Genomic DNA, 57,671 nt, shown 5'->3' with positions numbered 1-57,671 from the left:
TGCAATAGTACGATAACCGAGCAAATTGAGTGCGTGGCTGATCTCCTCGGCTTCTTTTTTATTGGAAACGAACATCAGCCCACAAAGCGTTTCGCCCGAATATCCATAGTATTGGATCTTCTCATGGAGATGTCTGATCCGCTCAGTATCGGTGAGGTCCGACAACCTGCTTGTATCATCGATCTTGAGATCTTCCGTTTCGTAATCAGTCACCCGAAATAATGGAAGGGTGCGAGTATTTCTTCCTCTAAAGCTTTTTGAAGGCGTATTTCATAAGCGATATTGTAGTCGAATAGACCGAAGATCTCATTATCATCGGTCCTCTCAGGAGTTGCTGTCATGCCAAGCAGGAAAGAAGGTTTGAAATAATTGATGATCCTTCTGTATGTACGCGCGCTTGAACGATGTGCTTCATCTACTATTATATAGTCGAACTCATCTGGACTGAATTGACTCAGAGTATCTTCACTCGACATAGTCTGGACTGTTGCAAACAGATATTTGCTGTGGATTGATTTTTGATTGCCGCTGAATACACCGAATGAGGCAGGCGAATCTTCCAGGAGAGTCATGAAATCCTGTCTGGCTTTTTCAAGGATCTGCTCACGATGGGCCAAGAAAAGCATACGTTTTGGTTGGAATTGCTTTACATCAAAGGCGGATAGATACGTCTTGCCGGTTCCTGTAGCGGATACCACAAGGCCCTTATCATGGCCTTTTACCCTAAGCTGTTTGAGAGAGTGCAGTGCTTCCTGTTGCATGAAATTCGGCGCTATTCCTTCAGCCCCTGACGTCCTGTATTGATATTTGGAACGGTCTTCGATGATTTCGAGCACTTTCTGTTTGTCTGGCTGTTCTTTATAGATGCGTTCATATTCCATGATCCAAGTGGCATCAACAGGAGTGGCTTCATCCCATAAAGAATCGAATTGATCCCTGAAATGGTTCAGGACCGCCCCATTATCAAGACTTGTCAATTTAAGATTATATTCATAATTCTTTTTCAGTGCAGAATCCGTCAAATTTGAACTCCCTATGAAGAGGGAGGAATAGGCTGCATTGCTGAAGACATATCCTTTTGCGTGAAATCCCTGTTTATCAGCTATTCTGACATCTATATTCGGAATATTGAGCAGTGCTTTGAACACTTTCGGTTTGTTGAAATTCAAATAGGTAGAGGTGATGATTTTTCCTCTTACATTCCTTTTTGCGAGCTCGTGCAGCGTTGTTTTTAATGTAGCAAGGCCGCCTTCAGTGATGAAGGCGACGGAAATGAAGAATGCGTCACACCCTTCCATCTCATCGAGTATGGAAGACAGGACATTTTCTTCTTTTGAATTGATGATCATCTGTGGAGGATGATGGGCGACCTTTTCTGCATCTTGATCGATAAATCCTCGTTCATAGGCGTTCAATAGATTCATTTCATTCAGTTCCATGGACATCCACCTCTTTCATCCCATTATATTGAAAGGGACAGCGGATTCCAAGATCGACTGCTAAATTGATAAAATCACCGTCAGTATATGATAAGATGGTTTTAAATGAAGGTGGTGGCCCTATGGGTATATTAGAATTTATAGTAGCAACATTACCCGTCGTCTTGGTGTTTTCGATTCCACTTTATGCGATCAACGTCGGTCATAGACAGAAAAAAGAGAAGATGGCAATAAGGAAACTGCAGGAGGAGAAGGAAGTGGAGCGTTTGAAGCAAGAGAATTTCCTTCTTGAAAACAAACAGATGCAGATGGAGCTTGACCGTATAAAAGAGGAACGGGAACAGAAGCGGCTAGTGGAATCGAAAGAGTCAAGATGGCTGATTGAAGACGAGGAAAAAGATCCCCTGTAACGGCCGTTACAGGGATCTTCCATAAGTGTTACTATGCTTTGTTGCCTCCGAGCGCTTTCATGATGAATGATACAATCAAAATCAGGATGATTGCGCCGATCAGTCCACCAAGGATGCTGACGCCACCCAATTGTGGGCCGAAGCTTAGCCCCAGCGCATTTGCAATCGAAGCGCCGACAAGACCTGCAATGATGTTACCGATAATGCCGAATGGCACATCCTTACCTAATATAAGGCCAGCGAGCCAACCAATGATTCCACCGACAATTAATGTAATAATCCAACCCATGGATAGTTCCTCCTTATAATGCTCAAATTTAATTTAACAGATTAAATAATGCATCGTTCTAGTTAGAATATACCCTGGGTTGGCGAGACCAAACATTAATCTGCAGCCATCCTATCTTTTTTCCTGTAATGCCTCATGATGAACAGGAAAAGTATCAACGACAATGTGACGCTGAATGCACTGGTGAAATAGATGGTGCTGTAGCCGAACGCTTCAGCGATGAACCCATAACTGATTGCACCAAGTCCAACCCCCATGTCAAAGGCTGAAAAGAAGGTCGCATTGGCCATGCCACGACGATTGTTATCGGCACGGTTCACAGCCCACGCCTGCAGGGCGGGCTGCACACAGCCGAAGCCGAAACCGTATAATGCTGCGGCGATGAACAGATAATACGGATTGGCCATAATGCCGAGGAGTATCATAGCCGTAATGATTGCGAGCGCACCTGGTACGAAAACGATCGTGATTCCTTTTTTGTCATACAACTTCCCGGCGACTATGCGGGATAGCATAAGAAAGGCTGCATAGATGACAAAATAGAACTGGATGAATGTAGGATCGAAGCCCCGCTCGTAAGTGTAGACGGGGAGGAATGCAGCGATGCCACCAAATGTTACAGTGATGAAGAATAGGAGCGAAGCTGCGGGTAATGCCTGGCGCTCGACAATATCAAATCGTGGCACATAGGTGCTCTTTTCCTTTATGGAAGTGTCGGGAGCTTCAGGCTTTTGATATCGGATATTTGTTGCAAGGATAAGCGCAGTAAGCCCGAGAACCCCACATATTGAAAAGAGCAGAGTGAATGATATCTGGTCGACGAGAAAGAGTCCGAGAGCCGGACCGAAAGCGAGTGCGATGTTACCACTGAGGCCGTAGTAACCGAGCCCTTCCCCGCGTCTTTTCTTAGGGACAAGGTCTGTGGCGATGGTACCAGCAGACGTGCTTGACAGTCCCCAGCCTATACCTTGCATGATGCGGACCGCGAGCAGCAGAGCGATAGTAAAACTTGCGGCCAGTGAAAACATGGAGAGGACAAACAGCAGCAGTCCTGTCAGAAAGACCGGGGCGCGTCCCTTCGTATCAAGCATTTTGCCTGCGCTCGGACGGATGAGCAGAGCAGAAAATGTGAATATGCCCACCACAAGCCCGACCCATCTATCGCTTGCGCCAATCTCCTTGACGAAAAGCGGCAATGTTGGCAGGGTCATCTGGAAGGCAGTGAATATGAAGAAGTTTACGATGACGATAAGTACAAAATCTCTGGTCCATATTTTATTTTTGTCATGTGCCATAAAATTACAACCTTCTCGCTTTTAGATTTGTTGAAGTCCATATTACTTCTTATTTCGAAAGGAATACTATTATATATTCTACAACATTTGACACTTTTTTTCAGCTTGGAGGGGACCGCCTTTGGATTTCTGCGAGAAAAGATAGTGTGTTAAAATAGTGTAAAATAAATGCAAAGGAATTTTCTCCCGATGAAACTGCTGATGATTGATAACTACGACTCGTTTACATACAATATAATCCACTATTTGGAAAAGGTGAGGCAGGATATCGAAGTTGTAACCATCACACCAGATTTGCTGGACTCCATCGATATGAAAGACATTGCCGGCATGATCATCTCTCCTGGCCCTTCCCACCCGGCAGCCCGTCCCGAGGTCATTGAGTTTGTCGGACGGTATTGGGGCGCTCTGCCCATTCTCGGTGTATGCCTTGGACACCAGATGCTTTGGCATATGTGCGGCGGCAGTGTGGCGCACGGTTCGCGCCCCATCCATGGTCATACATTTGAAATTTCCCACGATGGTGGGGCGCTCTTTAAAGGGTTGCCTGAACAGTTTTCTGTAACCCGCTACCATTCGCTTACATGTCTGGGAGAAGTGCCGGAAGAGCTCATGGTCTCGGCGTGGACCGATGAAGGCGACATCATGGCAATCAGGCACAAGAGTTTGCCGATCTATGGAGTGCAGTACCATCCGGAATCGATACTTTCAGAATGGGGTCTTGAGCAGTTCAGGCTTTTCATCGAAGAAATGGAGAAAGGTGAAGAAAATGCAAGTCCATATAAAATTTAAAAGGAATACGGGCAGTCGGCCGCTTTATTTCGCCCATCCAAAAGCAGTGTTTACAGAAAAAGATATGTCGTTGCAGGAAGCACTCCAAAACATCGAGAAATACATCGATGAAGGGTGCTATATCGTCCCGTCACTCAGCTATGAAGCCAAAGAAGGCGGGCCGTTCATCATCGGGGTGTTCGAGTCGCCTGTGGAGCGGAGTGTCTTCCAGTCCGCCTATGGTGAGTATGGAGGCTACTCAATGGGGAGACCGGAATTCATCGATTCCCCTTCTAAAATCAAGGGAGACATCGAAGAAATACGGAAATACATCAAGGATGGGCATACATATCAAGTCAACTATACCACCCGGTTAAGAGGGGGCTTCAGAGGGAACGCGCATGCTTTGTTCGAACAATTGACTTCCCGCAACAATGGAGACTACGCTGCTTTTATCCACTATGGTGAAGACACGATTGTCAGCTGCTCACCGGAATTGTTCTTTGAGAAGGATGCATATGGCAAAATCAGCGCTCGGCCGATGAAAGGGACTTCAAGAAGATATAAGGATCCCCGGGAAGATCAGAAAAGCTATGATTTTCTCAGACATTCAAAGAAGGATCGTGCTGAGAACGTGATGATTGTCGACCTGCTTCGCAATGATCTGTCAAAGTTGGCAGAAAAAGGTAGTGTGAGGGTGCCTGAACTATTTGCAATCGAACAGTATGAAACGGTCTATCAGATGACTTCCAAGATCGAAGCTCAGCTCATGGAGGGACGTCGCACTGCTGATATCATTGATGCCCTCTTCCCATGCGGTTCGATCACAGGTGCCCCCAAACGTTCGACGATCGATATCATCAGCCGTCTCGAGAGTACGCCTCGAGGCTACTATTGTGGCGCAATAGGAATCATCCACCCGGATCGAAGCGAAGTATTCAATGTCCCGATACGTACAATGCATATCAGAGAAGGACAATTTGAATACGGGGCAGGTGGAGGCATTACATATGATTCACTCCCTGCTGCTGAATATGATGAGATTGTTGCAAAAACCGCCTTCTTGGAAGCGGGCAGATACAAATTGATTGAAACGATGCGTTTTGAGTCAGGTGAAATAGCACGGCTAGATCTTCACGAGGCGCGTGTAGATCATTCCAGCAGGAGCCTTGGCTTCCGGCAGCCTGATTTCAAAGAAGCCCTGGTCTCCTATTTGCGGCATCATGCACTACAGAAGGCACTGTCTTTAAAGTACGGGCGCTGATAGATGACAGCGGGGAAGCATCGTTCACCCATGAAGAGATGGGACCCACGGGGCGCATGCAGGCAAAAATCCACAATGATGCAATCGACAGCCCGGCTGAATTCCTATCAAACAAGACAAGCATACGCCATCACTATGAGGGGGTGAGCAATGAATTTCCTCTCGTTTTGTATTATAATAAAAGGCACCAAATCACAGAGTTCAATCTTGGAAACCTGGTTGTGATGGAAAAAGATGGCTATTTCACTCCTTCAGTCGATACAGGACTGCTTGAAGGGGTCATGCGCACATCTCTCATCAGCGATGGTGTCATATCGGAAAGGGATTATGATTTAGATGAGTTCATTCGGCGATATGAGCAAGGTGAAATTGAAGTATATATGATCAATAGCCTAAGGGAATGGGTCGAGGTCAATCTTGATGTTCAGAGGTGAAGGCATGATGGTCCTTTTATGGATGGTATTGATAATTGCGATTGTAATTGGCACACATTTTATTGTGACGTATCTGATTGAAAATAATGTTAAAATAATCGGCGTACTTTTTGCATTTATCGGAGTAACTATAGCAATTCTGCTGGTTCAACTTATCATCAGCAGCATGACGGATTTCGTCGCAGATGAATTGGGAATGTTCTACAAGGATAAATAAAACTTTAGGAGGTGCAACCATGATTTTTTGCAATGGAGATTGCCACATCACCTATCAGAGCGAAGAAGCGCTGGATGAGGCGGTGCGGACACAAGCAGTCCGGTCATTCGAAGATCGGGGGCATGCATATTTGACGAAAGTATCGACGACTGAAAATACGATTACCTTTCAATATTCACCCGTAGTCATCATGGAAGCGGAAAATACGATAGAACCTGGCCACAAAGCCATGATTGAAGCAGAGAAATTTCTCGAAAGGATGGAGATCTCCATATGAGTCTGATTATAAAGGATAGTGGAATGTTGACGTTGCTCCAGACTTTGGATCCAGGTCCTTCAGACCAAAACAATCACTATAACGGTGCATGCGACCGTCTGGCGCATAGACTTGCGAACCAGCTTGTGGGGAATCGTGTCGATCAGCCGACGATAGAGATGACGTTACGTCCAGGCACGATAAAGTTCACCGAACCGACTATAATCGCATTCTCCGGAGCAGAATTCATGGCGAAATCAGGCGACCGTAACATTTATGTCAACCGGATATACCTATTCGATAAAGGAGACGAACTTGTATTCCAAGAAGCAACGCGTGGGAACAGGGTGTATCTCGCAGTAGCCGGGGGAATTAAAGTCGAGGGTTCAAACATCTTGAAATCTGGGGACGAGGTTCTCATGTGCCGTGAATATACACAGCAACATGACGAACTGTTCAATAAGTTGAAACGGCATAACGAAGTGAATTGGGGGTCGATACCTACGCCTTGGTCGAAGTGTATATATCGGATACATACCATCTTGTAAAGCGTCCGGATATTCCTGATTCAGTCTATGAAGCACTGGAGGCGGGTGAATATACGGTACAATATGAAGAATATCGCATCACGCTGCATCTTGAAGGGCGACGAATCAATCTGTCTCCTCAAAATATGGAACATGCCGGTGTTCGGGGCGGTGTCTATATTTCAGAGGAACAGCCACTTCTTGCATTGAACGATTTCGATGCGTCCACTAAAGCATCGCACGTAGGGACGATTCCTTCTTATCATCTCCATAAACTTGTACAGAAACGTCCGGGATCTAAAATTCAATTCAAATGCATATCCGCAGAAGATGCCCACGCCAATCTATATGCGCATCATCTTTGGGTGAAAAGCCTGTTCAAGGCGATTGACTATAAATTGTCAAAAGAACTGATAAAAGAGAAAATGTAGAATTCTGCCCAGGCTGCAGCCTGGGATTTTTTTCTGTCCTCAAGTAAGATAGCAGACTTGTTCTACAACAAATGGCATGCAAAATAAGGTATAATGATATATCAGAAATAAGGGTTGCCGACCAAGGCAAAAAGTGGGAATGGTATTATTATGGAAATGGAAAAGACTCTAAAGCAATATTTTGGATTTGAAAACTTCAGGCCTAAGCAAAGGGAAATCATAGAATCTGTCATGCATGGAAACAATACCCTTGGAGTGCTTCCGACTGGCTCAGGAAAATCGATTACTTTCCAGGTGCCGGGATTGAAGCTCGAAGGTTTGACGTTGGTCATCTCCCCGTTGATATCTCTTATGCAGGATCAGGTGGAAGCGTTGAGTAGGCAAGGCATTCCAGCCGCCTATCTGAATTCCACCTTGAAAAGACAGGAAGTGGAGCATATAAATGCGGGCCTTGAAGCAGGCGCCTATCAATTTCTATATGTGGCTCCTGAGCGTTTTAATAATGAAGCGTTCAAGCAGATGATTACACGCATGAATGTGTCCCTTGTCGCTTTCGATGAAGCGCACTGCATATCCAAATGGGGCCATGACTTCAGACCGAGCTACCAAAACATCATACCCGTATTGAAATCATTGATACCGGATGCTGTAACAATGGGGTTGACCGCCACTGCAATAGAGGAAGTACAGACTAATATAAGGGAATTGTTGGACATTGCTCCGCAGAATGTCTATACGACAAGTGTGGCCCGCAATAATCTGCAACTCAGTGTCAATCCGACCTACCAGCGGGAGCAATTCATCCGTACCTATGTCGAGACGCATAGTGGTGAGTCGGGCATCATCTATGCAGCAACACGTGCAGAGGTGGAGAAGTTGTCCGGCCATCTCAAAGAATATGACATTGATAACATCATCTATCACGGTGGACTTGCCAAAGATGAAAGAAACCGCAATCAGCAGCGGTTCATAGATGGGGAAGTGGATTTGGCGGTGGCGACGAACGCCTTCGGCATGGGAATCGATAAACCCGACATACGATTCATCATCCATCATAATCTGCCCGGCGATCTGGAGAGCTATTACCAGGAGATTGGACGTGCGGGAAGGGACGGGGCAGCGAGTGAGTGTATACTGCTGTCAAGCCCGCGGGATATCGGTCTGCACCAATTCTTCATAGACCGTTCCAACTCGACGGATCAGTATAAAGATCACATGAGGGCTAAGCTTGACCGCATGATCCAATATAATCGCACAAGCAAATGTCTGAGCAGCTTCATCATCAAATATTTTAATGAAGATGAATATGTGGTCGAGTGTGGCCAATGTTCAAACTGCAGGGAGAAGGGGCGCACATATGACATGACAGCTGAAGCCAAGCTTGTCATGCAGGCTGTGTCACAAAATGCTGTGAGGATGACTAAAGAACAGACCATACAAGTATTGAGAGGGGAAATGGCAGAAAACGTGATTGCCTTCCAGCTAGATGAATCAGCTGCTTTCGGTACCATGGCGCACTATTTGACGAGTGAGCTCAATCATATATTAGAAGAGCTCATCTACAGGGGCTATCTCCACATGGAAGCGGGTGGACTCGAACTTACTGAGAGGAGCAAGATAGTCCTGGAAGGTGAACGCACCCTCTACACCGTGCCTTTCAGGAAACACTTCAATGAAAAAGTCGATATCAGTACCACATCTTCGCCGAATGAACTTCTTTTTGCCAAGCTTGCAGAAACGAGATGTCATCTTGCTGAGAAGCACGGCGTCCGGGAAGAAGACATATTTACCGATAATACATTGCGGGAGTTTGCCAAAAAAACACCACAATCCAAGCAGGATATGGTAAATATACACCGAGTGGGCAATTACAAGCTCAAACACTACTGCCCGGATTTTCTTGAAACAATCAACAGCTATAAACGCCAGATGCAGGAAACAAAATAAATAAGCCGGCCAATGGGCCGGCTGTTTCTTGTCAAATCTTAGAATGTTTCGGCGGTCTGTTCTTCATGAACATGTAGTAGCTTGCCCCGAAGATTATGATGTAGCCGACTATGGAGAGCATATCCGGCACCTCATTGAAGAAGATGATGCTGAAGATTGCAGTATACAAGATAGTGGAATAGAAGAAAATCGATATTTCACGTGCCGGTGCATAACTGTAGGCGATGGTAAGCCCAAATTGGCCAAGTGCAGCGAATATACCTGCCGATACGAGCAGCCAAAACTGCCCAGTGGTCATTGGTTCAAAATTCCATATGAAGAACGGGAGCAGGGCGACCGAGGAAAAGAAAGAAAAATAAAACACTACAGTGTAGAATTTTTCCCGGCTGCCAAGGACACGAAGAACAGTATAGGCTCCTGCAGCAGATAGAGCACCGAGCACAGCAATCAGAGCATATATTGTCTCGCTTGAGAGGGAAGGCTTGATTATAAAAACAGCTCCAGCAAAAGCGATGATGATGGAGATCATCTGATATCTGCGTATATATTCCTTCAGGAAGATCGCACAGAGAATGATGGTGAAGAACGGGCTCAGTTTATTGAGTATATCCGCATCACTAAGCACCATCTTATCGATGGCAAAGAAGTTCAGCAGAACTCCAAGCAGTCCAAACGACGATCTAAGGAGCAGAAGCCCCTGATTCCTTCCATGACCAAAAAGTCTTTCTTTGTAGTACAATGCAAAGGGCAAGGCGACGAGCATCGCCACAAAGTTTCTGAAAAATGCTTTTTGGACGGTAGGCAAGTCACCGCTATATTTTACAAAAAGGGCCATCAGACTGAATCCAAGTGAAGAAATAAGCAAGGCAATGATGCCTTTTACGGTATTGTTCATTATTATGCCAACCCCATCTTTATATTTTATTTCAAGGTTTTACATTCTGGAATTTTACACAAAAAAATTTAGAAGAATTTCCGATATAGTATAACATACTTATGGTGCACCTTTGGAGTCGTTAAGGTGATATTATGCGCAATGAAATTCCTTTTAATGCCATTGTAAATTAAATGCCAATATGGCATCATAGGGTATGTCATACGTATATATTGTGTACCGAATGATACTTAGGCACAATATATAGTGTTTAACTTAAACACTAAACATGTAAAATTATAATGATGCAAGATGGATGAAGACGAACTCCAGTTCGTCCGCTCCGTTTTTACGATGGCATGGAAAAGGAGGGGTGGCATGATCATTGCATTCTATTCGATGACCGGAAACGTCAGACGCTTTATCAACGGTTCTGGAATTGCTGAAGACTATGATACTTATGAGATACGTGCTTCAAACAAAGATGAACGTATACATGAGCCATTTATATTGGTAACCAGCACCTATGGTTTCGGTGGAGTGCCGAACGAGGTGAAAGTCTTCCTTGAAGTCAACAACGACCTTATGATGGCAGTCGCATCCAGCGGCAACCGCAACTGGGGCGAAAATTTTGCGCGTGCAGGTGAAGATATAAGTGAAAATTACAATGTTCCCTTGCTGATGAAGTTTGAACTGCACGGAACCCAAAAAGATAGGGAAGAATTCTTTGGAAAGGCAGGAGCTATATATGAAAGTTATGGACGATCAGAAATTCAATCATATTGAGTTGAACAACGAAGTGACAAAGCGCGATGAAACGGGCTTTTACCAATTGCATAAGGACCAGGAAGCACTTGAAGTGTTCATGGAGGAAGTGAAGGCTAACACCATTCATTTCGATTCTGAATTGGAACGGATGCATTATTTGGTGGACAATGACTTCTACTACGATCTATTCCAGGAGTACACAGACGAAGACGTACTTGAAATCGTAGCATATGCAGACAGTATTCCATTCAAGTTTAAAAGCTATATGGCTGCCAGCAAGTTTTTCAAAGACTATACAATGAAGACAAATGATAAGAAATATTATCTTGAAGATTATAAACAGCATGTGGTAATCGTCAGCCTCTACTTGGCTAAAGGAGATAAGGAGCGTGCGAAGCGTTTCATCCTCTCGATGATCGAACAGCGCTATCAACCGGCAACGCCGACCTTCCTGAACGCAGGCCGGGCCAAGACGTGGAGAGATGGTTTCTTGTTTCCTGCTTGAAGTCGACGATAGCCTGAACTCAATCAACTATATCGATTCAACGGCAAAACAGTTATCTAAAATAGGGGGCGGGGTTGCGATCAACCTTTCCAAACTCCGGGCACGCGGCGAAGCGATCAAAGGCATCAAAGGCGTCGCTAAAGGGGTGCTCCCTGTAGCTAAATCACTGGAGAATGGATTTGGCTATGCAGATCAGCTGGGACAAAGACCTGGGGCCGGTGCCGTCTATCTCAATATCTTCCATTATGATCTTCCAGAATTCCTGGACACGAAAAAAGTGAACGCTGATGAAGATCTGCGTTTGGCTACGATTTCAACAGGCCTTGTCATCCCCTCCAAGTTCTTTGATCTTGCCAAGGATAACCAGCCGTTCTATCTGTTCGCGCCTCATACGGTAGAGCGTGAATACGGTCAATCACTGGACGACATGAACCTTGATGAGATGTATGAGGATCTGGTGGCTAATGACAATGTCAAAAAACGCAAACTGGATGCCCGCGACATGCTCAATACAATCGCACAGACACAACTCCAGTCGGGTTATCCATATATCATGTTCAAAGATAACGCCAACAAAGTGCACCCGCTTAAGGATATCGGACAGATAAAAATCAGTAACCTATGCACTGAGATTTTCCAGCTGCAGGAAACGTCTACAATCAATGATTATGGCACAGATGATGAGATCCGCAGAGATATTTCATGTAACTTAGGTTCCTTGAACATCGCAAATGTGATGGAGTCCGGAAAAGTACGGGATTCAGTCCATGATGGCATTGAAGCACTGACTGTAGTGAGTGACTCTACAGCCATCGCCAATGCGCCAGGTGTCAAAAAGGCGAATGACGAATTGCATTCCGTTGGTCTTGGAGCAATGAACCTACATGGCTATCTCGCTAAAAACAAGATCAATTATGAATCTGCGGAAGCAAGGGATTTTGCGAATGTCTTCTTCATGCTGCTTAACTTCTATTCCCTCGAAAAATCGATGATGATTGCGAAGGAACGCAAAAAGACATTCAAAGGTTTCGAAAAATCCGAGTATGCGAACGGTGCCTATTTCGAACGCTACATCAACGATGTTGTGGAACCTGAATTCGATAAAGTGGCAGAACTTTTCACTGATATCCATATCCCGACGCAACAGGATTGGGCGGCGCTCCGCGATGAGGTTGTAGAACATGGTCTGTTCCATGCCTATCGTCTTGCAATTGCCCCGACCCAGAGCATTTCATATGTCCAGAATGCAACGAGCTCGGTCATGCCGATTGTCGATTCAATCGAGCGCCGTACCTACGGTAATTCTGAAACATTCTATCCGATGCCATTCCTGTCTCCGGAAACCATGTGGTACTACAAGAGTGCATTCAATACCGACCAGATGAAGCTGATCGACATGATTGCTACAATCCAGCAGCATATCGACCAGGGCATCAGTACGATCCTATATGTAAACTCAGACATCTCGACTAGAGAATTGGCCAGGCTTTATATATATGCACACCACAAAGGATTGAAATCCCTGTACTACACAAGGAATAAACTGCTCAGTGTCGAAGAGTGCACCAGCTGTTCAATATAAGAGAGCAAGGATAAAGGATCATTAAAATGATTGCAGTTAACTGGAACAAAGAAGATGACATGACCAATGTGTTTTGGCGACAGAATATATCCCAGATGTGGGTGGAGTCGGAGTTTAAAGTCTCAAAAGATTTGGCTTCATGGGCAGGAATGTCGGAAGATGAAAAGGACACCTTCAAAAAAGTATTGGCGGGATTGACCGGCCTCGATACCCATCAGGCCGATGATGGCATGCCGCTCATCATGCTCCATACTGATGACCTCCGCAAAAAAGCGGTGTACTCTTTCATGGGCATGATGGAGCAGATTCATGCGAAATCCTACTCCCATATATTTTCGACGCTGCTCCCTTCCAAAGAGACCAATGTGCTCCTCGATGAATGGGTGCTTGAGAATGAACATCTTAAATTCAAGGCAGCTAAAATAGTGGGATACTACCATAAATTATTCAACAGCGAAGCATCTGTATACGATCAGTATATGGCGCGCGTCGCGAGCGTATTCCTGGAATCGTTCCTATTCTATTCCGGCTTCTATTATCCATTGTATCTCGCCGGACAGGGACGTATGACGACAAGTGGGGAAATCATCAGGAAGATCCTGCTGGATGAATCCATCCACGGCGTCTTCACTGGCCTGGATGCCCAATCCATGAAAGGGGATATGTCTGCAGAAGAGCAGGAGCGTGCCGATAAAGAGATGTACGAAATGCTCAAAGAACTCTATGCAAACGAAGAGGCCTATACAAAAGCCCTGTACGATAAGATCGGCCTGACTGAAGATGTGCTGAATTATATCCAATATAATGCCAATAAGGCACTCGCCAATCTAGGGTTCGAACCCTACTTCGAAGAGAAGGCTTTCAACCCGATTATAGAGAACGCACTGGATACCACGACCAAAAACCATGACTTCTTCAGTGTCAAAGGTGATGGTTATGTGATTGCGCTTAATGTTGAGCCAATCCAGGATGAAGACTTCATATTTGATGATGTGAAATAGAAGTATCCTAAATAAGGTTGAAATGATCCATAAGAAAGCAGCCGGAGATTCCAATAGATCTCCGGACCGCTTTTTTTCAATCGAGGAAGTCGTGATGCCGGAATATCTAGTCTTCCGGCTTCTCCTTGACCTCCTCACCGTTTTTCCCTTCATATCTCAAGCCCCATCCTGTTATTGCCGCGAAAAGCATAATGAGGAAAAGGAACCATCCTTGGAATACAAATGGGAACACTGCTGTCGGCTCAACAATAGGCAACCAATCATATGACTGGTTCTTTATCGTCTGTACCGTTGACCACCCCAATAGGACGGGTGCGCCCCACGGGAAGATATACCCTAAAGCTGAAGTCACAGCATCCAGCATATTGGCTCTGCGGTAACGGTGGATCTATACTTCTCACCAATCTCCCTTACGAATGGGGCAGCAGCAATTTCAGCGGCGGTATTGATCGTTATTGAGCTGTTCAGTATGGAAACTATCGCCCAGATTGAAAGCTCAGCTCTACGTACAGAGTTTTTGATCCATTTGACAAGGCCGTTGGTGATGGCTTCCATCGTTCCGCCGAGTCTCATCAAATGCGCTGCACCAACTATAAGCAGGATAAGTATGGCCATGTTAAAATATCCGGTCAACCCTGAAACCAGTGCCCCTTCAACGACTGTGTCCGTCTCTGGATTGAACCTTAAAATATCTCCTGGTGTCCCAGGTGCTATTGCGAATATCAGTAAGATGGCCGATAAGATGCCCCATGTGAGGGACGTCAGAAGATGTTGGCCGGATAGGGCGAGTACCAGTACGAGAGCGAAAGGTACCAGCATGATCAGGCCGTCCGGTGTGACGGACTCCAATATGGAGGCAGTTGAGACTTGTTCAGATGTGGAAGAGCCTCCGCCTCCAAATATGGCAAACAATATGACGGCAGGAATCGCTGCAGCAATCGAATACTTGAAGCGGCTGCGCACAACCCCTGGTACATCCGCATGCTGTGTGGTTGCAGAAACAATCGTCGTATCGGATACCGGTGCGAGGTTGTCACCGAACACCGCTCCGGCCAGAATGGCCGCGAACATGAAGGTCGGGTCGGCCCCGACAGCGACCCAGCCGGATACATCAGCGTACAGAAAGCAACAGTTGTACCGTATCCGGTACCGACGGCAGTCGAGAAAGTCGCTGCCAATAAAAAGGTGAGGGCGACAAAAAGGCCCCCTTCAACACCTGTCACGGAACCAATCCACACCAAACCTTCAACAAGGCCCCCGACCTGCAGCACCTGTGCAAACATGCCGGCATAGAACCAGGCCACCATCGCAATCAGGCCTACTGGTTGTGCCAGACCGTCAAACAATCCTTGGGCATAGTCTTCCCATTTGCTTTTGCACAGGAGCAACCCCAATGTCACTCCAATCACGGCTCCCAACACAAGCGCCACTTCTGATGATAATTGCATTACACTGATCGTTATTGCCCATATCACAAAAAACAGTAAAGGGACCGCTGCACCGAATGGTCCCAAACGGAAATCCAGTTTTTTTACAGTCCTTTCTCCAGTTGCACGATCCAATTCTTCGTTATCGGTCAAATTTCTCCCCTCCCCACAATTGAATCGACACCATTACTTAATGTCGATTATCACTATTATTCTAACATATAATCAGAAAACATATAATATTCAAATAATAATTGGGGTAAAAACAATACTGTTCTGTAACGTAGCCCCGTAAGATCCTTGCCTTTAATTAAAACAGATAATTCGACTTGACAAAAATTATGTGTACCTTATGATGGTATTAGAGTTTTTCAACTTAATACAAGCATTCTTTCGGGGCAGGGTGAAATTCCCAACCGGCGGTGAGAGCCCGCGACCTGCATCTATAATTGATGTGGCTGATTCAGTGGAAACCTGAAGCCGACAGTGAAAGTCTGGATGGGAGAAAGAATTGTGGAACATACTGATTAAAGTATGCTTATTTGGCATACCTTAAAATGAGGCATCGATTACGCGTGTCAGCAAACGTGCGCATATCCGGATGTCTGTTTCTGCATACAATCCTTTAAGCGCCGATGAATCCATTCATCGGCGCTTTTATATTGAGGAGGTAGAAATTGAATCATTATATGAAAATGGCACTACAACTTGCCCAAATGACCTCAGGCCAGACTGGAACCAATCCGGCTGTCGGTGCAGTTATAGTGAAGGATGGAAAAATAATCGGCATGGGAGCCCATTTGGGATATGGCGAACCTCATGCTGAACGTCAGGCGCTGGCAACATGCAATACAGACCCTGCAGGTTCAGACATGTATGTAACGCTTGAACCGTGTTCACATCATGGCAAAACTCCGCCTTGTACAGAGGCGATAATTGCGGCAGGGATAAAAAAAGTGTACTATGCCGCGAAGGATGAGAATGTGAAGGTAAGAGGGCATGAAGTATTGAGCGCGGCCGGTGTCCAAGTCGCACATCAACAGGAAGCTGAGATAGACCGCTTCTACCATCCTTTCTTTACGCATTTGAAAAGGAAGCATCCTATAACCACATTGAAATGTGCTATGAGTCTGGACGGTAAGCTTGCCCTCTGTGATGGCACAAGCAAATGGATAACGGGAGAGGCTGCGAGGTATAATGTCCATGAAGAAAGGCATGTCCACGACGGCATACTGGTCGGCGGCACGACCCTGCTCCAGGATAACCCACGCCTCACTGCCCGGGTATACGGGGGCGGGAACAGTCCTGTACCGATCATTCTGCTTGGGGATGGGGTGCTGCATGACCATCTGCATATATTCGACCATGATAGCCGGCCGATTATTTTTACGACGAACGAAATGAATATGAAATACAGCGACCGATGTGACCTCAGAGTGGGCGAGAGACCACTCGAAGAAGTGTTGGAAGCATTGTATGAAGAAGGCATATCAACCCTTTTTGTAGAAGGTGGTGGGAGCATCCTCACTTCTTTTATAGAACAGGAATTATACGACAGGATCATCTTATATATCGCCCCGAAATTGTTTGGTGAATCCGGTCATGGGTTGTATCAATCCCAGATTTCAAAATGGAATCTGCTGTGCAGCTAGACCTGGAGAAAGTTGAAAGCCTCGAATCTGATCTTAAATTGACTTATAGAAAGGCTTGAGGATATGTTTACAGGAATAATTGAACAAGTGTGCGAAGTGGAAGAAGTCGAAGATACAGGACAGCATACCCGATTGCTGGTGAAGAAAGGCATGTTTGATGATCTGAAAATCGGCGACTCCATCAGCATTGACGGTGTCTGTCTGACTGTAACCCATCTGGATGATGAATGTTTCACAGTCGAAATGATCAACAAGACCAAAAATATTACAAATCTCGGCCCGATACACCCAGGGAGCATGGTGAATCTGGAGCGGGCATTGACCATGAACACGAGACTTGGCGGACACTTCGTTTCAGGCCATGTTGATGGTGTCGGCAAGGTGATGCATAAAGAAGCCGATGGCAGCGCGGTTAATATGTATATCCAATGTCCTGGGGAGTTGATGAAATATATGACGGACCGGGTTCTATCGCAATAGACGGCATCAGCCTGACATTATTTGGAGTGCAGCCCGAGCGTTCCGAAATCATTATCAGCCTGATACCTGAAACACAATCCAGTACGACACTTGGAGGCAAGTCGCCTGGCGATGCCGTTAATATAGAGGCAGATATGCTGATGAAGCATGTAGAGCATCTATTATCCTGGGAAACTTTAGAGGCTGGAGAGACGAGGAAAGAGGAGGCACCCATGTTTGATTCGATTGAAGCGGCTCTACAGGATCTTAAGGCCGGAAAACTGATTATCGCAGTAGACGACGAAAACCGGGAGAACGAAGGAGATCTCATCGGTATTGCAGAATTCATCAGCGAAGCTGAAGTGAATTTCATGGCCACTCACGGCCGCGGACTGATATGTGCGCCGATTTCAGCTGACATTGCTGAGGAGGCGGGACTCTCCCTGATGATTGAGGATAGCAGCGATCCTTATAAAACTGCATTTACGGCATCCATCGACCACAAATCATCTACAACTGGAATCAGTGCACATGAACGTTTCAGGACAATTCAGGCCCTGACCGGCAAAACTGTCAATCCAACTGAGTTCAATCAGCCGGGCCATGTCTTTCCGCTCATAGCAAAGGGAGGAGGTGTCCGGGAACGCATGGGTCATACGGAGGCCTCCGTGGAACTTGCACGCCTTACAGGCGCCTCCCAAGTCGGTGTCATATGTGAAATCATGAATGAGGATGGTACTATGGCGCGCGTTGACGACCTGGTTCAATATAAAAGGAAACATGGCCTCAAGATGATTACAATCGAGGCATTGAGAAAATATGTTGAAAAGAAAAGTGCGGTCACTCTGGAGACGACCATAAATATGCCTACCGAATACGGTACGTTTAAAGTTTACGGGTTTATCGATAAAGGGACCGGACAGGAACATCTTGCGCTGGTACATGGAGAGGTGGGCAATAAGACCAATGTCAGAATCCATTCGGAATGTCTGACTGGTGATGTTTTCCGCAGCCTTCGCTGTGATTGCGGTGCGCAGCTCGAAAAAGCCATGAATATCATGAGCCGTGAAGATGGCGTCATATTATATATGAGGCAAGAAGGCCGGGGCATTGGTCTGATCAATAAGATGAGGGCCTATGAATTGATAGAAGATGGTTATGATACGGTCAGTGCGAATGAGCATCTTGGCTTCGATGCAGATCTGCGCACATATGATGCAGCTGCAGAAATGCTCCGGCAATTGGGCATCGACCAGGTTACCCTGTTCAGCAACAATCCAAGCAAGATAAAGGGGCTTGAGGCTGAGGGGATAAAAGTACAGCATAAAAGCCATATCGTTGAATCGAATCTAATCAACCAGGATTACTTGAAGACCAAAAAAACAAAGCTTGGACATATGCTTTAGGAGGAAATGATAATGAATAAAATAGAAGCCAATATGATAGGGACGGATCTGAAAATCGCGATTGTCGCAGGACGGTTCAATGATTTCATCACTTCCAAGCTCATTACCGGTGCCGAAGGTGCTTTACTCAGCCATGGCATCAAATCTGAAGATATCGACCTGTTTCATGTGCCGGGAGCTTTCGAAATCCCGCTCATCACCAAGACGTTGGCCGACTCGGGAAATATGATGCGATTGTAGCATTGGGATGTGTAATCCGAGGGAGCACCACCCATTATGACTATGTGTGCAATGAAGCGGCCAAAGGTATTTCGAACGCTTCTATATCCTCAGGCGTCCCAGTCATGTTCGGGCTGCTTACTACCGAAACGATTGAGCAGGCAGTGGAGAGGGCCGGCACAAAAGCAGGCAATAAAGGGGCCGACGCAGCACTCGGCGCAATCGAGATGGCTAACTTGATGAAGAAAGTAATATGATTATTACACAGGCTTCCTGAGTGGACCGAAAGATATATATTTCAGATAACGTTCATATTTATGGACGCTAAAGCACTTCTTTCCATGGTACGCTGTAAAATACGTACTAAATAAGGAGATGAAGCGAATGAATTTGAAAGTAGGTTTTTTCACGGCCTTAACCTCAGGAGTCCTGTTGCTTTCCGCCTGTGGCGGCGGTGCAGATGACGATCATGAAATGAGCCATGAAAACTCAAGTGGTGATGAAATTAAATCACTGGAAGCCAGTTTGGAAGTGCCTGAAACGGTGGAAGCTGGTGAAACGGCTGAATTTATCGCGCATGTCACGTCCAATGATGAAGATGTGACAGATGCCGACAAGGTTGTGTTTGAAGTCAAAAAAGATGAGGAAAGCATAGAGAAGATTGAAGCTGAACATTCAGAAGCAGGTGCTTATATGATTGACTATACCTTCGATGAACCGGGTGACTATGTAGTCATATCACACGTCGACGCCTTCAGTCTCCATACGATGCCGCAAGAGGAAGTGACGGTGGAATAGACTGTCTGAGGTGCCATCCTTCAGTTTGTAAAGCAGCTGTTTAAGGTTTACAATAGAGGTAGCAATTATCTAGATATGGCGCTTTAATCAGGAGGATAAGATGAATTTGAAAGAGAAGACTTATGTAGTGTCGGATGCTGCTACTCCCCTAGGCAGGGAACTGTCGATGTATCTTGCGCAGGAGGGGGCCAACGTCATTTTGGCGGGGGTGGATTACACTGAGTTGGAAAATCTTTTTGAAGGTCTAAATCAAAGTTCTGAGGGCACGCACAAAGTGGTGTTTTTGGAACAGGCGAAAGAGATAGATTGGGTAGCGACGGTTGAGGAGATCCAACAGGATTACAATACATTGAATGGCATCGTATTGGTTCATAGGATCTTTACGGAGAACCGTTCCGTCTATGATGTATCATTCGACGAATTCAACCAGGTAATGTATGAACATGTATGGGGACTTATCTCGGCATCCGTACATTACGGCCGATGCTGAAGGATGAGAGTGATGCGAAGATCATCAATGTGATTGAGCCGTCATTTGAAGATGTCTTCGAAAGGAACCTCTACTACACAGTTACAGGCGCAATCGAGGCATTGACACATTCTACCGCTGCCGAACTGCGGAGGGAAGATGTGGATGTGTACGCCTTAAGCTACAGGCCTTCCATCCGCTATGAAGAATCGGGGGGCGCTCTTATCACGAAGCGCTCAGCACAATAATGGCCATCCTATACGGGGAAGAGAACATGCCGAATGGAGAAACCATTATAATCAATTAAACAACTGGATACCATCTGATGCCAATCGGGTGGTTTTTTTATTATATTGGATTTTGAATGCTTGAAATTGAAGCATTGACGTGTATAATTGAACATGTGGTTATCGCTGATAATCATTATCAATTAAGGTGGATTAAAATGATATATAAACTGTTCAGGCTAGACATCATGATCATATTATTGATAGTACTTTCGATTGTCTCGATGTTTGTCGGGGTGGTTGAACTTTCTCCGGGAGATTTGTTTAATTTGACGGAGAACCAGAAGAATATCATTATGGAAAGCCGCTTGCCGAGAACAGTTGCGATTATCATTTCCGGTGCATCACTCAGTGTTTCCGGCCTGATTATGCAGCAATTGACACGCAATAAGTTCGTCTCTCCAACGACGGCTGGTACTATGGACTGGGCACGTCTCGGTATATTATTGGCCCTGATGTTCTTTCCGACTGCCAGTCTGCTCGTCAAACTGATTTTCGCGTCGGCACTCAGTCTTTTGGGGACGATGCTTTTTATGCAGATTATTCAACGGGTCCAATTTAAAGATGTAGTATTCGTTCCATTAATTGGTCTGATGTTGGGTAACGTTGTTGCCAGTGTAGCGACATTCCTGAGCCTGAGGACGAATTCGATTCAGTCATTATCTAGTTGGCTGCAAGGTGATTTTTCCATAATCATTTCTGGACGATACGAAGTATTATACATAAGCATTCCTTTTCTCATCATTGCATTGTATTATGCGAATCAATTTACAATTGCGGGGATGGGTCGCGACTTTTCAAAAAACCTGGGGCTCAATTATCAACGCGTGATGAATATTGGGTTGCTTATTACCGCTGTAATCACAGCATTAGTGGTGGTCACAGTGGGCATGTTACCATTTCTTGGCCTGATTATCCCGAACATCATTTCACTATTTCGGGGTGATCACCTGAAGAACACAATTTTTCTGACTGCTGTGCTTGGTGCCGTTTTTGTCATGATCTGTGACATTCTTGGACGCATCATCATCTTCCCGTATGAAATTTCCATCGGCTTGATGATTGGTGTCATAGGAAGCTTCATCTTCCTGATTATGGTCTTCAGGAGGGTGAGATCCAATGCATGATAAGAAGAACAACAGGCGACTCATCATTTTTGCAGCTGCAGCACTCATCATTGCAGGGCTCTACACCTTCTATCAGTTGAACTTCGATATACTCTATTATCAGTTGCCGTCACGTCTAAATCGTGTGGCTACTATGATCATTGTGGGTATAGCGATTGCCCTGTCAACAGTGATCTTTCAGACCATAACCAAAAACCGTATCCTGACTCCATCAATAATGGGGCTCGATTCCGTCTATCTATTTATACAGACGGTAATAGTATTTGTTGCAGGTGCACGCTCTCCTCTGATTACGAACGACAACGTGAATTATCTGGTCAGCATGATCGGGTTGGTAATCTTTACTGTATTCGTCTTCAAGTACCTGTTCAAGATGACAGGGAACCATGTATTCCTGCTGCTGCTGATCGGCATCATTCTGGGTACATTCTTCAGCAGCCTGTCGACATTCATGCAGATGCTCATCAATCCGGATGACTTCCTCGTACTGCAGAGCTCAATGTTTGCCTCATTCAATGCAATCAATGAACAGCTGCTTCTGGATTACCGCTGCCATCGTGCTGGTTATGCTTCTTATAGTACTGAAGGACTTCCATTCACTTGATGTCATCACACTAGGCCGGGATCATGCAATAAACCTGGGTGTGAACTATGATAGGAAGGTGTCCCAGCTGCTTCTCATCATTGCGGTGTTGGTCTCGGTGTCTACCGCACTGGTTGGTCCTATAATGTTCCTCGGTTTGCTTGTCGTAAACTTGGCCCACGAGGTGTTCAAGACATATAAACACCGTTACCTGCTTATCGGTAGTTCACTCATTGCAGTGATTACACTGCTGGTCGGACAGATTTTGACACAGTATGTATTCAACCAGGCAGTCGAGATCAGCGTAATCATAAATCTTGTAGGTGGCGTATACTTCATCATATTAATGCTTAAGGAGAGTCGAAGATGATCGATCTTAAAGGTATTTCCAAATTCTATGGCCAGAAAAGTAGTCAACGACGTATCCGTTTCAATTGCCAAGGGTAAGGTGACTTCTTTCATTGGCCCAAACGGTGCAGGTAAGAGTACAGTCTTGTCCATGGTCACACGTCTTTTGAACCATGACAGTGGAGAAGTTCTCCTGGAAGGTAAAAACATACTCAATGCTCCGAGCGATGCCCTAGCCAAGAAGATTGCGATCCTAAAGCAGTCCAATAATATGGACTTGAAGATTACTGTCAGAGAATTGATCTCTTTCGGTCGTTTCCCTTATTCCAAAGGCCGTCTCACACAAAAAGATAATGAAATCATAGATGAAGCCATCAGCTACATGGAATTGGAAGATTTTGAAGAACGCTATATCGATGAGCTGTCCGGCGGACAGAGGCAACGCGTCTATATCGCCATGACGATTGCCCAAGATACGGAATATATTTTCCTGGATGAACCGCTTAATAATCTTGATATGAAGCATTCAGTGCAGATAATGCAGATTTTAAGGCGATTGGTGCGTGAGCGCAACAAGACGATAATCATAGTGATACATGATATAAACTTTGCCTCATGCTATTCAGATAACATTGTTGCGATGAAAGATGGCAAAATCGCAGTCAGTGGCAAAAAAGATGATGTCATCAAAAAGGAAATACTGGAAGACATCTATGAGATGGATATCAATATAGAATGCATATACGGACAGCAGATATGCGTCTATTTCGATGAGCATGAGAATGCAACTGTAGATGATTTCATCGAGGACCAGGCACGCGCCTAATGAAAGCATAGACATTAAGGGAGGTGATGGGTACTTATCGGATATATGGATGTTTTTAGTGGGGGCTAAAGACACATAGGAAAGAGGAATAGAAATGAAGAAATTTTATTTATTGTTGGCAATCATGATGATCATGGTCCTTGCCGCTTGCGGCAATACTGAAGGTACATCGGAAAAAGAAGCAGCCGAAGGTTCAAGTTCTGATAAGGAGACAGTTGAGGTCAGGAATAATTATATGATTTCTGACGAGTCTTCCGATGACGAAGAAGCGAGTGAGGAAGTTTCCGAAACGGTTGAAGTGACGAAAAACCCGGAAAGTGTAGCTGTATTTGATTATGGTGCACTCTCTACAATAGATGAACTTGGAGAAGCGGAAAGTGTAGCAGGTTTGCCTAAAGGTGAAGGAACAAGTACCATACCCGACCAACTTGATAAGTTTTCTGATGATAAATATGAAAATCTGGGTACTTTGAAAGATCCAAACTTTGAAAAGATCGCAGAACTTCAACCTGAAGTAATTCTTATTTCAGGCCGTCAGGCGACCTCTCAGATGGTAAGCGAATTTGAAAAAGCGGCACCAGATGCTAAAATCCTCTATGTTTCTCCATCCAGCGAGAACTACTTCGATGACATCCGCCACTACACAGAAATGCTCGGCAAGATCTATGATAAATCTTCTGAGGCAGAAGCACTCATAGAAGACTTTGATGCAAAAATTGAAGAAGTCAAAGAAAAAGCTGAAAATGCGGATGAATCAATGATGTTCGTCATGGCTAATGAAGGAGAACTTTCAGTATTCGGTCCCGGAGGACGCTATGGTTTCCTATATGACAATCTTGGCATCAAAACATCCGATGATGAGATTGCCGATAAAGGACACGGCCAAGCAATAAGCTATGAATATATCAATGATAAGAACCCGGACATCATTTTGGCGTTGGATAGAGGAAGTGCCATAGGTGGAGAATCTTCATCTGGCGACGTATTGGATAATTCAGTCATGCAGAACGTGGATGCGATTGAAAATGACAAGGTCGTAGAGCTTGATGCGAAACTTTGGTATCTTGCTTCAGGTGGCGTAATGACGACCATTGGTCAGCTAGAAGAAGTAGAACAAGCTTTGGAACAATAAAAAAAGACCCTAAGGGTCTTTTGAGCCGACCCCGAAAGTTAGACCTAAAATCTAACTTTCGGGGGTTACTTTTATGGCCAAATACAATTTCGAGTTGAAAATGAAAGTGGTGAATGATTACCTGACGGGCAGATACAGCCTGGCGGATATGAGCAGAAAATACAATATCCCGGATCCTAAAACAGTCCTGAAATGGGTCAATGCCTACACCCACCAGGGGAGGCTGGACTATACAGATCCCGCAAGCGCACGCATTACCCTGTTCAATTTAAAATGAATGCGGTAGAGTTGTACCTGAATACGGAGATGTCCTACGCCGATGTTGCCGCCCGACTGGAGATGAACAATCCGGCATTGATTGCTGGATGGGTCGGGCGGTACCGGGAGGCGGGTGTATCGGGACTCTCCATACGGAGGGGGCGGCGATCGCAAATGTCTGATGAACAAAAGCAGCCACGGGAGGGACAGCCGGAGGATGACCGGATCCGAGCACTCGAGGACAAGGTGAAACGACTGGAGATAGAGAACGATTTTTTAAAGGAACTGCGGAGGTTGCGGGAACAGAAAAGCCGGCGACAAACGAAGAGATCTCACGACTCATCCACGACCTCCGGGAAACATACAGACTGAAGGATATTCTTTCAGCCACCGGCTTTCCCAAGGCGACCTACATGTACTGGCAGAAGCGTTTCGACCGTCCGGATCCGGATGCCGAACTCAAGACAGCACTCACCACACTGCGGGAGACGCACAAGGATTATGGCTACCGCCGGATGACAGCGGCACTCAGGAAAGCAGGCCATGGCATCAATAAGAAGAAGGTGCAGCGGCTGATGGCCGACATGCACCTGCAGGTCGAGAGCTACACCCGGCGGACACGCAAGTACAATTCATACAGGGGCACTGTCGGAAAGACCGCTCCGAATCGGATCAACCGCCGATTTGACACACCAATTGCACATCAGAAAATCACCACCGACACCTCTGAATTCAAATACTATGAACGGGATGCTTCCGACAGGCTGGTGGAGCAGAAATTGTATCTGGATCCCTTCATGGATCTGTATAATCGTGAAATCATCAGTTTCAACATCTCAAGGCGGCCGAGTGCTGCAGGTATCCTGTCTGCATTGGCGACTGCCATCGAAGCATCCACAGACTGTCCCTACCGGCGGACCTTCCACTCCGACCAGGGATGGGCCTACCAGATGCAGGCGTATCGGGGGACACTTGAAGCCCAGGGCATATTTCAGAGCATGTCCCGGAAGGGAAACTGCCTGGATAATGCACCGATGGAAAACTTCTTCAGTATCATCAAGCAGGAAATCTACCATGGCAACACCTACCATAGTTTTGAGTCATTGAAACGGGCAATCATCCACTTCATCACATACTACAATACAGAACGGATCAAAGAGAAGCTGGGCTGGCTGAGCCCGATACAGTACCGGGAGCAGCAGGAGCACCAGTTGAAAAGTGCATAAAAAAATAGAGCAGATTTCTCTGCTCTAAAATTTTAACTTTCTGGGTCACTACATTTTTTTATTGTTCATAGCGTTTGAATCGTTTGTAGACAGGTTCGCCGATAATCCGGACTTCCCGGTTCAACCAGGACACCGAATTCATTGAACACTTTGTCTTGAACATGTTTTATCAGTTCTTCATAGTCACTGGCAGAGCCGCTGTCGACGTTGACCATGAAACCAGCATGTTTTTTTGAAACCTCCACGCCACCGACGCGATAGCCCTGAAGACCGGCATCTTGGATAAGTTTACCAGCAAAATTCCCCGGCGGTCTTTGAAAGACACTGCCGCAGGAGGGATACTCCAAGGGTTGCCTCCGTTCCCGCCGTTCCGTAAGATCATCCATGACAGCTTGTATATCATCTTTGTTCCCCGAGCTCAAGGCAAACTTGGCCTCCACCACTACATAACCATTGTCCTGCACCACACTTTTCCTATAACCGAGTCCAAGTTCGCCATTTTTAAGGACGATCTTTTACCAGACTCATCAAGGACAGTAACTTCCAACAGGCAATCTTTCACTTCTCCGCCATACGCTCCGGCATTCATATAGACAGCGCCACCGACACTACCTGGAATACCGCATGCAAACTCGAGGCCTGACAGCGAATAGTCCCTGGCAAAGTTTGAAGCATCGATGATGGCGCGACCGCTGCCGACCGTCAAAACATCGGCATCGACTTCTATATGGTCCAGCTTAAGCATATTGAGAACAATGCCTCTGATGCCTCCATCACGGATGATGATGTTTGAACCATTGCCTAAATAGGTGATTGGGATATGGTTATTGTAGCTGTATTCAAGAACGCGGGAAGCTTCCTCAAAATCATATACTGTGACATAGAAATCTGCTACTCCGCCAGTCTCGGTATATGTATATTTTTTTAGGGGCACATCAGTTTTAAACGTACCATTGACAAGTAAAGCACTTAAATTTTCTGCAATTTTTTTGTAATCCACCTTAATATGTCCTTTCAAGAGAAAATACCTACATAATATTATAATGTAATGGCCCACACATTGCCAATGGAATTGGCGGCACTTCCATTATGTGCTATATTTTATTTGTGGTGCGAGCGTAAGAATCCATAATTATAGGAAAGTGTGGCCTCCATGCATATGAAAAAAGGTATCATAGGCATAATCTTCATGGCTTTATTCCTGTTGGCGAGCGGTTGCGACAGAGGATTTCAAGCAAATTATGACGAGTATATGAGTGATATGAGTACCATCCATGAACTAGACGATGAATTTAACGAAAAAATAAATCAGATTGACCTTGAAGCCTTGGTTGAAGAAACATCAGCAAGGGACCCGGAAATTGATTTGGATAAACTCTCTTCCCTCAATGACATGCTCGGTGAAGAAGTGGAACCGCTCATTGAAGAGATGAACACGGAAATGGAGCAAGTGGAAGTGGTAGAAGAGGATTTACGGGAGATTCATGAAACCTACAAAGAAAGTTTGGAATTGAAAGGGAAATTTGTTGATGAGTTGAATGGATATGTCGAAACATACTATAAATCTGCGCGGTCAAATGAGACATTGATAGAGTTAAGCCAGACGTTCATGGAGAATCAGGAAGAGCGGGATCAGGTGATTGAAGAAATCCGAAAGGGTGAGGAAGAGAGCGAAACTGATGAATTAATCAAACAGATCAATTCAAACAGTGAAGAACTGGATGGAAAATCAGAGCAGCTTAAACAAAATGAACCGCGTGATGATAGGACCACCTACATCAACGAAGTGATATTGCCGCTTGTAGATAGGCACATCCGATCCCTCAACCAAGTGAACCTCGAAACTGAAATTGCTATGCAGGTGAGGAGTTTGACTTCTGGAGATGTATTACGGTTTCGAAAAATATTATCAGGAACGCACGAAGGCCATGGAGTATAACGAGCAACTCCAACAACTCCAGCTCCAGAATATCCTGCCTTATAAGAGTACCTACAGTCAGTTGGACGACCAGTACTGGAAAGACCTGAAGGAAATAGAAGACGGGCTCTAAAAGCCCGTCTTCTATTTCTTATTCTCTTCAGACTGGTTATTATGCATAGGATGGTTCGGATCCTTTTCAATCTTTGAAATGAAGATGTTCCGTAGGATTACCGTAACAATCCAGAAAGCGAATACAGCAAGAAGAATGATTGTAACAGTCGCATTATTTTCAAAATCAAGCATGAACAAAAGGACGATGATCAAGAGAGATGCATTTATAGTATCCAGAAATGTCCATCTTTTCAGTGGTTTATTATTCATATGAATCCTCCAATCGAAGTCATTATAACATAATCCATAATCGGATTTGCCAAATAGTAGCATAAATGATAAGTTATTAAGAGCTTAATGAGAAGTTAATGAGAAGGTGATGAAATGATAACTAAGACAACATCGATTGAGTCATTTCAAAAGTTGTTGCAAGAAAAAAAGAATTTTTTCTTCATGAAGCATAGCAGTACTTGTCCAATTTCAGCAGCTGCCTTCGAAGAGTTCCAAAAATTCCATTATGAAAGGGATATGGACGGCTATTATCTTATCGTACAAAATAACCGTGATCTCTCCGATTATATTGCAGAGAACTTCAACGTAAAACATGAATCGCCGCAGGCGTTCTATTTTGAGAATGAAGAAGTGAGATGGCAAGATTCACATAATAACATTACACTTAAAAACCTTTCTGCCGTTGAAGATTAAAACCAGGACACTGTCCTGGTTTTTTATAATGGATTGAACATCACTCTATTCTCTCCCTGTTTCTTCGCGGCGTGAAGCATATCATCTGCCTCCTTGAACAACCTGCCTTTCGTTTCCGGGGTTACGGGTTGATAAGCGATGCCTATGGACACCGTCAGCCGGACATTCTCGGTTTCGCTGACATGGAAACGCGCCCGCTCGACGCTATTGCGAATCGCTTCAGCCAGGCGCACCGTACGGTCGAATGAGAGATCTTTCATCACCATCGAAAACTCTTCTCCGCTACTCCTGTATAAAGTGCCGCCACTCGGTACATGATTATCCAGTAGATGGGCCATCTGTTTAATCAGGGCATCGCCAGCAGTATGGGTATATTTATCGTTGATCAGACTGAAATTGTCTATATCAATAAGCAGCAGGCTGAGTGTATCGGATTCGTCCATGAGTTCGGTGACCGCATTATCGAGGGATTTAACATTGCCGAGTTGGGTCAGGAAATCTTTGTACTCTTCTTCTTCATACCGTTTCAAAAGGGCAAGGATTGCATTTACATCTTCATACATCATCACGGCAGTAAACATCACCACCGTACTTGCCCCGATGAATAGAAGCATCTGCCATAAGGTAAGGGGCTGAACGAACATATGAATGCTGATTACGTAAAACAGCGTAAAGATGACGGTGGTTGCTGTCAGTGACTGTAGTTTCCGGATACGGACGAAGGGCAAGATCATCATGATGAAAAAATAAAGGATGAAGAATATCAGATAAATCTCCCACTCGAAATCAAAGATCATATGATGAAAGAGGTAGACGACCCCGACAGCGCCGATGATGAGGTGTGTGGCGCTGTACTTGATCAGAATCAACAACGGTATGAAATATAAGCTGAACGTCATCCCCGCCAAGTGCAGTGGCACCATCAACAGCAGAACAGCTATGGTGGTCATCAGCAGTGCCTGGAAAACATCGGAATCCATGAATTTGCGATCTTCGATATACTGCAGGCGATGGAACAGGTAGATACCACTGATCGTGATGGATATATTGAGTACGAAATCGATGAGCATGCCTGTCCCTCCTAAATCTTAACTATTCCAGATCTAGATTTTCACGTAATTCATTTCTTGTCGAATTAAATGAAGAATCATCAGGAATAAAATACCATAGACCATCGTCCAGCCTCTGATCCGTCCCTTCAAGAGTCAGACGCTCTATATTTTGCGCAGCCTTCTGATAGTTGGAACGAAGAGCATTCATCTCCTTGAACGGGATATTGGTACGGACATTCTCACCCATGACATTCAGGATTGAGCCGAAGTTTGCTACTGTTTTGAGGCTGAGCATTTCCTGGCCGATGCTTTCAACTACCTGCTGTTGTCTCTTCTGTCTTCCCGAGTCGCCACCTGCACCTTCGGATTTACGGCTTCTGGAAAAGGCGAGAGCCATATCCCCGTCCATCTCATAGGTTTCGCCGGCTGTAAACTGGTAGCCGGATTGTTCGAAGGTGTCTTCGCTTGTAACCGTGATGCCACCAAGTTCATCGACTATGGTGGTGAACCCATCCATATTTATCGAGAGGAAATGGTCTATCGGCATATCGAGGAAGTTTTCTACTGTACGGGATGCCATCTCAGGACCACCGTAGGCATAGGCGTGGTTGATTTTCTCCACTGTGTCGCGGCCTACAATCTCTGTTCGTGTGTCCCTCGGTATGCTGAGCATGCGGCCTTCATCAGTGTTCGGGTTGAGCGTCACCACCATGATGGTGTCGGAACGCTGGCCCATACCACTTGCATTCCGCGACTCATCATCATCGGTCCCGAAGAGGACGACGGAGATGGGGTCGCCGTCTTTGAAGCTTACATCCGTCTCCCTGAGGTCTGAGGTTTCTGATGTGAACTCATCATCATACATGTCATTTGCAGCACCTTTCAACTGCAGATATACATAAGCGAAAATACCGATCAATACGATGACTGAGATGATGAGCAGAGTAAGTAATATTTTGAGGACGGGATGCATCCCGCCTGTTCTTCTATTCATATTAGATCTCCTTTTTCTTGATTAAGATAATTATACAACGAATTTGAGTGTAATAAAAATTATATATGTAGTAAGATGGATGACCGATACATAATTGAAGGTTAATATGATATAGTGGGTTGGAAATAACTAGTGATGGTGATGGAATGTATACTCTATTTTTATTGACGGTTTCGTTTCTTATTTCATTGATTCTGACACCGCTCTTCATATGGGGTAGTCGTAAATTTGGTTTTGTCGACTATCCAAACAACAGAAAAGTCCACCGGACACCCATTCCATACCTTGGTGGTGTGGTGATTTTGATATCGTTCATTATTGGGGTCATCATCTCACGTCCGATAGAAGCTGAATACAAGGCAATCATATTCGGCGGAATCGTCATCGTGATCGTAGGCATCATCGATGATAAATATGATCTCAAACCTGGCCTTAAGCTAGTAGGGCAGATTGCAGCAAGTCTGGTCCCGGTATTTTATGATGTGGTGATCGACAGTGTGACTCCATTTGGCATCGAAATCGAATTCGGTGTATTCTCCATTCCGATAACCATCATCTGGATAGTCGGCATCCTGAATGCGATCAATCTGATAGATGGATTGGATGGGCTTGCTACAGGAGTCTCCGTAATCGCCCTTTCAAGTATTGCGTTCATCACGATTCTCCAGGGCAATATTTTTGTCATGATGATCTGCGCAATCCTTATCGGAGCGTGTATCGGGTTCCTGGTGTACAATTTCCATCCAGCAAAGATATTTCTTGGTGATAACGGGGCGATGCTGCTCGGTTTCATAATCAGCGTGGTATCGTTGATGGGCTTTAAGAACATCACCCTCATTTCACTGTTCTTCCCAATCATCATCCTCGCAGTCCCTTTCATCGACATGTTCTTCGCTGCGTTAAGAAGGTATCGCAGTAATGTCTCCCTGGTCAAAGCGGACCGTAGCCACATCCATCATCGGCTGCAGAATCTTGGGTATTCGCATGCTGAAAGTGTAGTGTTGATCTATTTCATCGCGCTCCTCTATTCCGGTGCGAGCATCATCCTCTATTTTTCTACGATACCTGGCGCCATCATCATGTCGCTGCTTTTGATCCTCACAACCGAGATAATCGTTGAGGCGATCAATCTGGTGGACAGCGACTGGAAGCCGGTCCTTAACTTTGCCAGAAGATTTTCCACCGCATACTGCCATAATCAGCTGACGGCACTTTCAGCCTGGATGATATCCATCTCTTCCAGGTTGGAAGTGTCTTTTGTGATTTCTTTGAGACGGGTGCGGAAAAACTCCATATCATCAATTTTCACATGGAGTAGGTATGCAACCTTATCGGTATATGAAATGTCTTTGATTTCAATATCCGTATCAGCAATTGTGTGCTCGAACCTACTGGTATAGGTATAATCCATGGTCACTCTGCATGGCACTACATCGATTTCGATCACTTTGCCTGCTGCCTCAACTGCTTTGGCTGCAGCTCCGGAGTATGCACGTATCAGTCCGCCGGCCCCTAATTTTATCCCGCCGAAGTAGCGCGTGACTACAACCGTGACATTATAAAGAGCTTCTCTTTTCAACACTTCCAGTATGGGGACGCCTGCTGTGCCTGAAGGTTCACCATCATCATCCGCCTTTTGGATCATTGCACTCTTTGTAATGATGTATGCGCTGCAGTTATGGGTCGCATCCCTATGCTCTGCCTTGATTGAAGCGATGAATGCCTTTGCTGCTTCTTCTGTATCAGTGCGTGCAATGTATGTGATGAAGCGTGATTTATTGATGACGGTTTCAACAGATTCATCGGTTCTGTTCATATATTCTTGTTCCATCCATTTTCACCTCTTAAAAACATATTAACACATGGACGAAAGCGATTGGAATGTAGTAAACTGTTATCAAGTGTGAATCGGGAATTGGAGGGGCGAGTATGAAAATAGCGGTGGTTGTGGACTCTACGTCCTATCTGCCCGAAGGGCTTAAAAAGAAGTATGATATCCGTACCATCCCTCTTAATGTAGTCATTGGAGATACAGCCTATAGGGAAGATGAAGATATAGATGCAGACGCATTCTTTGAAAAGATGAACGAGATGGCCGACCTGCCTGGCACCAGTCAGCCGTCGATAGGCGACTACATCCTACTCCTTGAAGCTTTGAGGAGTGAGGGATATACGGACGTCATCAGTGTGCATCTGTCGAGTGAGATAAGCGGAACCTATCAGAACGCCATGGCAGCCGGAGAGAGTGTCGATGGGATCAAGGTCCATGCCGTCGACACAGAGATCGCCTGCTATGTGCAGGGCTTCATGGCTCTTTATGCGGCTCAGCATAAGGACGACATGCCCTTGGATGGTCTGATGGATCGGCTGGAGGACATGAAGCGGAAAAGCATACGAATGCTTATTTCGTAGTAGACACATTGACGAACCTTCAGAAGGGAGGGCGCCTATCGAACGCCCAAGCAATGATAGGCAGCCTGCTGCAGGTCAAGCCGATACTGGAATTCCAAGATGCGAAGATCGTACCCTTCGAAAAGATACGGACTAAAAAGAAGGCTTTAAAACGCGTAGAAGAAATCTTTGCGAAGGAAATGGAAAAGCATAAAGGTAAACCGGTGACTGCTGTGGTCATCCACAGCAACGCTGAAGAAGAGGGCAGGCGTTGGATGGAGAAGCTCCAGTCGGAGTATCCGGATATTACGTTTAGATTGAGTTATTTTGGCCCTGTCATTGCGACGCACCTTGGTGAGGGTGCGTTGGGCTTGGGTTATACCACTTTTGAGGTGGATACAGAATATTAGTGGGAAGGCGCAGTTTGTTTACTGCGTCTTTTTTTAATGGGAAAGGGAGCGGATAAATGATATTGGAGCGGACAGGTACAATACTCTTTAAAAATGAAGGTGTCGACATCACCATTCCAAAGTGTCATCGCTGTGGCAATGGGCGACGTGAGTATTTTTACACATATCGATCGCCTCTGCACGAAAGAAAGGTATCCTACTGCTTGAAATGCGTGAATCTAGGGCGTGCAGACACAATGACACCATTATACTGCAGCACATCCGTAGACCGTTGCGACAGTGCCGGGTACATTTTCGATTTTGAACTGACGGAGCAGCAGGCGTATGCTTCAGACAGGATCATCGGGGCCTTGGAGGGGCGTCAGCATCTGCTTTTATATGCAGTGACTGGTGCGGGCAAGACTGAGATGACGTTTGCGGCTGTTTCACGGGCAAGGCAGAATGGAATGAATGTTGCCTTTGTCTCCCCGAGGATCGATGTGGTAAAAGAAGTATACATCCGGTTGGGGCGGGCCTTTTCGGGCAGTGCCATCAGCCTCATGTATGATGGCGTCAAACAGGTGCGCGGTCATCATTTCGTCGTATGTACCATCCATCAGCTCTATAACTATATCGATCATTTTGATTTTGTCATCGTCGACGAGACTGACGCTTTCCCCTTGCCGGAAGATCCGCTGCTCATGCAATCGATCAGCCGGGCGTGCAGGGAGGGGCATCGATCATTTATATGTCTGCAACCCCGTCACGAAAACTGATCAGGCGGGTCGGTAAAGAAAACGTGGTGATTCTACCGGAACGCTATCATGGTTATAAGCTCGCCATACCGAATATACGGTATATCGACGTTAGAAAGGGTGTCTACAGGAACAGGGTGCCCGCCGTCTGCATAAAAGAACTGGAAGGTGTCTTGAATGCCGGGAGGAAGGTGATGGTGTTCTTCCCGGACATTGCATTGATGAAGAAGATGCATCAGCTGATGCTGCGCGAATTCCCAACAATCGAGACAGTGTATAGTGCTGATCCTGACCGCGACGGTAAAGTGTCCCGTATGCGGGCGGGGAAACTGATATTCTCTTTACGACCACCATATTGGAACGTGGTGTGACGTTCGATCGGTTGGATGTAATCATCATCCATGCAGAAAGATTCAGCAAAGAGAGCCTTGTGCAGATGTGCGGTAGGGTCGGGAGGAAATGGACAGACCCGATCGGTAATATTTGCTTCATGGCTGCCTATAGGACCTCTTCCATCACGGCTGCACAGAAGATGCTCAAATCCTTCAATGCAGGAAGCATCAGGATATGATCTGCCTATACTGTCATTCAAACATCCAAGAGGAGCCTGATATAATCACCCTTTTCAAGAAACCCAGCCCTCTATGCCTCGTTTGCCGGGAACTGCTGACAGAATGGCGTACCGGTCTGCGCTGTGATTTCTGCCACCGCCTGATGGAGGAAGATTGGCATAAATGCATGGATTGTGATTTTCTGAAGCGGCGTTTCACGCCACCCGCCAAGATTACTTGCCTCTTGGAATACAATCAAACGGTTAAGATGCTGTTCCATAGATATAAATTCATGGGCGATTACGCACTGTCAGAAGTTCTCGCGGAGCTGCTGGATATAGATCTGCAGGGATACGATGCCGTCATCCCCATCCCGTTGTCTGAAAATCGGTTTAGAGAACGCGGATACAATCAGACGGCAACGGTGCTTGAGCAGAAACGGATAGTCTATAAAGAAGCGCTTGTCACGACCGATAGGGCCAGACAGTTGGAGTTGAGTAAGGTGCAGAGGGTCAATGGGGAAAACCCTTTCAGTCTCTTAAACGGGAGTGGACTACGTGGCCAACGCCTACTGTTGGTCGATGATATATATACGACCGGCATGACGGTGCACCATGCCCTGGAGAAACTCTACACCATTTCCCCAGCCTCAGTTGATGTGCTAACGTTTTCCAAAGCGTGAACATTCTGATATAATGAAGGTAGCAAGAATAACGTACTCAAGGAGGGGTTTCATCATGATAAGATGTGAAATTCGAGGAGAGAACATTGAAGTAACCGACGCCATCAGAAGCCACATAGAAGAAAAAGTGGGCAAACTGGAACGTTACTTCACCAATGCTCCCAATACACACGCTCATGTCAACATCAAGACCTATAATAACAAGAAGGCTAAAGTTGAAATCACAATTCCTATGAAAGACCTGACTCTGCGGGCTGAAGAGAGCCATGATGACCTGTATGCAGCCGTCGACCTGATCATCGACAAGCTGGAGAGGCAAATCAGGAAGCATAAGACCAAAATCAACCGTAAGTTCAGGGAGAAGAATCCGGAGCAGGATTTCCTGGCAACACTTGAAGCGGCAGATAACGGTGATGAAGAAGCGGAAGAGACATCTGAAATAGTACGTTCAAAGCAATTCCAGCTTAAACCGATGGATTCTGAAGAAGCAGTGTTGCAGATGAATATGCTCGGCCATGATTTCTTCATCTTCAACGATAGGGAAACTGATGGTACAAGCATTGTCTATAAACGCAGAGACGGTAAATATGGTCTTATCGAAACCAATTAAAGAGTGGTTGCATGCTTTTTGAGACCTGTTAAAAGGATCCCCCGGCTATAGTCGGCCAGGGATCCTTTTTGATTGCTTCATTTTATTTTTAGCCCATTTAGTGCTATTATTATTGAATGAATATAGAGTGAAATTAGTGAGGAGAGAAATCCATGGGTATTTTGGACAAAGTCTTTGACGGCAATAAACGGGAGTTGCGTTCTCTCCAGAAGATCGCAGAGAAAGTCGAGGCGTATAAAGAAGAATTCGCTAGATTGTCGGACAGCCAACTGCAGGCGAAGACGGATGAATTCAAAGCAAGGCTTGCCGAAGTTGAAGATGATAAAGAAGACAAGATGCTTGATGAAATTCTTCCTGAAGCATTTGCAACAGTCAGGGAAGCTTCAAAGCGGACGCTTGGCCTTGAGCCGTATCCAGTACAGATTATGGGGGGCGTGACGCTTCATAAAGGCGATATCGCTGAAATGAAGACCGGTGAAGGTAAAACACTCACAGCAACGATGCCCGTATATCTGAATGCACTGACCGGCAAAGGGGTTCATGTAATCACTGTCAACGAATATCTTTCCGCCACCCAGATGGAAGAAATGTCCGTCCTCTACAATTTCCTCGGGTTGAGTGTAGGATTGAACATGAATGCCAAAAACAGTGAAGAAAAAAGGGAAGCTTTTAATGCCGATATAACATACACGACAAACAATGAACTTGGATTCGACTATTTAAGGGATAATATGGTGACATATAAGAAAGACCGTGTCCTACGCACACTGAATTATGCGATCATCGATGAAGTCGACTCCATTTTAATCGATGAGGCGCGTACACCACTGATCATCTCCGGTAAAGCTGACCAGTCGAATACACAATATATCAGGGCCAATGCTTTCGTTAAGATGTTAAAGGAGGATGAAGATTTCACATATGATGTGAAAACGAAAAACATCCAATTGAACGATGAAGGTATGGAAAAGGCCGAGAAATGGTTTAAAGTCGACAACCTGTACGATGTCAAACATGTTAACCTTCTGCACCATATCAATCAGGCGTTGAAGGCTCACTTCTCCATGCAGAACGATATCGATTATGTGGTGGAAGACGAAAAGATCGTCATAGTCGATCAGTTTACAGGAAGAAAGATGAAAGGGCGCAGATTTTCCGATGGGCTGCACCAAGCTATCGAAGCTAAAGAAGGCGTCGATATCCAAAACGAATCAAAAACGATGGCATCGATCACTTTCAGAACTTCTTCAGACAGTTCAATAAGCTCTCGGGCATGACCGGTACAGCCAAGACGGAAGAAGAAGAATTCCTCAATATATACAACATGAAAGTAACGGTCATTCCGACTAACAAACCACTTGCGAGAATCGACCGCACCGATAAGATATATTCGACCAAGGAATTCAAATTCAAGCATGTGATAGAAGAAGTGGTTGAACGCTATCGATTAGGTCAGCCGGTCCTGATCGGTACGGTCGCTGTCGAGACAAGTGAGTACCTATCTGAGATGCTCCGTAAAAAGGGGTCAGGCACAATGTCCTTAATGCGAAGAACCATGGACGAGAAGCTGAAATAATCGCCAATGCAGGTAAAAAAGGTGCTGTAACCATCGCCACGAATATGGCCGGACGTGGGACGGATATCAAGCTCGGTGAAGGTGTGACTGAACTAGGTGGGCTGGCCGTTATAGGAACAGAGCGACATGAATCCCGCCGCATCGACGATCAGTTGCGCGGCCGGGCAGGCCGTCAGGGGGACGTTGGAGTCAGCACATTCTACTTATCCCTAGAAGATGATCTGATGAAGCGGTTCGGGTCGGAACGCATGCAGAACACCATGCAGCGACTGGGTATGGCGGAAGAGGAATTGACTTCCAAAATGATTTCCAGGGCAGTCGAATCGGCGCAGAAACGTGTAGAAGGCAACAACTTCGATGCACGTAAGAAGTTGCTTGAGTATGACGATGTGCTGCGTCGTCAGAGAGAAATCATCTATGAAGAACGTAATGAAGTAATAGATGAAGAAGATGTGCGCGCCCAGTTGATGGGGATGATTGAATCCTCCGTCGAACGTACCGTAGACTATTATATTCTGGAAGATGAAGAGCTTATAGATTATCAGCAGTTTGTCCAGACTGTCGCCGATATGTATCTATGGGAAGAAGAAATCACTGTTGATGAAATACGTGGACGTGAAAATGAAGAAATCACAGCCCTTATCCTGGAAAAAGTGCAGACGGATCTCGCGGCGAAGGAAGAGAAGCTCGGCTCGGAAAAGATGCGTCTATTCGAACGTATGATGATGCTGCGTACAATCGACCAGAAATGGGTTGAGCATATAGATAGTATGGATCAGCTGAGGACGGGCATCCATCTGCGCTCATATGGCCAGATCAATCCTCTTAGGGAGTACCAGAATGAGGGCTTGCAGATGTTTGAAGACATGCTTGTCGCGATAGAGGACGATACAGCACGATATGTCATGAAGACGGAAGTCAAATCTGATGAGGAAATCAAGCGTGAACAAGTCATTGCAAAAAATGAAATGCATGCAGGGACAGTAAAGAAAAAGCCAAAAAAGGCCCAGTGAAGAAAGAGATGAGGGTAGGTCGCAATGACCCATGCCCTTGTGGGTCAGGAAAAAAATATAAGAATTGTCATGGTAAATAAGAGAAAGAAGGGTATTTATGGAAATTCATGAAATCAGGAACTTCATTACGGAGATGCACGGTAAATTAGATGACTTTAGGGGGTCTCTTTGACTTAGAGGAAAAAGAAACACAGATAAAAGAGTATGAAGAGCAGATGACCGACCCGGGTTTTTGGGATAATCAGGAAAAGGCGCAGGAAGTCATAGATAAGAACAACAATTTGAAGAAAGTTGTAGATGAGTTCCATGCCATCGAGGAAGCCGTTGAGGATATGGAAGTATCCCACGAGCTGCTCAAAGAAGAAGAGGATGAGGAAATGTATCAGGTACTTGAAGAAAATGTTGATCAAGTACGCGCCAAAATCGACAAATTTGAGTTGAACATGCTTCTGAACAATGAACATGATGAACTGGATGCGATTCTCGAACTGCATCCCGGCGCAGGGGGCACCGAGTCCCAAGACTGGGCCGAGATGTTGCTTAGGATGTATCAACGGTATGCCGACCAACAGGGCTTCAAAGTCGAGACGCTCGATTATCAGTCAGGGGACGAAGCCGGGGTGAAAAGTGTGGCACTACTCATCAGAGGGTTGAACAGCTATGGGCTGCTAAAAGCTGAAAAAGGGGTTCACAGGCTGGTGCGGATATCCCCATTTGATTCATCTGGGCGGAGACACACATCTTTTGTTTCTTGCGAAGTCACACCACAATTCGACAATAAGGATATTGAGATTGAAGTTAAATCAGACGACATCAATGTGGATACGTACCGCTCCAGTGGAGCCGGGGACAGCATGTCAATACATCCGATTCAGCTGTCAGAATCACGCACCATCCAACCGGAATCGTCGTGACCTGTCAAAATGAACGGTCCCAGATCAAAAACCGGGAACAGGCGATGAATATGCTCAAGTCCAAACTTTACCAAAAAGAACTTGAGGAGCGCCGCGCGGAGATGGATGCCATCAAAGGAGAACAGAAGGAAATAGGCTGGGTAGTCAGATTCGCTCCTATGTATTCCACCCATACTCCATGGTAAAGGATCACCGCACAAACATGGAGGTGGGCAATACCGAAAAGGTGATGGATGGAGATATTGGTCCCTTCATCAATGCCTACCTGCGCATGACGATGGATCAAAATTAAGTTCCGGCGTCCATACCCTACAGTATGGGCGTTTTTAAATATTCAATTAATGTTTATCTCACTCTTGTAGATGGGTAATAGACCTATATAGTCTATATCATAATGTAAAGGAGACAGTGTAATGAAAAAATTCTGGTTACTTATGAGTTTTGCATTGGTTCTTGTCCTCGGCGCTTGTGGAGGGTCTGGAGATGAGGAATCCACAGAAGAATCGACTGGTGAAGCAAGTACCGAGGAAGAAAGTAGTACGGAGGAAAGCAGTGCAGCTTCTGGAGACACAGAACTTGCCAAGCAAGCATATGAACAAAATAACTGCATGAGCTGTCACGGTGAAAATCTTGAAGGCGCATCCGGTCCAGCACTTACGGACGTAGGCAGTAAGATGTCTGAAGATGAAATACGTACACAAATTGACGAAGGTGGAGACGGCATGCCTGGTGGTCTCGTTTCAGATGAAGAGGAAATGGATGCCTTGGTAAAATGGTTGTCCAGCCAAACAGGTGAGTAAGCTGTTCGATTATGACATAAAAGGTGACGTCCAGTGATGTTGCCTTAAAAACCGAAAACATAGAATTATGAGTAAAAGGCCACTGACTGGAATATGAGCCGACCCCCGAAAGTTAGACCTAAAATCTAACTTTCGGGGTTACTTTTATGGCCAAATACAATTTCGAGTTGAAAATGAAAGTGGTGAATGATTACCTGACGGGCAGATACAGCCTGGCGGATATGAGCAGAAAATACAATATCCCGGATCCTAAAACAGTCCTGAAATGGGTCAATGCCTACACCCACCAGGGGAGGCTGGACTATACAGATCCCGCAAGCGCACGCATTACCCTGTTCAATTTAAAATGAATGCGGTAGAGTTGTACCTGAATACGGAGATGTCCTACGCCGATGTTGCCGCCCGACTGGAGATGAACAATCCGGCATTGATTGCTGGATGGGTCGGGCGGTACCGGGAGGCGGGTGTATCGGGACTCTCCATACGGAGGGGGCGGCGATCGCAAATGTCTGATGAACAAAAGCAGCCACGGGAGGGACAGCCGGAGGATGACCGGATCCGGGCACTCGAGGACAAGGTGAAACGACTGGAGATAGAGAACGATTTTTTAAAGGAACTGCGGAGGTTGCGGGAACAGAAAAGCCGGCGACAAACGAAGAGATCTCACGACTCATCCACGACCTCCGGGAAACATACAGACTGAAGGATATTCTTTCAGCCACCGGCTTTCCCAAGGCGACCTACATGTACTGGCAGAAGCGTTTCGACCGTCCGGATCCGGATGCCGAACTCAAGCCAGCACTCACCACACTGCGGGAGACGCACAAGGATTATGGCTACCGCCGGATGACAGCGGCACTCAGGAAAGCAGGCCATGGCATCAATAAGAAGAAGGTGCAGCGGCTGATGGCCGACATGCACCTGCAGGTCGAGAGCTACACCCGGCGGACACGCAAGTACAATTCATACAGGGGCACTGTCGGAAAGACCGCTCCGAATCGGATCAACCGCCGATTTGACACACCAATTGCACATCAGAAAATCACCACCGACACCTCTGAATTCAAATACTATGAACGGGATGCTTCCGACAGGCTGGTGGAGCAGAAATTGTATCTGGATCCCTTCATGGATCTGTATAATCGTGAAACCATCAGTTTCAACATCTCAAGGCGGCCGAGTGCTGCAGGTATCCTGTCTGCATTGGCGACTGCCATCGAAGCATCCACAGACTGTCCCTACCGGCAGACCTTCCACTCCGACCAGGGATGGGCCTACCAGATGCAGGCGTATCGGGGGACACTTGAAGCCCAGGGCATATTTCAGAGCATGTCCCGGAAGGGAAACTGCCTGGATAATGCACCGATGGAAAACTTCTTCAGTATCATCAAGCAGGAAATCTACCATGGCAACACCTACCATAGTTTTGAGTCATTGAAACGGGCAATCATCCACTTCATCACATACTACAATACAAAACGGATCAAAGAGAAGCTGGGCTGGCTGAGCCCGATACAGTACCGGGAGCAGCAGGAGCACCAGTTGAAAAGTGCATAAAAAAATAGAGCAGATTTCTCTGCTCTAAAAGTTTAACTTTCTGGGTCACTACAATATTCCAGTCAGTGGCCTTTTAATGCCTAACATTATATTACGCTGTATTTCAGTGATTTCTTTTACATTACAAGTGTATTACAAAGGCACAAATGGCTGATATTCTGTGCTATAGTGTGCATCGGAGTCACAAAGAAACATTATAAGATGAAACCACAACACAAATTTACCCTGAGTGGGATAGATATAAACATAAACACATACAATATATTCAAAAAATAGGAGGATTTATTTACTTATGAAAAAGACGCTACTATCAGTCGCAACAGTCACTGCACTCACAGGTGTCGCATCCAGCAATATATCTGCAGCAGATTATACCGTAGAGAGTGGAGATACGCTTTGGGGCCTTGCAACTGAACATGGAACAACAGTTTCTGCGCTTAAAGAAGTAAATGGACTCTCTAGCGACCTTATTATTGAAGGCGAGCAGCTGAGCCTTGAGGGAAAAGAAGAAGTTAAAAAAGCCGAGACGGCTGACGATGGCACATACGTCATCCAACCAGGCGATACCCTCTTTAAAATAGGACAGAAATTCAATGTCGAGTACCAACAGATCATGGAATGGAACAACCTATCTTCCGATCTTATCTTTGCAGGTAAAACATTGATCGTCTCCGGTAATGCTGCACCTGCTGTAGAAGAGCAGAGTGAAGTTGTTGAAGATACACCTGTTGTAGAAGAACAGAGTGAAGTTGTCGAGACAGCACCAGCAGTAGAAGAAACCGTTGAAAATCAAACATCTTCTGCAGTTGAGCAGACTGAAGCGGATCGTGCAGCCGAGCAAGCTGAAGCAGAACAAGCGGCAGCGGAACAGCGTGCAGCCGAGCAAGCTGAAGCAGAACAGGCAGCAGCGGAACAGCGTGCGGCAGAGCAGGCTGAAGTAGAAGAGACAACAGTAGAGCAGCCTTCTGCACCGGCGGCACAACAGAACAATGATCGTGCAGCGGAACAAGCTGAGGCAGAACGTCAGCAAAGAATTGAACAAAGGGAAGCAGAACAAGCAAAAGCACAAAAGCAGGAAACTGAAAAGGCTCAAAGCCAGCAAGTATCAAATGTGGGTGGCAATGCAGCCTCTGTAGCACATTCGGTAGCAGCAGGCAAGAGCTATGTATATGGTGCTAATACTTCTACAGCAGTAGATTGTTCAGCCCTTTCCCAACAGTTCATGAAAGCATTTAAAGGTGTTAACCTTCCAAGAACTGCCGCAGGTCAAATGGCAGCAGGTACACAAGTATCCAACCCTCAACCAGGAGATCTTGTATTCTTCAATGGCGGTTCACACGTCGGTATCTACATCGGCAATGGCCAAATGGTAGACGCATTGAATCCATCTGAAGGTGTAGGACAGCGTGCTGTGAGTTATGTGCACGGTTCAATCGATGGATACTTCAGATATTAATCCATATAATGGTAGGTCAGGACTCGGTCCTGGCCTTTTTTCATGCACTTCAGCACGCTCTATTAAATGTAAGTCTCTATAAGTTATGTTAAACTAATCTAAATAAATAATAAGGTTTGTTGAAATATGAAACTTAAAAACATCGTCATCATAATCATATTGGGCTTATTCTTTTTGACAGTTGGGGCAGGCGTCACCGCTGTCATCAACATGTCGGAAGAGGGCTTGAAAGAACAATCTTTAAAAACACTCCAAGAGTCGGAAGGTAAGGACAACCATCATGCAGTTGGCATGAACATCATCGATGAGAAAATGGAGGGTGTACGGAATGACGAGGAAAAAATGAAGGCGATCATAAAAGATAATGAAGTGACTGTCATCAACTTTTTTGCCTCATGGTGTGACCCGTGCCGTCGCGAGACACCTGAATTGAATGAATTCCATCAGGCGCATAAGGATCAAGCCGTTGACATCATTGGAATAAATGTAGACGATAAGGCATCCAATAGAGATAAGTTCCTGGAAGAATTCAAAGTCTCCTATCCAGTCTATGAGTTTTCGGATGAAAATTCTGCCCTCCAGACCTTCAATATCCATCTGATGCCTACAACATTTTTCGTGGATTCTGAAGGGGAAATAATCAGAGCATATGTCGGAGAGGTCGAGCGTAAACTGCTTCAAGATTACATCAACTACGTCAAGGAGGAATAATTATGGGAGTCCACCAATACTTTAAAAGTCTAAATGATCTGGAAAAACTCGTGAGGTGTCCCGGAAAATTTAAATATCAGGACCATAATGTGGCAGCCCATTCTTTTAAAGTAACTAAAATCGCCCAGTACCTAGGCACTGTAGAAGAACATAATGGAATGGATATTGACTGGAAAAGCCTTTATGAGAAGGCATTGAACCATGATTATCCGGAAATATTCACAGGTGACATCAAAACACCTGTCAAATATGCCTCTGATGAACTCAATGTGCTGTTCAAAGAAGTTGAAGAGAGCATGACTAAGCGGTTTGTGCTGGAAGAATTTCCAGTCGAGTATCAGGAAACCTATTTAAGGCGTTTCAAAGAGGGCAAGGATGGTACGGTTGAAGGTGAGATATTGGCCGTAGCGGATAAGATCGACTTGTTATACGAATCTTTCGGTGAAATACAAAAACGTAATCCCGAGCCTCTATTTTTTGAAATCTACGAAATGTCTCTACTGACCATCAGAAAGTATTCCCATCTGGAATGTGTAACCGACTTCCTTGAGAACATACTTCCGGATATGTTGCGGGAGAGATTCATACCGAAAACTGAACTGATGGATATTACTGAAGCCATAATGGAAAAGGAGCTCTGATGAATGTCCCTTTACTGGTACATGATGGGGATGGTGGTCCCGGCTCTTACAGTGGTGATTTTTTCAAGGTTGACACGCAACAAGTTCGTCGCAGTATTCCTGACCTTCATAATCTTCGGAGTCTCCATCTATCGTGGTTTCTATCATTCTGAATGGGTGATATTCATTGACTCGCTGTCGATAGTCTTAGGGTACATGCTAGTGGAAGTTTACCAAGTCGATAAAGTGGAAGACGATTAGCCAACACCGAACAAATGTTTGTCTTTTCTATTTTTATTTTGTAAAATAGTCTACGAACATATTAATGGGGAAGAATGAATGGCCAAATTCGAAGTGGTCTCCAAATTTGAGCCTGCCGGCGATCAGCCAAAGGCGATAGAAGAGATTACAGAACAGATCAAGTCCGGAAATAGACATCAGACACTACTCGGTGCGACAGGCACCGGGAAAACATATACCATGAGTAAAGTGATTGAAAAAGTGGGGAAACCGACTTTAATAATTGCACACAATAAAACTTTGGCAGGACAACTATACAGCGAATTCAAGGAATTCTTCCCGAATAACAGGGTAGAGTACTTTGTGAGTTACTATGATTATTATCAACCTGAAGCTTATGTGCCTCAAACGGATACCTTCATAGAGAAGGATGCACAGATTAATGATGAAATAGATAAATTGCGGCACTCTGCAACGAGTGCGTTGTTTGAGCGCGACGATGTGATCATCATTTCATCTGTCAGCTGCATCTACGGTCTCGGTAACCCGGAAGAATACCGTGATATGGTGGTAAGCGCACGGGTTGGAATGCAGATGGACCGTAATGAGTTTCTGCGTAAGCTCGTGGATGTCCAGTATTCACGAAATGATATTGATTTCAGAAGGGGTACTTTCAGGGTGCGGGAGACATTGTCGAAGTATTCCCAGCTTCACGGGATGAGCAATGCGTGCGCGTTGAATTCTTTGGCGATGAAATAGACCGCATCAGGGAAGTGGACTATCTGACTGGTGAAGTATTGGCGGAGCGCGAGCATATCGCAATCTTTCCCGCCTCTCACTTCGTCACGCGCGAGGAAAAGATGAAAGTGGCCATCGGCCGCATAGAAAAAGAGCTTGAAGAGCAACTTAAGATTTTGCGTGATGATAACAAGCTGCTTGAGGCACAACGACTCGAACAGCGGACAAACTATGACTTGGAAATGATGCGGGAAATGGGCTTCTGCTCAGGGATAGAAAACTATTCTGTCCATCTGACACTGCGCCCATGGGTTCGACCCCATACACACTGCTCGATTATTTCGATGATTTTCTAGTCATGATAGATGAGTCCCACGTCAGCGTACCGCAGATAAGGGGTATGTATAACGGAGACCAGGCAAGAAAGAAAGTTTTAGTGGACCATGGATTCAGATTACCGAGTGCACTCGACAACAGGCCTTTGAAATTTGAAGAATTTGAGGCGAAAACCCAGCAGTTGCTTTATGTCTCAGCAACACCTGGACCATACGAAATGGAGCATACTGAGAAGATGGTCGAGCAAATCATAAGGCCGACTGGATTGCTGGACCCTACTATCGATGTCCGACCGACGGAACACCAGATTGATGACCTGCTTGAGGAGATTGTGACCCGGACCGAGAAGAATGAACGTGTCCTGATCACAACACTGACTAAGAAAATGTCAGAAGATTTGACTGCCTATCTAAAAGAATCCGGAATAAAGGTTCAATATCTGCATTCCGAAGTCAAGACGCTTGAACGCATTGAAATAATCAGGGAACTCAGGATGGGCGTCCACGATGTACTGGTTGGAATCAACCTACTCCGGGAAGGTCTGGATATTCCTGAAGTTTCGCTCGTCGCAATATTGGATGCCGACAAGGAAGGGTTCCTGCGTTCAAGTCGGTCACTTGTCCAGACCATCGGTCGTGCAGCCCGTAACAGTGAAGGACACGTCATCCTATATGGGGATAAAATGACCGATTCGATGAACTACGCCATCGAAGAGACCGCAAGACGACGCGAAATTCAAATTGAATATAACAAACAACACGGCATTACACCTCAGACTATACAGAAAGAAGTACGAGATTCGATCAGTGCGGAAGTGGAAGTTAAGAAAGAAAGCAGAAGTGACGGATCGGATAAGCGTACGAAGACCAAGATGACGAAAAAGGACAAAGAGAAATTGATGGCTCAGCTTGAAGAAGATATGAAACAGGCTGCCAAGGATCTCGATTTCGAAACCGCTTCAGAACTCAGGGACGCACTATTCGAATTGAAAGCAGAAGGGTGATATTTTGAAGAACAAGTATATCAGTGTAAGGGGTGCAAGACAGCATAACTTAAAAGGCATCGATGTCGACATCCCAAGGGACAGCCTGGTGGTCATGACCGGACTATCCGGTTCCGGGAAGTCCTCCTTAGCGTTCGACACCATCTATGCTGAGGGCCAACGACGCTACGTGGAATCGTTGAGTTCCTATGCCAGGCAATTCCTGGGACAGATGGAGAAGCCAGACGTAGATTCGATAGAAGGATTGTCACCTGCGATTTCCATCGATCAGAAAACGACAAGCAACAATCCAAGGTCAACCGTATCTACGATTACTGAGATATATGATTACCTCAGACTGCTTTATGCAAGGGCAGGCACCCCGTTCTGTCCAATCCATGGCGTCGAAATCACGTCCCAGACCGTTCAAGAGATGGTCGACCGGGTCATGGAGCTGCCGGAAAGGACTAAAGTACAGCTTTTTGCCCCTGTCATAAAGGGGCGTAAAGGGTTGCATGAAAAGATATTTGAAGATTTGGCTAGAGAAGGGTATGCCCGGGTCATTGTAGATGGGGAAATGTATGACATCGAATCCGTACCGGAACTCTCAAAAAACAAAAAGCATGATGTGGACGTGGTCGTCGACCGGCTTGCCATCCGCGAAGGCATTGAAGCGCGCTTGAGCGATTCGATGCAGACTGCACTGGAAAAGGGGAGGGAACATTACCGTCAATGTCATAGATGGGGAAGACATGCATTTTTCCGAACATTTCTCCTGTCCAATATGTGGTTTCACCATATCTGAAATGGAACCTAGACTGTTCTCCTTCAACGCCCCGTACGGAGCGTGTCCGGACTGTGATGGCCTGGGCATGAAAATGGCAGTGGATGAACGACTCGTCATTCCTGATGCAAGCCTAACATTAAAGGAGGGGGCACTTCTCCCATGGCAACCAATCAGCTCCGACTATTATCCAACGTTGCTCAGACAGACTTGCGAGCATTTTGGTATAGATATGGATGTCCCCTTTAAAGATCTCAAGAAGAAAGAAAAGGACCTGATACTGCATGGATCTAAAGGCGAAGTGGTCAACTACAGGTTCACCCAAAGCAACGGTATAGTCCGCAACCGCAAGATGCCTTATGAAGGAATCATAAATAATATCGAACGGCGCTACAAGGAAAGCCCATCTGATTACACAAGGGATGTAATGAGCAGATATATGAGGGAAATCACGTGTAAGACATGTGAGGGATACCGACTGAATGCAGAAGCCCTTGCTGTAAAAATAGAAGGGCGGCACATAGGCCAGGCTGTGGATCAACCGGTCAAAGAAGCGATAGATTTCTTTGATGGACTCTCCCTGTCTGAACAAAACAAAAAAATTGCGGCACCGATCCTTAAAGAAGTGTATGAGCGCTTGTCATTCCTTCATAATGTCGGCCTGGACTATCTAACTCTGAATAGGCGGAGTGGTACACTCTCCGGGGGTGAAGCGCAGCGCATACGTCTTGCGACACAGATTGGATCAAGACTCAGTGGAGTACTGTATATACTTGATGAGCCTTCGATTGGACTTCACCAAAGGGATAATGATCGCCTGATCAACACCCTCAAGGACATGCGCGACCTCGGCAATACTCTGATTGTGGTGGAGCATGATGAAGATACTATGCTTGCAAGTGACCACCTCATTGACATTGGCCCTGGAGCAGGAGAGCACGGGGGCCGTATAATGGCTCAAGGCACCCCGGAAGAAGTGATGGAGGACGACAGCTCGATTACTGGTCAATATTTGAGCGGCAAGAGAGAGATTCCATTACCGGATGTATACCGCAAACCTGACATGAAAAAGGTGCTGGAGGTACGCGGAGGCAAAGAGAACAATTTAAAGAATCTCAACGTAAAAGTTCCGCTGTCAGTTTTGAATGTGGTCACAGGAGTCTCGGGGTCGGGCAAAAGTACTCTGATCAATGAAATCCTCTATAAAGGACTTCATACTCAGTTGTATAAATCAAAACAGATACCCGGGGACCATAAAGAGATAAGAGGCGCAGAAAACATCGAGAAGATAATCGATATCGACCAGTCCCCGATTGGCCGTACACCTCGCAGTAACCCTGCAACCTATACAGGTGTATTCGACACAATCAGGGATGTCTTCGCCCAGACGAACGAAGCAAAAGTGCGAGGGTACCAAAAAGGACGGTTCAGCTTCAACGTCAAAGGTGGAAGGTGTGAAGCCTGTAAAGGTGACGGCATCATCAAAATAGAAATGCATTTTCTGCCCGATGTATTCGTACCATGTGAAGTATGCGATGGAAAGCGTTATAATAGAGAGACGCTGGAAGTTAAATATAAAGATAAGAGCATCGCAGATGTCCTGCAGATGACAGTGGAAGAAGCTTATTATTTCTTCGAAAATATCCCGAAGATCAAACGCAGGATGAAAACATTGCTTGATGTGGGGCTTGGCTATGTACGATTGGGTCAGCCTGCTACGACATTGTCGGGCGGGGAGGCGCAACGGGTCAAACTCGCTTCCGAACTGCACAGACGATCTGAGGGAAAAACGCTGTATATATTGGATGAGCCCACTACTGGCCTTCATTCGGAGGATATAGGCAAATTGATCACCGTGATCCAGCGTCTTGTCAATAATGGGGATACCGTCATTGTCATCGAACATAACCTCGATGTCATAAAAGTGGCCGATCATGTCATCGACCTTGGCCCGGAAGGCGGCGATGGGGGAGGCACCATCGTAGTCAGCGGCTCAATCCAGGACGTAATGGCAGAACCGAAAAGCTATACGGGACAGCACCTAAAAAAATGGTTGGACAGAAACCATCAGGGGGATTGAAATGGATAACAAAGACCGCATTCTGAAAATGTTGGAAGAAGGAAAAATCACGTCAGAAGAAGCAATCCGTTTAATGGAAGCTATAGAATCCAAAGAGAAACAGGATGATCCGGTACAGGACACAAAAGAAGATGGGGCCAATCGAAACCGCTCGACTAAAAATGGATCGAAGGATATCCTCAACCAATTCATGGATGAATTTCAGAAGTATGTAAATCAGAAAAGGCCAATGAAGCATTGAATCAAGTCAAAAACAAAATGGAAGGGCAGAAGCAGACTGCACAAGTCTACCGCACTTTCGAGAAGGCATTCGACAGTGTCAAAAACAGTTCCATTGATGCAATGTTTACACAAGGTTCAAAAAATCGTCTCATCGAAACGGTCGAGGACGACTATTCGAATGTATCAATCGATATTGCGAACGGCAATATCAAGGTTGTGCCAACAGATGGCTCCACTACAGCGAGATTTGAAGTCACTCCTTTCTATAGAAAACTTGATAAGCAACGTAATTATTTCCAGGACATCATCTGTGAAGTCAAGAATGAAGAACTGCTCATCGTCTCAGACATCCGTACAGCCCGGGTGAATATTGAACTACAGGTGAATCGGGAAACGCTCAGACGCCTGATAATCTCAGGGTCTAACGGCAATGTTCAGATTGAATCCCAATCCTTCAATGATCTCACAATCGATCTTTTGAATGGCAATGTCTCCATCGAAGATGCAGTGAGCAGCAATGCATTCATCAGAACCTCAAGGGGCGATATAACCGTTAAAGCAGGTTCCCATGGATCGATAGAGATGATTTCCATGCTTGGGACAATCAATACCGATAAGTTGAATGCAAAAGATATTACAATATCTTCAAATGGCTCAGTGAATGTTTCCTTGGAGCCAGGGACCGAGTCAGCCACAGTCAATGCCAACATGGGCAGCATCAACATAAACATCCCGCACGCACGCGCTGTGGAAGGACGCTTGAGCACCGTCATCGGGCAGATCAATTATCCTCCGGACCTGAATGTCAGATTCATGAAATCGCAGGATATCGGGTTCAAGGAATTGATGCTCCTCAATGATACGGAAGAAGAAGCACTGCTTCTTGAAGTGGGAACCAAATTTGGCAGTGTTACACTGCACCGCAGTTAAAGAACACACTATAGTCCAGCAATTGCCGGGCTATAGTGTGTTTTTGTATATAGTTGAAAAATTGCCCCATGTAATCAAGTTCCGTTTCATTGAAAAGGGCAGCTCGATTCTTTATAGTTAAATTATTAAATGTCTGAGGTGACCCAATGCTCACAGTTAAAAAGATCATAGACGAATTTCAACTGAAATTGATTTCCGGGAATGATGGCATCAACAAGGAAATCACCAATATCGATGTCTCGCGTCCGGGCCTTGAGATGGCAGGTTATTTTTCCCATTATTCATCCGACCGCATACAGATACTTGGGATGACGGAAATTTCATTCTTTGAGAGAATGCTTACGGAAGAAGAAAGGGAAGATCGGCCGAAAAAGTTGTGCCGTAAAGAAACGCCCTGCATCATCATCACACGTAATCTGAATCCGCCGCTTGAATTTATAGAAGCGTGCAACCAAAGCCGAATTCCTCTTCTGGTCACTGAAGACAACACGACTAATTTTACGAGTAGAATCTCCAATCATCTGAAAAAGCCTTGGCGCCAGAAACCAACATGCATGGCGTACTGGTGGATATATATGGTATTGGTGTCCTGATCACCGGAGAAAGTGGCGTCGGAAAAAGCGAGACGGCGCTGGAACTTGTCAAGAATGGTCATAGGCTCGTAGCTGATGATAATGTTGAGATAAAAGAAGTGTCGAAGAATGTACTGATGGGTGCTTCACCGCCGATCATACGCAATCTGCTTGAGATACGCGGCCTTGGCATCATTAATGTGATGACGCTGTTTGGAGCGGGGAGCATCCTGGAGGAGAAGCGCGTCATGCTCAATGTGAATCTTGAGGTCTGGGAGAAGGGAAAAACTTATGAACGTCTCGGCCTGGATCAGAATAAGCTGAGGATCTTGAATACCGAAATCGACCAGAAGACCATCCCCATCCGTCCGGGGCGTAGCCTGGCGGGCATCATTGAAGTGGCTGCCATGAATTATCGCATGCAGTATATGGGGTATGATGCAGCCCAGGAATTCAATGACCGTCTGAACCGTCAAATCCAAATCAACGGAGGGATGATTGATGATCTATAGCGCGCCGTTCAGCCCGATCGCAATTGAACTCGGCCCGATAGGAATCCACTGGTATGGCATCATCATAGCAGCCGGCATGCTGCTTGGATACTACATAGCAGACCGTGAAGCAAATCGAAAAGGTCTTCCTGAAGGACTTTTCATGGATTTGATGTTCTACATCATCATTGCTTCAATTATAGGTGCAAGATTATATTATGTTATTTTCCAATGGGAATACTATAGCCAGAATCCATTTTCCATACTCCTGATCAATGAAGGGGGTATGGCGATTCATGGAGGATTGATCGGTGGCTTCATCGCTGGTATCGTCTACTGCCGGGTTAAAGGCTTCAGTTTCTTTCAGTTGGCGGACATTGCGGCCCCGAGCCTTATTTTGGGACAGGCTATAGGCCGTTGGGGAAACTTTATGAACCAGGAGGCGCATGGGGGAGAGGTCTCCAGAAACTTCCTGGAATCCTTGATGCTTCCAGACTGGATCATCAACCAAATGTTTATAGACGGTGCGTACTACCACCCTACATTTCTGTACGAATCCGTATGGAATATAATAGGCTTCATCCTTCTCCTCATGCTCCGTCCAAAACTGAAAGTGGGCCAGACCATCCTTCTATACTTGATGTATTATTCGCTCGGCCGTTTCTTCATAGAGGGAATGCGCACAGATAGTTTGATGATAGGGGAACAGCTGCGTACCGCACAGTTGATTTCAATCATCCTGATTGTTGTGGCAGCGGGTGTCTGGATCTATAGGGAAATGAAATATAAGTTGCCGAAATACCGGGAGGTACAAGGCATCTATAAAGGAAGACGCAAATGAGGAAACTTGAAAAATTCAAGGCGGGTGCGATAAATCCGCTGTGGCATCTATATAGGACAGTCTCACGCATAAAAGTTGCCAAGAACTTCATCATAATCGAACTTGGCCGGTTTTGTCCCTCGACCAGATGGAAGCATGTACTATACAGGAAAGGGCTCGGTATGAAGCTTGGGGAGAACGTTTCCCTTGCCTACAAAGCCATGCCGGACCTGATGCATCCAGAGCGCATCCACATTGGCAAAAACAGTATAATCGGGTATAATACAGTGATATTGACTCATGAATACCTCGTGGATGAGTATCGTCTCGGGAATGTGTACATCGGGCATGATACTATGGTGGGTGCAAACGTCACTATTTTGCCGGGGGTGAGTATCGGCAACCATGCTGTAATAGGGGCGGGAAGCGTCGTTTCAAAAGATGTCCCCGACCACTCGGCAGCTTACGGCAATCCGCTTATAATAAGGAGTATGGATAATGACTAGGAAAGTGATTCCGTTCGATCAGAATGGAGAATTCCATTTTAATCAAGGTCTGAAGAAAACAGAACAGAATAAAAAACCAGAGGCGCTCAGGAGCTTTCAGAAAGCCTATGAACTTGACCGGAATAATCTGGCATATCTGTCCCAGTATGCATACTTGCTTGCTGAAAATGGCCGCGGTGCAGAAGCTGAACATATATTGATCAACGCATTCATTCAGCATCAGTATGATGCTGAATTTTATTTTATATTGAGTCAGCTTTACATCATCAGCAATGATGCGAATAAGGCGTTTCTGTTTGGTGTGCAGTATGTCAAATATGAGCCGGACTCCGGCTATGATGAGGAACTGGAAGAGATGTTCGAAGTGAGTATTCATGATGAAGAAGAGGTGGAGCGGGAAGCGGCGAGATTTACAGCCCAGCATCTCTTCCAGCATCTCTTTATGAACGCCAGGATAGAAGAGGCTCTGGAATTTCTATCCACAGTACCTGAAGACATCCGGAAGGAACGCGAATTCAGAAATCAGAAGGCCATGGCGCTCCTATTCCTGAACCGTTATGATGAAGCGCACGAATTATTGGAGCAGCTATTTCTGGAAGATCGCACGGATATGCATGCATTGAGCCATATGACGCTCTTGTACTATCATACGGGAAGAGGATAAATTCAATGAATTCCTTAAAAAATTGGAAGTGGTGCAACCATTGGATGATGATGCCCGGTTCAAGGTGGGACTCGTGCTCAATTTCCTTCAGAAGTACGAAAGGTCATACGAGCTTCTTTATCCTTTATTCAAAAAGCAGTCGTTCATCAGTTTCCAGCTGCTCCATGCATTGAGCCATGCAAGCTATCATACTGGTCGTGCGGAAGAATCCAGGATGTTCTGGAATCGTATGCAGACGTTTCATCAGGTAAGGGAAATATATAGCCCCTGGAACCGTCATAGGGCATCTGAGAAGGTAACAGAGATAGAAACTGCCTACTTGAAGGATGACGATCCGTACAGACGCCTTCTAGGCCTCTATAAGATCTACAATGTCGTCCCGAGGGACGTCATACTGGGTCATGATGTGTGGGATACGATTGAAAATCTGGAAGATTACGAGAAATTGTATATCTCATTCCTTTTCCAGGGACTTAAACTGGTCAGGCTGGGGCGGATGCATAAAGGACTGGAGGCACTGTCGCAAGCCGGCTTTACGGATGAAGAGGACCAGATGTCTTGGATAGAACTATTTCACGAACTGTATGAGCAGAAAGTGGAGTTGGAAGATATTGATGCCTTTGCAGCTGCGGCAATGTATTTCCATAAGCGCGAAAGGAAGTTCACCAAAAAATATCTCGTCGAGACATTCGGCACTTCACTGTACCGTTTGAATAAGGCATTGGGGCATATCGAGCAGAAATGATGAAATAATGTAAATATCCCTTTATAATATTTAGCAGCTGATAATACGGAAAAGGAGTTTTTACCATGACTGAAGAAAAAAATATTTATGACGTCGTCATCATCGGTGCAGGACCAGCAGGAATGACAGCTGCTGTCTATGCTTCCAGGGCAAACCTTAAGACAGTGATGCTTGAACGCGGTATGCCGGGTGGACAGATGGCGAATACGGAAGAAGTTGAGAACTTTCCTGGATTTGATTTCATAACAGGTCCTGAATTATCCACGAAAATGTTTGAGCACTCCCAAAAGTTTGGTGCCGAATATAAATATGGCGACATCAAATCCATCGAAGATCAGGGAGATGTCAAAGTGCTTAAAACGGGCAATGAAGATATCTACACGCGCACTGTCATCATAACGACAGGTGCCGAATATAAGAAGGTCGGAGTCGAGGGTGAAGAAGAACTCGGCGGCCGCGGCGTAAGCTATTGCGCAGTATGTGACGGCGCTTTCTTCAAGGAGAAGGAACTCGTTGTAATCGGCGGCGGGGATTCTGCAGTAGAAGAAGGGGTCTTCCTGACGAAATTCGCAAGCAAAGTAACTGTAGTGCATAGGCGCGATCAGTTGCGCGCTCAAAAATCCTCCAAGACCGTGCGTTCAAAAACGACAAGATGGATTTCATCTGGGATACTGAGATCCAGTCCATCAACGGCGACGGTAGAGTGAAGAGCGTAACGCTGCTTGATAAGAATACAGGCTCAACGTACGACTTTGAAGCAGATGGCGTCTTCGTCTATGTGGGCATGAAGCCATTGACTGCACCATTTGAAGGTTTGGGCATCTTGAATGAAATGGGATATGTAGTCACCAATGATGAAATGGAGACATCAGTCCCAGGCATCTTTGCAGCTGGAGACGTGCGTAACAAGACCCTACGTCAGATCGTCACAGCAACCGGGGACGGCAGTATAGCTGCCCAGAACGCCCAGCACTATATCGAGAAGCTTGGAGATATGCAGGAAAGCAAATAGGAAGACTACCCCAGGGTTTTGGGCCAATGGCAGTAGGATGTCTTATCCAACTGCCATCGGCCAGGTCACCCTGGGTTTTTTTAATAGAGTCCTAGAGACAGGAAACTTACTGAGTGTTGCGGGAGAAGATGCGAGATGGTTTAATTGAAAGAGGCAATTAACGCTTAAGAGGATGTGGATCTATGAAAAAACTGAGTATAGTGACAGGCATGAGCGGGGCCGGAAAGTCTGTAGCGATTGAAGCGCTTGAAGACATGGGGTATTTCTGCATTGATAATCTTCCTCCGATTCTGCTCAAAAAAGTTCTGGAATTGATGGAAACGACAGAAGGTCAGATGGACCAGGTCGGCTTGGGCATAGACCTCAGGGGTAAAGAGTTCTTTGACCAGCTACTTGATGAAATAGAACAGCTGAGGGATCATCCGGATATTGCCCTGGAAATAATATTCCTGGATGCAGACGACAACCGCCTCGTCTCACGCTATAAAGAAAGCCGACGGGCACATCCGCTTGATGGAGAGATGGTCTTGTTGGACGCAATCATGAAGGAACGTGAACTTCTGAGTGTTCTGCGCGGCCATGCCTCCCATATCATCGACACGACCGAAACAACTCCAAAAGAATTAAGGAACCTGATGTTCGAAAAATGCTCTGGAGAAAACAGTCCAGCCTTTAATATAAATGTGCTGAGCTTTGGCTTTAAGCATGGCCTGCCAATCGATGCGGATTTGGTGTTCGATGTGCGTTTTCTGCCGAATCCCCATTATATTGATGCCCTGAGGCCGTTGACAGGACTTGATGAACCGGTATCGGACTACGTCATGAAATGGAAGGAGACCAAAAAGTTCTATAAAAAACTGTATGATCTCCTTAAATATATGATCCCCAATATATAAAAGAGGGGAAAGCGCAACTGGTCATCGCCATCGGATGCACAGGTGGCAAGCATCGGTCTGTAACGCTTGCAGAGAAGCTCACAGAAGACCTGAGTGAGGACTTTAATTTTACCATCCGGGCAGTTCACAGAGATGCACCGGTAGAAGGTGTAGAACATGAAGAAGATTAAGATTACAGTGGTCGGGGCGGCACCGGGCTGAGTGTTTTAGCCAGAGGCCTGAAAAGATATCCGGTGGATATAACTGCCATTGTTTCTGTAGCAGATGACGGCGGCTCGACCGGGCTCATCCGCGATAAGATTGATATGCCGGCACCAGGGGACATCAGAAATGTAATGAGTGCACTCAGTGAAGTGGAGACGAAATTGGATAATCTCTTTTCTTACCGCTTCAATAAGGATGCACTCGATGGTCACGCACTCGGCAATCTCATGCTGGCTGCGATGTATGATATGACCGGTGACTTTGCCGTGGCAGTAAAGGAATTAAGCAAGATACTGAACGTCAAGGGTACCGTCATTCCATCGACCAATATCAGTCCGGAACTGGCTGCACGCATGGCTGACAACTCGATTATCGTCGGGGAGAGCTATATTCCGGAAGTTGGACAGAAGATAG

At 45.7% G+C, this 57,671-nt stretch carries 50 protein-coding genes, 17 pseudogenes and 1 riboswitch (2 of these 68 only partly in view); of the genes and pseudogenes, 55 read left to right on the top strand and 12 right to left on the bottom strand.

The window, feature by feature from the left end; all coding sequences use genetic code 11:
- Positions 1-1,439, bottom strand: a pseudogene (locus ACYF68_RS12880) (DUF3427 domain-containing protein); it reaches 1,439 nt to the left of the window's first position.
- A 122-nt stretch (positions 1,440-1,561) separates the two neighbouring features.
- Here ACYF68_RS12880 and ACYF68_RS12875 point away from each other — a divergent pair.
- Positions 1,562-1,849 carry a hypothetical protein gene (locus ACYF68_RS12875; protein WP_380569175.1) on the top strand — a complete coding sequence of 96 codons (288 nt, stop codon included), beginning with the start codon at positions 1,562-1,564 and terminating at the stop codon, positions 1,847-1,849.
- Positions 1,850-1,880: 31 nt separating this feature from the next.
- Here the strand turns inward: ACYF68_RS12875 and ACYF68_RS12870 are convergent, their stop codons facing one another.
- Positions 1,881-2,138, bottom strand: coding sequence for a GlsB/YeaQ/YmgE family stress response membrane protein (locus tag ACYF68_RS12870; RefSeq protein ID WP_344704576.1), 258 nt, complete (start codon positions 2,136-2,138; stop codon positions 1,881-1,883).
- A gap of 95 nt (positions 2,139-2,233) precedes the next feature.
- Entirely contained in the window at positions 2,234-3,433 is a 1,200-nt protein-coding gene (locus ACYF68_RS12865; RefSeq protein WP_461047302.1) for an MFS transporter, read from the bottom strand.
- Positions 3,434-3,622: 189 nt separating this feature from the next.
- Here ACYF68_RS12865 and ACYF68_RS12860 point away from each other — a divergent pair, with 189 nt between their 5' ends.
- The 8 genes from ACYF68_RS12860 to recQ all read left to right on the top strand — a co-directional run bounded on the left by ACYF68_RS12860 (position 3,623) and on the right by recQ (position 9,280).
- On the top strand, positions 3,623-4,225 hold the full coding sequence (locus ACYF68_RS12860; RefSeq protein WP_461047300.1) for an anthranilate synthase component II: 603 nt from the start codon (positions 3,623-3,625) through the stop codon (positions 4,223-4,225).
- On the top strand, positions 4,203-5,468 hold the full coding sequence (locus ACYF68_RS12855) for a chorismate-binding protein (RefSeq protein WP_461047641.1): 1,266 nt from the start codon (positions 4,203-4,205) through the stop codon (positions 5,466-5,468). Before ACYF68_RS12860 ends, ACYF68_RS12855 begins: the two co-directional genes overlap by 23 nt.
- A gap of 56 nt (positions 5,469-5,524) precedes the next feature.
- On the top strand, positions 5,525-5,902 hold the full coding sequence (locus tag ACYF68_RS12850) for an aminotransferase class IV (RefSeq protein ID WP_461047298.1): 378 nt from the start codon (positions 5,525-5,527) through the stop codon (positions 5,900-5,902).
- Complete coding sequence (locus ACYF68_RS12845) at positions 5,889-6,119, top strand: hypothetical protein (protein WP_461047296.1); 231 nt, start codon at positions 5,889-5,891, stop codon at positions 6,117-6,119. The genes ACYF68_RS12850 and ACYF68_RS12845 overlap by 14 nt, the downstream gene beginning before the upstream one ends.
- Positions 6,120-6,138: 19 nt before the next feature.
- Positions 6,139-6,396 (top strand): hypothetical protein, encoded by a 258-nt coding sequence (locus ACYF68_RS12840; protein WP_461047295.1) that lies wholly within the window; start codon positions 6,139-6,141, stop codon positions 6,394-6,396.
- Entirely contained in the window at positions 6,393-6,923 is a 531-nt protein-coding gene (locus tag ACYF68_RS12835) for a 5-oxoprolinase subunit C family protein (protein ID WP_461047293.1), read from the top strand. The genes ACYF68_RS12840 and ACYF68_RS12835 overlap by 4 nt, the downstream gene beginning before the upstream one ends.
- The gene (locus tag ACYF68_RS12830) at positions 6,893-7,333 is read left to right on the top strand and encodes a hypothetical protein (protein ID WP_461047639.1); all 441 of its coding nucleotides are present in this window, start codon (positions 6,893-6,895) and stop codon (positions 7,331-7,333) included. The genes ACYF68_RS12835 and ACYF68_RS12830 overlap by 31 nt, the downstream gene beginning before the upstream one ends.
- Before the next feature lie 156 nt (positions 7,334-7,489).
- The gene (gene recQ, locus ACYF68_RS12825; protein WP_461047637.1) at positions 7,490-9,280 is read left to right on the top strand and encodes a DNA helicase RecQ; all 1,791 of its coding nucleotides are present in this window, start codon (positions 7,490-7,492) and stop codon (positions 9,278-9,280) included.
- Positions 9,281-9,311: 31 nt separating this feature from the next.
- On the opposite strand, the gene ACYF68_RS12820 is transcribed toward recQ, so the two are convergent.
- Entirely contained in the window at positions 9,312-10,175 is an 864-nt protein-coding gene (locus ACYF68_RS12820; protein ID WP_461047291.1) for a DMT family transporter, read from the bottom strand.
- A 357-nt stretch (positions 10,176-10,532) separates the two neighbouring features.
- Between ACYF68_RS12820 and nrdI the strand changes: the two genes are divergently transcribed.
- From nrdI to nrdF, 3 genes and pseudogenes are all read left to right on the top strand, one after another.
- Positions 10,533-10,940, top strand: coding sequence for a class Ib ribonucleoside-diphosphate reductase assembly flavoprotein NrdI (gene nrdI / locus ACYF68_RS12815; protein WP_461047289.1), 408 nt, complete (start codon positions 10,533-10,535; stop codon positions 10,938-10,940).
- Positions 10,903-13,009, top strand: a pseudogene (gene nrdE / locus ACYF68_RS12810) (class 1b ribonucleoside-diphosphate reductase subunit alpha). Before nrdI ends, nrdE begins: the two are co-directional and overlap by 38 nt.
- 26 nt (positions 13,010-13,035) lie before the next feature.
- A complete protein-coding gene (gene nrdF, locus ACYF68_RS12805) occupies positions 13,036-14,010 on the top strand; it encodes a class 1b ribonucleoside-diphosphate reductase subunit beta (protein WP_380569197.1) in 975 nt (324 codons plus the stop codon).
- 106 nt (positions 14,011-14,116) lie between these two features.
- On the opposite strand, the gene ACYF68_RS12800 is transcribed toward nrdF, so the two are convergent.
- Complete coding sequence (locus ACYF68_RS12800; RefSeq protein WP_461047287.1) at positions 14,117-14,374, bottom strand: hypothetical protein; 258 nt, start codon at positions 14,372-14,374, stop codon at positions 14,117-14,119.
- Positions 14,359-15,458: pseudogene (locus ACYF68_RS12795) on the bottom strand (Na+/H+ antiporter NhaC family protein). Before ACYF68_RS12795 ends, ACYF68_RS12800 begins: the two are co-directional and overlap by 16 nt.
- Positions 15,459-15,822: 364 nt before the next feature.
- Positions 15,823-15,951, top strand: a riboswitch (FMN riboswitch).
- Positions 15,952-16,114: 163 nt separating this feature from the next.
- Here ACYF68_RS12795 and ribD point away from each other — a divergent pair.
- The 13 genes and pseudogenes from ribD (at position 16,115) to ACYF68_RS12730 (ending at position 26,227) form a co-directional block, all read left to right on the top strand.
- Positions 16,115-17,089 carry a bifunctional diaminohydroxyphosphoribosylaminopyrimidine deaminase/5-amino-6-(5-phosphoribosylamino)uracil reductase RibD gene (gene ribD / locus ACYF68_RS12790; protein WP_461047286.1) on the top strand — a complete coding sequence of 325 codons (975 nt, stop codon included), beginning with the start codon at positions 16,115-16,117 and terminating at the stop codon, positions 17,087-17,089.
- 63 nt (positions 17,090-17,152) lie between these two features.
- Positions 17,153-17,569 carry a riboflavin synthase family protein gene (locus tag ACYF68_RS12785; protein WP_461047285.1) on the top strand — a complete coding sequence of 139 codons (417 nt, stop codon included), beginning with the start codon at positions 17,153-17,155 and terminating at the stop codon, positions 17,567-17,569.
- Positions 17,518-18,954, top strand: a complete 1,437-nt coding sequence (gene ribB / locus ACYF68_RS12780; protein WP_461047284.1) for a 3,4-dihydroxy-2-butanone-4-phosphate synthase — start codon at positions 17,518-17,520, stop codon at positions 18,952-18,954. The genes ACYF68_RS12785 and ribB overlap by 52 nt, the downstream gene beginning before the upstream one ends.
- Positions 18,955-18,966: 12 nt before the next feature.
- Positions 18,967-19,430: pseudogene (ribH, locus tag ACYF68_RS12775) on the top strand (6,7-dimethyl-8-ribityllumazine synthase).
- 127 nt (positions 19,431-19,557) lie between these two features.
- The gene (locus ACYF68_RS12770) at positions 19,558-19,971 is read left to right on the top strand and encodes a FixH family protein (RefSeq protein ID WP_461047283.1); all 414 of its coding nucleotides are present in this window, start codon (positions 19,558-19,560) and stop codon (positions 19,969-19,971) included.
- Between the two features lie 100 nt (positions 19,972-20,071).
- Complete coding sequence (locus tag ACYF68_RS12765; RefSeq protein ID WP_461047282.1) at positions 20,072-20,461, top strand: SDR family NAD(P)-dependent oxidoreductase; 390 nt, start codon at positions 20,072-20,074, stop codon at positions 20,459-20,461.
- Complete coding sequence (locus ACYF68_RS12760; protein WP_461047281.1) at positions 20,419-20,688, top strand: hypothetical protein; 270 nt, start codon at positions 20,419-20,421, stop codon at positions 20,686-20,688. The genes ACYF68_RS12765 and ACYF68_RS12760 overlap by 43 nt, the downstream gene beginning before the upstream one ends.
- 197 nt (positions 20,689-20,885) lie before the next feature.
- Positions 20,886-21,854, top strand: a complete 969-nt coding sequence (locus tag ACYF68_RS12755) for an ABC transporter permease (protein WP_380569216.1) — start codon at positions 20,886-20,888, stop codon at positions 21,852-21,854.
- Complete coding sequence (locus ACYF68_RS12750) at positions 21,847-22,458, top strand: iron chelate uptake ABC transporter family permease subunit (protein WP_461047279.1); 612 nt, start codon at positions 21,847-21,849, stop codon at positions 22,456-22,458. The genes ACYF68_RS12755 and ACYF68_RS12750 overlap by 8 nt, the downstream gene beginning before the upstream one ends.
- Complete coding sequence (locus tag ACYF68_RS12745; protein ID WP_461047277.1) at positions 22,421-22,807, top strand: iron chelate uptake ABC transporter family permease subunit; 387 nt, start codon at positions 22,421-22,423, stop codon at positions 22,805-22,807. The genes ACYF68_RS12750 and ACYF68_RS12745 overlap by 38 nt, the downstream gene beginning before the upstream one ends.
- Positions 22,804-23,611: pseudogene (locus ACYF68_RS12740) on the top strand (iron ABC transporter ATP-binding protein). The gene ACYF68_RS12745 and the pseudogene ACYF68_RS12740 overlap by 4 nt, the downstream one beginning before the upstream one ends.
- 94 nt (positions 23,612-23,705) lie before the next feature.
- The gene (locus ACYF68_RS12735) at positions 23,706-24,743 is read left to right on the top strand and encodes a siderophore ABC transporter substrate-binding protein (RefSeq protein WP_461047276.1); all 1,038 of its coding nucleotides are present in this window, start codon (positions 23,706-23,708) and stop codon (positions 24,741-24,743) included.
- A gap of 73 nt (positions 24,744-24,816) precedes the next feature.
- Positions 24,817-26,227: pseudogene (locus ACYF68_RS12730) on the top strand (IS3 family transposase).
- Positions 26,228-26,285: 58 nt separating this feature from the next.
- Here the strand turns inward: ACYF68_RS12730 and murB are convergent.
- Positions 26,286-27,227, bottom strand: a pseudogene (murB, locus tag ACYF68_RS12725) (UDP-N-acetylmuramate dehydrogenase).
- Between the two features lie 153 nt (positions 27,228-27,380).
- Between murB and ACYF68_RS12720 the strand changes: the two are divergent.
- Positions 27,381-28,166 (top strand): EMYY motif lipoprotein, encoded by a 786-nt coding sequence (locus tag ACYF68_RS12720; protein ID WP_461047274.1) that lies wholly within the window; start codon positions 27,381-27,383, stop codon positions 28,164-28,166.
- The gene (locus ACYF68_RS12715) at positions 28,156-28,278 is read left to right on the top strand and encodes a hypothetical protein (RefSeq protein ID WP_461047273.1); all 123 of its coding nucleotides are present in this window, start codon (positions 28,156-28,158) and stop codon (positions 28,276-28,278) included. The genes ACYF68_RS12720 and ACYF68_RS12715 overlap by 11 nt, the downstream gene beginning before the upstream one ends.
- Before the next feature lie 11 nt (positions 28,279-28,289).
- On the opposite strand, the gene ACYF68_RS12710 is transcribed toward ACYF68_RS12715, so the two are convergent.
- Positions 28,290-28,529 carry a hypothetical protein gene (locus tag ACYF68_RS12710; protein ID WP_461047271.1) on the bottom strand — a complete coding sequence of 80 codons (240 nt, stop codon included), beginning with the start codon at positions 28,527-28,529 and terminating at the stop codon, positions 28,290-28,292.
- A gap of 114 nt (positions 28,530-28,643) precedes the next feature.
- Here ACYF68_RS12710 and ytxJ point away from each other — a divergent pair, with 114 nt between their 5' ends.
- Positions 28,644-28,964, top strand: coding sequence for a bacillithiol system redox-active protein YtxJ (gene ytxJ / locus ACYF68_RS12705; protein ID WP_461047269.1), 321 nt, complete (start codon positions 28,644-28,646; stop codon positions 28,962-28,964).
- A gap of 23 nt (positions 28,965-28,987) precedes the next feature.
- On the opposite strand, the gene gdpS is transcribed toward ytxJ, so the two are convergent.
- A complete protein-coding gene (gdpS, locus tag ACYF68_RS12700) occupies positions 28,988-30,034 on the bottom strand; it encodes a GGDEF domain-containing protein GdpS (protein WP_461047267.1) in 1,047 nt (348 codons plus the stop codon).
- Between the two features lie 22 nt (positions 30,035-30,056).
- Complete coding sequence (locus tag ACYF68_RS12695) at positions 30,057-31,010, bottom strand: LCP family glycopolymer transferase (protein ID WP_461047265.1); 954 nt, start codon at positions 31,008-31,010, stop codon at positions 30,057-30,059.
- 146 nt (positions 31,011-31,156) lie between these two features.
- Between ACYF68_RS12695 and ACYF68_RS12690 the strand changes: the two are divergent.
- Positions 31,157-31,816 (top strand): annotated as a pseudogene (locus ACYF68_RS12690) (glycosyltransferase family 4 protein); the annotation flags it as partial.
- 392 nt (positions 31,817-32,208) lie between these two features.
- Here ACYF68_RS12690 and ACYF68_RS12685 read toward each other — a convergent pair.
- Complete coding sequence (locus ACYF68_RS12685) at positions 32,209-32,841, bottom strand: YigZ family protein (protein WP_461047263.1); 633 nt, start codon at positions 32,839-32,841, stop codon at positions 32,209-32,211.
- A gap of 98 nt (positions 32,842-32,939) precedes the next feature.
- Here ACYF68_RS12685 and ACYF68_RS12680 point away from each other — a divergent pair.
- The 4 genes and pseudogenes from ACYF68_RS12680 (at position 32,940) to ACYF68_RS12665 (ending at position 35,116) form a co-directional block, all read left to right on the top strand.
- Positions 32,940-33,811, top strand: a pseudogene (locus ACYF68_RS12680) (DegV family protein).
- 236 nt (positions 33,812-34,047) lie between these two features.
- Positions 34,048-34,566 (top strand): DEAD/DEAH box helicase family protein, encoded by a 519-nt coding sequence (locus ACYF68_RS12675; protein ID WP_461047262.1) that lies wholly within the window; start codon positions 34,048-34,050, stop codon positions 34,564-34,566.
- Complete coding sequence (locus tag ACYF68_RS12670; RefSeq protein WP_461047260.1) at positions 34,539-34,916, top strand: hypothetical protein; 378 nt, start codon at positions 34,539-34,541, stop codon at positions 34,914-34,916. The genes ACYF68_RS12675 and ACYF68_RS12670 overlap by 28 nt, the downstream gene beginning before the upstream one ends.
- Positions 34,901-35,116: a hypothetical protein gene (locus tag ACYF68_RS12665; protein ID WP_461047258.1), complete on the top strand. Its 216-nt coding sequence runs from the start codon at positions 34,901-34,903 to the stop codon at positions 35,114-35,116. The genes ACYF68_RS12670 and ACYF68_RS12665 overlap by 16 nt, the downstream gene beginning before the upstream one ends.
- Positions 35,117-35,187: 71 nt before the next feature.
- Here ACYF68_RS12665 and ACYF68_RS12660 read toward each other — a convergent pair whose 3' ends face one another.
- Positions 35,188-35,376, bottom strand: a complete 189-nt coding sequence (locus ACYF68_RS12660) for a hypothetical protein (RefSeq protein ID WP_461047256.1) — start codon at positions 35,374-35,376, stop codon at positions 35,188-35,190.
- Between the two features lie 12 nt (positions 35,377-35,388).
- Here ACYF68_RS12660 and ACYF68_RS12655 point away from each other — a divergent pair, with 12 nt between their 5' ends.
- The 22 genes and pseudogenes from ACYF68_RS12655 to ACYF68_RS12550 all read left to right on the top strand — a co-directional run.
- Positions 35,389-35,778, top strand: a complete 390-nt coding sequence (locus ACYF68_RS12655) for a ComF family protein (protein ID WP_461047254.1) — start codon at positions 35,389-35,391, stop codon at positions 35,776-35,778.
- Between the two features lie 55 nt (positions 35,779-35,833).
- Positions 35,834-36,388, top strand: a complete 555-nt coding sequence (hpf, locus tag ACYF68_RS12650; RefSeq protein ID WP_380570004.1) for a ribosome hibernation-promoting factor, HPF/YfiA family — start codon at positions 35,834-35,836, stop codon at positions 36,386-36,388.
- A gap of 152 nt (positions 36,389-36,540) precedes the next feature.
- Positions 36,541-39,057: pseudogene (gene secA, locus ACYF68_RS12645) on the top strand (preprotein translocase subunit SecA).
- Between the two features lie 17 nt (positions 39,058-39,074).
- Positions 39,075-40,183: pseudogene (gene prfB, locus ACYF68_RS12640) on the top strand (peptide chain release factor 2).
- Positions 40,184-40,304: 121 nt separating this feature from the next.
- Entirely contained in the window at positions 40,305-40,691 is a 387-nt protein-coding gene (locus tag ACYF68_RS12635) for a c-type cytochrome (RefSeq protein ID WP_461047252.1), read from the top strand.
- A 146-nt stretch (positions 40,692-40,837) separates the two neighbouring features.
- Positions 40,838-42,248: pseudogene (locus ACYF68_RS12630) on the top strand (IS3 family transposase).
- 292 nt (positions 42,249-42,540) lie between these two features.
- A complete protein-coding gene (locus ACYF68_RS12625; RefSeq protein WP_461047250.1) occupies positions 42,541-43,704 on the top strand; it encodes a LysM peptidoglycan-binding domain-containing protein in 1,164 nt (387 codons plus the stop codon).
- 126 nt (positions 43,705-43,830) lie between these two features.
- Complete coding sequence (locus ACYF68_RS12620; protein ID WP_461047248.1) at positions 43,831-44,415, top strand: TlpA disulfide reductase family protein; 585 nt, start codon at positions 43,831-43,833, stop codon at positions 44,413-44,415.
- 2 nt (positions 44,416-44,417) lie between these two features.
- Positions 44,418-45,056 (top strand): YfbR-like 5'-deoxynucleotidase, encoded by a 639-nt coding sequence (locus tag ACYF68_RS12615; protein WP_461047246.1) that lies wholly within the window; start codon positions 44,418-44,420, stop codon positions 45,054-45,056.
- Between the two features lie 3 nt (positions 45,057-45,059).
- Positions 45,060-45,296 carry a DUF2198 family protein gene (locus ACYF68_RS12610; protein WP_461047244.1) on the top strand — a complete coding sequence of 79 codons (237 nt, stop codon included), beginning with the start codon at positions 45,060-45,062 and terminating at the stop codon, positions 45,294-45,296.
- 78 nt (positions 45,297-45,374) lie between these two features.
- Positions 45,375-47,352: pseudogene (gene uvrB, locus ACYF68_RS12605) on the top strand (excinuclease ABC subunit UvrB).
- Positions 47,353-47,356: 4 nt separating this feature from the next.
- Positions 47,357-50,195, top strand: a pseudogene (uvrA, locus tag ACYF68_RS12600) (excinuclease ABC subunit UvrA).
- Between the two features lies 1 nt (position 50,196).
- Positions 50,197-50,436: an SHOCT-like domain-containing protein gene (locus tag ACYF68_RS12595; RefSeq protein ID WP_461047242.1), complete on the top strand. Its 240-nt coding sequence runs from the start codon at positions 50,197-50,199 to the stop codon at positions 50,434-50,436.
- The gene (locus tag ACYF68_RS12590; RefSeq protein ID WP_461047240.1) at positions 50,433-51,347 is read left to right on the top strand and encodes a DUF4097 family beta strand repeat-containing protein; all 915 of its coding nucleotides are present in this window, start codon (positions 50,433-50,435) and stop codon (positions 51,345-51,347) included. The genes ACYF68_RS12595 and ACYF68_RS12590 overlap by 4 nt, the downstream gene beginning before the upstream one ends.
- 146 nt (positions 51,348-51,493) lie before the next feature.
- Positions 51,494-52,431 (top strand): annotated as a pseudogene (hprK, locus tag ACYF68_RS12585) (HPr(Ser) kinase/phosphatase).
- Positions 52,421-53,251, top strand: coding sequence for a prolipoprotein diacylglyceryl transferase (gene lgt / locus ACYF68_RS12580; RefSeq protein ID WP_461047238.1), 831 nt, complete (start codon positions 52,421-52,423; stop codon positions 53,249-53,251). Before hprK ends, lgt begins: the two are co-directional and overlap by 11 nt.
- Positions 53,248-53,736 (top strand): acyltransferase, encoded by a 489-nt coding sequence (locus ACYF68_RS12575; protein WP_380569991.1) that lies wholly within the window; start codon positions 53,248-53,250, stop codon positions 53,734-53,736. The genes lgt and ACYF68_RS12575 overlap by 4 nt, the downstream gene beginning before the upstream one ends.
- Positions 53,729-54,400, top strand: a complete 672-nt coding sequence (locus ACYF68_RS12570; protein ID WP_461047236.1) for a tetratricopeptide repeat protein — start codon at positions 53,729-53,731, stop codon at positions 54,398-54,400. The genes ACYF68_RS12575 and ACYF68_RS12570 overlap by 8 nt, the downstream gene beginning before the upstream one ends.
- Positions 54,401-54,440: 40 nt before the next feature.
- Positions 54,441-55,145 (top strand): hypothetical protein, encoded by a 705-nt coding sequence (locus ACYF68_RS12565; protein WP_461047234.1) that lies wholly within the window; start codon positions 54,441-54,443, stop codon positions 55,143-55,145.
- Between the two features lie 65 nt (positions 55,146-55,210).
- Positions 55,211-56,157, top strand: a pseudogene (gene trxB, locus ACYF68_RS12560) (thioredoxin-disulfide reductase).
- A 182-nt stretch (positions 56,158-56,339) separates the two neighbouring features.
- Positions 56,340-57,223, top strand: a pseudogene (gene rapZ, locus ACYF68_RS12555) (RNase adapter RapZ).
- A 63-nt stretch (positions 57,224-57,286) separates the two neighbouring features.
- Positions 57,287-57,671, top strand: partial view of a gluconeogenesis factor YvcK family protein gene (locus ACYF68_RS12550; protein ID WP_461047233.1) — the 5' portion only. It continues 287 nt past the right edge of the window; the window shows 385 of its 672 coding nt (coding positions 1-385); it begins with the start codon at positions 57,287-57,289; its stop codon lies off the right edge, out of view.

The organism is Salinicoccus sp. CNSTN-B1 (assembly GCF_054792835.1).
This window is presented reverse-complemented; position numbering and strand designations above follow the sequence as displayed.

What these genes read in the sequence shown, in the direction of transcription:
- ACYF68_RS12870 (WP_344704576.1), bottom strand. Translation starts at nt 2,138, where the DNA reads ATGGGTTGGATTATTACATTAATTGTCGGTGGAATCATTGGTTGGCTC.
- gdpS (WP_461047267.1), bottom strand. Translation starts at nt 30,034, where the DNA reads ATGCTCATCGATTTCGTACTCAATATATCCATCACGATCAGTGGTATC.
- ACYF68_RS12760 (WP_461047281.1), top strand. Translation starts at nt 20,419, where the DNA reads ATGGGGACTTATCTCGGCATCCGTACATTACGGCCGATGCTGAAGGAT.
- nrdI (WP_461047289.1), top strand. Translation starts at nt 10,533, where the DNA reads ATGATCATTGCATTCTATTCGATGACCGGAAACGTCAGACGCTTTATC.
- ACYF68_RS12610 (WP_461047244.1), top strand. Translation starts at nt 45,060, where the DNA reads ATGTCCCTTTACTGGTACATGATGGGGATGGTGGTCCCGGCTCTTACA.
- ACYF68_RS12875 (WP_380569175.1), top strand. Translation starts at nt 1,562, where the DNA reads ATGGGTATATTAGAATTTATAGTAGCAACATTACCCGTCGTCTTGGTG.
- ACYF68_RS12850 (WP_461047298.1), top strand. Translation starts at nt 5,525, where the DNA reads ATGCAGGCAAAAATCCACAATGATGCAATCGACAGCCCGGCTGAATTC.
- ACYF68_RS12770 (WP_461047283.1), top strand. Translation starts at nt 19,558, where the DNA reads ATGAATTTGAAAGTAGGTTTTTTCACGGCCTTAACCTCAGGAGTCCTG.
- ACYF68_RS12570 (WP_461047236.1), top strand. Translation starts at nt 53,729, where the DNA reads ATGACTAGGAAAGTGATTCCGTTCGATCAGAATGGAGAATTCCATTTT.
- ACYF68_RS12845 (WP_461047296.1), top strand. Translation starts at nt 5,889, where the DNA reads ATGTTCAGAGGTGAAGGCATGATGGTCCTTTTATGGATGGTATTGATA.
- ACYF68_RS12785 (WP_461047285.1), top strand. Translation starts at nt 17,153, where the DNA reads ATGTTTACAGGAATAATTGAACAAGTGTGCGAAGTGGAAGAAGTCGAA.
- ACYF68_RS12715 (WP_461047273.1), top strand. Translation starts at nt 28,156, where the DNA reads ATGGAGTATAACGAGCAACTCCAACAACTCCAGCTCCAGAATATCCTG.
- ACYF68_RS12800 (WP_461047287.1), bottom strand. Translation starts at nt 14,374, where the DNA reads ATGCTGGATGCTGTGACTTCAGCTTTAGGGTATATCTTCCCGTGGGGC.
- ACYF68_RS12620 (WP_461047248.1), top strand. Translation starts at nt 43,831, where the DNA reads ATGAAACTTAAAAACATCGTCATCATAATCATATTGGGCTTATTCTTT.
- ACYF68_RS12635 (WP_461047252.1), top strand. Translation starts at nt 40,305, where the DNA reads ATGAAAAAATTCTGGTTACTTATGAGTTTTGCATTGGTTCTTGTCCTC.
- ACYF68_RS12840 (WP_461047295.1), top strand. Translation starts at nt 6,139, where the DNA reads ATGATTTTTTGCAATGGAGATTGCCACATCACCTATCAGAGCGAAGAA.
- ACYF68_RS12860 (WP_461047300.1), top strand. Translation starts at nt 3,623, where the DNA reads ATGAAACTGCTGATGATTGATAACTACGACTCGTTTACATACAATATA.
- ACYF68_RS12855 (WP_461047641.1), top strand. Translation starts at nt 4,203, where the DNA reads ATGCAAGTCCATATAAAATTTAAAAGGAATACGGGCAGTCGGCCGCTT.
- lgt (WP_461047238.1), top strand. Translation starts at nt 52,421, where the DNA reads ATGATCTATAGCGCGCCGTTCAGCCCGATCGCAATTGAACTCGGCCCG.
- ACYF68_RS12670 (WP_461047260.1), top strand. Translation starts at nt 34,539, where the DNA reads ATGTCTGCAACCCCGTCACGAAAACTGATCAGGCGGGTCGGTAAAGAA.
- ACYF68_RS12625 (WP_461047250.1), top strand. Translation starts at nt 42,541, where the DNA reads ATGAAAAAGACGCTACTATCAGTCGCAACAGTCACTGCACTCACAGGT.
- ACYF68_RS12595 (WP_461047242.1), top strand. Translation starts at nt 50,197, where the DNA reads ATGGATAACAAAGACCGCATTCTGAAAATGTTGGAAGAAGGAAAAATC.
- ACYF68_RS12755 (WP_380569216.1), top strand. Translation starts at nt 20,886, where the DNA reads ATGATATATAAACTGTTCAGGCTAGACATCATGATCATATTATTGATA.
- ytxJ (WP_461047269.1), top strand. Translation starts at nt 28,644, where the DNA reads ATGATAACTAAGACAACATCGATTGAGTCATTTCAAAAGTTGTTGCAA.
- ACYF68_RS12820 (WP_461047291.1), bottom strand. Translation starts at nt 10,175, where the DNA reads ATGAACAATACCGTAAAAGGCATCATTGCCTTGCTTATTTCTTCACTT.
- ribB (WP_461047284.1), top strand. Translation starts at nt 17,518, where the DNA reads ATGTCCTGGGGAGTTGATGAAATATATGACGGACCGGGTTCTATCGCA.
- ACYF68_RS12695 (WP_461047265.1), bottom strand. Translation starts at nt 31,010, where the DNA reads ATGAATAGAAGAACAGGCGGGATGCATCCCGTCCTCAAAATATTACTT.
- ACYF68_RS12765 (WP_461047282.1), top strand. Translation starts at nt 20,072, where the DNA reads ATGAATTTGAAAGAGAAGACTTATGTAGTGTCGGATGCTGCTACTCCC.
- ACYF68_RS12865 (WP_461047302.1), bottom strand. Translation starts at nt 3,433, where the DNA reads ATGGCACATGACAAAAATAAAATATGGACCAGAGATTTTGTACTTATC.
- nrdF (WP_380569197.1), top strand. Translation starts at nt 13,036, where the DNA reads ATGATTGCAGTTAACTGGAACAAAGAAGATGACATGACCAATGTGTTT.
- recQ (WP_461047637.1), top strand. Translation starts at nt 7,490, where the DNA reads ATGGAAAAGACTCTAAAGCAATATTTTGGATTTGAAAACTTCAGGCCT.
- ACYF68_RS12745 (WP_461047277.1), top strand. Translation starts at nt 22,421, where the DNA reads ATGCTTCTTATAGTACTGAAGGACTTCCATTCACTTGATGTCATCACA.
- ACYF68_RS12615 (WP_461047246.1), top strand. Translation starts at nt 44,418, where the DNA reads ATGGGAGTCCACCAATACTTTAAAAGTCTAAATGATCTGGAAAAACTC.
- ACYF68_RS12685 (WP_461047263.1), bottom strand. Translation starts at nt 32,841, where the DNA reads ATGGAACAAGAATATATGAACAGAACCGATGAATCTGTTGAAACCGTC.
- ACYF68_RS12710 (WP_461047271.1), bottom strand. Translation starts at nt 28,529, where the DNA reads ATGAATAATAAACCACTGAAAAGATGGACATTTCTGGATACTATAAAT.
- ACYF68_RS12660 (WP_461047256.1), bottom strand. Translation starts at nt 35,376, where the DNA reads ATGGAACAGCATCTTAACCGTTTGATTGTATTCCAAGAGGCAAGTAAT.
- ACYF68_RS12655 (WP_461047254.1), top strand. Translation starts at nt 35,389, where the DNA reads ATGGGCGATTACGCACTGTCAGAAGTTCTCGCGGAGCTGCTGGATATA.
- ACYF68_RS12835 (WP_461047293.1), top strand. Translation starts at nt 6,393, where the DNA reads ATGAGTCTGATTATAAAGGATAGTGGAATGTTGACGTTGCTCCAGACT.
- hpf (WP_380570004.1), top strand. Translation starts at nt 35,834, where the DNA reads ATGATAAGATGTGAAATTCGAGGAGAGAACATTGAAGTAACCGACGCC.
- ACYF68_RS12735 (WP_461047276.1), top strand. Translation starts at nt 23,706, where the DNA reads ATGAAGAAATTTTATTTATTGTTGGCAATCATGATGATCATGGTCCTT.
- ACYF68_RS12720 (WP_461047274.1), top strand. Translation starts at nt 27,381, where the DNA reads ATGCATATGAAAAAAGGTATCATAGGCATAATCTTCATGGCTTTATTC.
- ACYF68_RS12675 (WP_461047262.1), top strand. Translation starts at nt 34,048, where the DNA reads ATGACACCATTATACTGCAGCACATCCGTAGACCGTTGCGACAGTGCC.
- ACYF68_RS12750 (WP_461047279.1), top strand. Translation starts at nt 21,847, where the DNA reads ATGCATGATAAGAAGAACAACAGGCGACTCATCATTTTTGCAGCTGCA.
- ACYF68_RS12575 (WP_380569991.1), top strand. Translation starts at nt 53,248, where the DNA reads ATGAGGAAACTTGAAAAATTCAAGGCGGGTGCGATAAATCCGCTGTGG.